The 56,017-nt window shown below is 60.7% G+C and carries 53 protein-coding genes (2 of these 53 only partly in view); 30 read left to right on the forward strand and 23 right to left on the reverse strand.

Annotation, left to right across the window (positions count from 1 at the left end; genetic code table 11):
* The 3 genes from AB8B29_RS10285 to AB8B29_RS10295 all read right to left on the reverse strand — a co-directional run.
* Positions 1–49: the beginning of an MFS transporter gene (locus tag AB8B29_RS10285; RefSeq protein ID WP_037194692.1), read on the reverse strand. Its footprint begins 1,187 nt before the window's first position; the window shows 49 of its 1,236 coding nt (coding positions 1–49); its start codon is at positions 47–49; its stop codon lies off the left edge, out of view.
* 25 nt (positions 50–74) lie between these two features.
* Entirely contained in the window at positions 75–1,529 is a 1,455-nt protein-coding gene (locus tag AB8B29_RS10290; protein ID WP_113118507.1) for a hypothetical protein, read from the reverse strand.
* 75 nt (positions 1,530–1,604) lie between these two features.
* Positions 1,605–3,047: a hypothetical protein gene (locus AB8B29_RS10295; protein WP_113118506.1), complete on the reverse strand. Its 1,443-nt coding sequence runs from the start codon at positions 3,045–3,047 to the stop codon at positions 1,605–1,607.
* Positions 3,048–3,347: 300 nt separating this feature from the next.
* Here AB8B29_RS10295 and AB8B29_RS10300 point away from each other — a divergent pair, with 300 nt between their 5' ends.
* From AB8B29_RS10300 to AB8B29_RS10320, 5 genes are all read left to right on the forward strand, one after another.
* Positions 3,348–3,962, forward strand: coding sequence for a 50S ribosomal protein L25/general stress protein Ctc (locus AB8B29_RS10300; RefSeq protein WP_037194699.1), 615 nt, complete (start codon positions 3,348–3,350; stop codon positions 3,960–3,962).
* Positions 3,963–4,207: 245 nt separating this feature from the next.
* Positions 4,208–6,574, forward strand: coding sequence for an EAL domain-containing protein (locus AB8B29_RS10305; RefSeq protein ID WP_047638648.1), 2,367 nt, complete (start codon positions 4,208–4,210; stop codon positions 6,572–6,574).
* A 14-nt stretch (positions 6,575–6,588) separates the two neighbouring features.
* Positions 6,589–7,320, forward strand: coding sequence for a transporter substrate-binding domain-containing protein (locus AB8B29_RS10310; protein ID WP_047562969.1), 732 nt, complete (start codon positions 6,589–6,591; stop codon positions 7,318–7,320).
* A gap of 73 nt (positions 7,321–7,393) precedes the next feature.
* Positions 7,394–8,110 (forward strand): aminoacyl-tRNA hydrolase, encoded by a 717-nt coding sequence (gene pth / locus AB8B29_RS10315; protein ID WP_113118505.1) that lies wholly within the window; start codon positions 7,394–7,396, stop codon positions 8,108–8,110.
* Position 8,111: 1 nt separating this feature from the next.
* On the forward strand, positions 8,112–8,588 hold the full coding sequence (locus tag AB8B29_RS10320; protein ID WP_113118504.1) for a GNAT family N-acetyltransferase: 477 nt from the start codon (positions 8,112–8,114) through the stop codon (positions 8,586–8,588).
* A gap of 15 nt (positions 8,589–8,603) precedes the next feature.
* Here AB8B29_RS10320 and clpS read toward each other — a convergent pair whose 3' ends face one another.
* A complete protein-coding gene (clpS, locus tag AB8B29_RS10325; RefSeq protein ID WP_037194710.1) occupies positions 8,604–8,915 on the reverse strand; it encodes an ATP-dependent Clp protease adapter ClpS in 312 nt (103 codons plus the stop codon).
* 235 nt (positions 8,916–9,150) lie between these two features.
* On the opposite strand from clpS, the gene ychF reads away from it, so the two are divergent.
* A complete protein-coding gene (gene ychF / locus AB8B29_RS10330; RefSeq protein WP_037194712.1) occupies positions 9,151–10,254 on the forward strand; it encodes a redox-regulated ATPase YchF in 1,104 nt (367 codons plus the stop codon).
* 22 nt (positions 10,255–10,276) lie between these two features.
* Here the strand turns inward: ychF and AB8B29_RS10335 are convergent, their stop codons facing one another.
* On the reverse strand, positions 10,277–11,389 hold the full coding sequence (locus AB8B29_RS10335; protein WP_113118503.1) for a hypothetical protein: 1,113 nt from the start codon (positions 11,387–11,389) through the stop codon (positions 10,277–10,279).
* Positions 11,390–11,573: 184 nt separating this feature from the next.
* Between AB8B29_RS10335 and AB8B29_RS10340 the strand changes: the two genes are divergently transcribed.
* Both AB8B29_RS10340 and AB8B29_RS10345 read left to right on the forward strand, forming a co-directional pair.
* Positions 11,574–12,038, forward strand: a complete 465-nt coding sequence (locus tag AB8B29_RS10340) for a MaoC family dehydratase (protein ID WP_092576336.1) — start codon at positions 11,574–11,576, stop codon at positions 12,036–12,038.
* Positions 12,035–12,502: a MaoC family dehydratase gene (locus AB8B29_RS10345; protein WP_092576296.1), complete on the forward strand. Its 468-nt coding sequence runs from the start codon at positions 12,035–12,037 to the stop codon at positions 12,500–12,502. Before AB8B29_RS10340 ends, AB8B29_RS10345 begins: the two co-directional genes overlap by 4 nt.
* A gap of 50 nt (positions 12,503–12,552) precedes the next feature.
* On the opposite strand, the gene AB8B29_RS10350 is transcribed toward AB8B29_RS10345, so the two are convergent.
* From AB8B29_RS10350 to petA, 4 genes are all read right to left on the reverse strand, one after another.
* Positions 12,553–13,095, reverse strand: a complete 543-nt coding sequence (locus AB8B29_RS10350) for an adenine phosphoribosyltransferase (protein ID WP_037194719.1) — start codon at positions 13,093–13,095, stop codon at positions 12,553–12,555.
* Positions 13,096–13,211: 116 nt separating this feature from the next.
* Positions 13,212–14,078 (reverse strand): cytochrome c1, encoded by an 867-nt coding sequence (locus tag AB8B29_RS10355; RefSeq protein ID WP_037194722.1) that lies wholly within the window; start codon positions 14,076–14,078, stop codon positions 13,212–13,214.
* Positions 14,079–14,100: 22 nt separating this feature from the next.
* A complete protein-coding gene (locus tag AB8B29_RS10360; protein ID WP_034504061.1) occupies positions 14,101–15,375 on the reverse strand; it encodes a cytochrome b in 1,275 nt (424 codons plus the stop codon).
* A 14-nt stretch (positions 15,376–15,389) separates the two neighbouring features.
* Positions 15,390–15,968 carry a ubiquinol-cytochrome c reductase iron-sulfur subunit gene (gene petA, locus AB8B29_RS10365; RefSeq protein WP_037194725.1) on the reverse strand — a complete coding sequence of 193 codons (579 nt, stop codon included), beginning with the start codon at positions 15,966–15,968 and terminating at the stop codon, positions 15,390–15,392.
* Positions 15,969–16,435: 467 nt separating this feature from the next.
* Between petA and AB8B29_RS10370 the strand changes: the two genes are divergently transcribed.
* Positions 16,436–17,377 (forward strand): endonuclease/exonuclease/phosphatase family protein, encoded by a 942-nt coding sequence (locus AB8B29_RS10370; protein ID WP_047562684.1) that lies wholly within the window; start codon positions 16,436–16,438, stop codon positions 17,375–17,377.
* Between the two features lie 47 nt (positions 17,378–17,424).
* Here the strand turns inward: AB8B29_RS10370 and AB8B29_RS10375 are convergent, their stop codons facing one another.
* Together AB8B29_RS10375 and AB8B29_RS10380 are read right to left on the reverse strand one after the other, a co-directional pair.
* Positions 17,425–19,287 (reverse strand): ABC transporter ATP-binding protein, encoded by a 1,863-nt coding sequence (locus AB8B29_RS10375; RefSeq protein ID WP_047562682.1) that lies wholly within the window; start codon positions 19,285–19,287, stop codon positions 17,425–17,427.
* A gap of 146 nt (positions 19,288–19,433) precedes the next feature.
* Positions 19,434–21,287 (reverse strand): ABC transporter ATP-binding protein, encoded by a 1,854-nt coding sequence (locus AB8B29_RS10380; RefSeq protein WP_047562680.1) that lies wholly within the window; start codon positions 21,285–21,287, stop codon positions 19,434–19,436.
* Between the two features lie 390 nt (positions 21,288–21,677).
* Here AB8B29_RS10380 and AB8B29_RS10385 point away from each other — a divergent pair, with 390 nt between their 5' ends.
* The 3 genes from AB8B29_RS10385 to AB8B29_RS10395 all read left to right on the forward strand — a co-directional run bounded on the left by AB8B29_RS10385 (position 21,678) and on the right by AB8B29_RS10395 (position 25,240).
* Positions 21,678–22,151, forward strand: coding sequence for a tRNA (cytidine(34)-2'-O)-methyltransferase (locus AB8B29_RS10385; RefSeq protein WP_037195385.1), 474 nt, complete (start codon positions 21,678–21,680; stop codon positions 22,149–22,151).
* A gap of 100 nt (positions 22,152–22,251) precedes the next feature.
* Positions 22,252–23,391, forward strand: a complete 1,140-nt coding sequence (locus AB8B29_RS10390; RefSeq protein ID WP_113118502.1) for a hypothetical protein — start codon at positions 22,252–22,254, stop codon at positions 23,389–23,391.
* Between the two features lie 205 nt (positions 23,392–23,596).
* A complete protein-coding gene (locus tag AB8B29_RS10395) occupies positions 23,597–25,240 on the forward strand; it encodes a Na/Pi cotransporter family protein (protein ID WP_037194734.1) in 1,644 nt (547 codons plus the stop codon).
* 49 nt (positions 25,241–25,289) lie between these two features.
* Here AB8B29_RS10395 and AB8B29_RS10400 read toward each other — a convergent pair whose 3' ends face one another.
* The gene (locus tag AB8B29_RS10400) at positions 25,290–25,550 is read right to left on the reverse strand and encodes a hypothetical protein (protein ID WP_037195387.1); all 261 of its coding nucleotides are present in this window, start codon (positions 25,548–25,550) and stop codon (positions 25,290–25,292) included.
* 169 nt (positions 25,551–25,719) lie between these two features.
* On the opposite strand from AB8B29_RS10400, the gene hemF reads away from it, so the two are divergent.
* The 3 genes from hemF (at position 25,720) to AB8B29_RS10415 (ending at position 27,322) form a co-directional block, all read left to right on the forward strand.
* The gene (gene hemF, locus AB8B29_RS10405) at positions 25,720–26,631 is read left to right on the forward strand and encodes an oxygen-dependent coproporphyrinogen oxidase (RefSeq protein ID WP_113118501.1); all 912 of its coding nucleotides are present in this window, start codon (positions 25,720–25,722) and stop codon (positions 26,629–26,631) included.
* Positions 26,632–26,724: 93 nt separating this feature from the next.
* Positions 26,725–27,003: a hypothetical protein gene (locus tag AB8B29_RS10410; protein WP_037194738.1), complete on the forward strand. Its 279-nt coding sequence runs from the start codon at positions 26,725–26,727 to the stop codon at positions 27,001–27,003.
* A 133-nt stretch (positions 27,004–27,136) separates the two neighbouring features.
* A complete protein-coding gene (locus tag AB8B29_RS10415; RefSeq protein WP_037194740.1) occupies positions 27,137–27,322 on the forward strand; it encodes a DUF1059 domain-containing protein in 186 nt (61 codons plus the stop codon).
* Positions 27,323–27,339: 17 nt separating this feature from the next.
* Here AB8B29_RS10415 and AB8B29_RS10420 read toward each other — a convergent pair whose 3' ends face one another.
* Genes AB8B29_RS10420 through AB8B29_RS10430 form a run of 3 tightly spaced genes read right to left on the reverse strand, consistent with a single transcriptional unit; the run spans position 27,340 to position 29,848 of the window.
* The gene (locus AB8B29_RS10420; RefSeq protein WP_037194743.1) at positions 27,340–28,596 is read right to left on the reverse strand and encodes a CCA tRNA nucleotidyltransferase; all 1,257 of its coding nucleotides are present in this window, start codon (positions 28,594–28,596) and stop codon (positions 27,340–27,342) included.
* Positions 28,593–29,228, reverse strand: a complete 636-nt coding sequence (locus AB8B29_RS10425; protein WP_037194745.1) for a CoA pyrophosphatase — start codon at positions 29,226–29,228, stop codon at positions 28,593–28,595. Before AB8B29_RS10425 ends, AB8B29_RS10420 begins: the two co-directional genes overlap by 4 nt.
* Positions 29,225–29,848, reverse strand: a complete 624-nt coding sequence (locus AB8B29_RS10430; protein ID WP_037194747.1) for a DUF1285 domain-containing protein — start codon at positions 29,846–29,848, stop codon at positions 29,225–29,227. Before AB8B29_RS10430 ends, AB8B29_RS10425 begins: the two co-directional genes overlap by 4 nt.
* A 168-nt stretch (positions 29,849–30,016) precedes the next feature.
* On the opposite strand from AB8B29_RS10430, the gene AB8B29_RS10435 reads away from it, so the two are divergent.
* From AB8B29_RS10435 to AB8B29_RS10455, 5 genes are read left to right on the forward strand one after another with little or no spacing between them, the layout of a single operon-like run.
* Positions 30,017–31,030 (forward strand): AAA family ATPase, encoded by a 1,014-nt coding sequence (locus AB8B29_RS10435; protein WP_037194750.1) that lies wholly within the window; start codon positions 30,017–30,019, stop codon positions 31,028–31,030.
* A gap of 26 nt (positions 31,031–31,056) precedes the next feature.
* Entirely contained in the window at positions 31,057–31,977 is a 921-nt protein-coding gene (locus tag AB8B29_RS10440; RefSeq protein WP_037194752.1) for a DUF58 domain-containing protein, read from the forward strand.
* Positions 31,974–34,793 carry a DUF4159 domain-containing protein gene (locus tag AB8B29_RS10445; RefSeq protein ID WP_037194754.1) on the forward strand — a complete coding sequence of 940 codons (2,820 nt, stop codon included), beginning with the start codon at positions 31,974–31,976 and terminating at the stop codon, positions 34,791–34,793. Before AB8B29_RS10440 ends, AB8B29_RS10445 begins: the two co-directional genes overlap by 4 nt.
* A 1-nt stretch (position 34,794) precedes the next feature.
* Complete coding sequence (locus AB8B29_RS10450; protein WP_037194756.1) at positions 34,795–36,867, forward strand: membrane protein; 2,073 nt, start codon at positions 34,795–34,797, stop codon at positions 36,865–36,867.
* A gap of 5 nt (positions 36,868–36,872) precedes the next feature.
* Positions 36,873–37,298: a GNAT family N-acetyltransferase gene (locus tag AB8B29_RS10455; RefSeq protein WP_037195389.1), complete on the forward strand. Its 426-nt coding sequence runs from the start codon at positions 36,873–36,875 to the stop codon at positions 37,296–37,298.
* Positions 37,299–37,337: 39 nt separating this feature from the next.
* Here AB8B29_RS10455 and AB8B29_RS10460 read toward each other — a convergent pair whose 3' ends face one another.
* Positions 37,338–39,329: a PhoX family protein gene (locus AB8B29_RS10460; RefSeq protein ID WP_113118500.1), complete on the reverse strand. Its 1,992-nt coding sequence runs from the start codon at positions 39,327–39,329 to the stop codon at positions 37,338–37,340.
* Positions 39,330–39,472: 143 nt separating this feature from the next.
* Positions 39,473–40,045: a GNAT family N-acetyltransferase gene (locus AB8B29_RS10465; RefSeq protein WP_037194760.1), complete on the reverse strand. Its 573-nt coding sequence runs from the start codon at positions 40,043–40,045 to the stop codon at positions 39,473–39,475.
* A 347-nt stretch (positions 40,046–40,392) separates the two neighbouring features.
* Between AB8B29_RS10465 and AB8B29_RS10470 the strand changes: the two genes are divergently transcribed.
* On the forward strand, positions 40,393–41,382 hold the full coding sequence (locus AB8B29_RS10470; protein ID WP_037194763.1) for a glutathione S-transferase family protein: 990 nt from the start codon (positions 40,393–40,395) through the stop codon (positions 41,380–41,382).
* Between the two features lie 48 nt (positions 41,383–41,430).
* Here the strand turns inward: AB8B29_RS10470 and AB8B29_RS10475 are convergent, their stop codons facing one another.
* Positions 41,431–41,922, reverse strand: a complete 492-nt coding sequence (locus tag AB8B29_RS10475; RefSeq protein ID WP_037194765.1) for an NUDIX domain-containing protein — start codon at positions 41,920–41,922, stop codon at positions 41,431–41,433.
* A 71-nt stretch (positions 41,923–41,993) separates the two neighbouring features.
* On the opposite strand from AB8B29_RS10475, the gene AB8B29_RS10480 reads away from it, so the two are divergent.
* The 6 genes from AB8B29_RS10480 to AB8B29_RS10505 all read left to right on the forward strand — a co-directional run bounded on the left by AB8B29_RS10480 (position 41,994) and on the right by AB8B29_RS10505 (position 47,563).
* Positions 41,994–42,914: a metallophosphoesterase family protein gene (locus AB8B29_RS10480; protein WP_244655168.1), complete on the forward strand. Its 921-nt coding sequence runs from the start codon at positions 41,994–41,996 to the stop codon at positions 42,912–42,914.
* A gap of 125 nt (positions 42,915–43,039) precedes the next feature.
* Entirely contained in the window at positions 43,040–43,573 is a 534-nt protein-coding gene (locus AB8B29_RS10485; RefSeq protein WP_376774232.1) for a tetratricopeptide repeat protein, read from the forward strand.
* 210 nt (positions 43,574–43,783) lie between these two features.
* Positions 43,784–44,299, forward strand: coding sequence for an RNA polymerase sigma factor (locus AB8B29_RS10490; protein ID WP_037194773.1), 516 nt, complete (start codon positions 43,784–43,786; stop codon positions 44,297–44,299).
* Positions 44,300–44,320: 21 nt separating this feature from the next.
* Positions 44,321–45,145, forward strand: a complete 825-nt coding sequence (locus AB8B29_RS10495) for an anti-sigma factor family protein (RefSeq protein ID WP_051963390.1) — start codon at positions 44,321–44,323, stop codon at positions 45,143–45,145.
* A gap of 99 nt (positions 45,146–45,244) precedes the next feature.
* Entirely contained in the window at positions 45,245–45,448 is a 204-nt protein-coding gene (locus AB8B29_RS10500; RefSeq protein WP_037194776.1) for a hypothetical protein, read from the forward strand.
* 270 nt (positions 45,449–45,718) lie between these two features.
* Positions 45,719–47,563 (forward strand): ABC transporter ATP-binding protein, encoded by a 1,845-nt coding sequence (locus AB8B29_RS10505; RefSeq protein WP_037194778.1) that lies wholly within the window; start codon positions 45,719–45,721, stop codon positions 47,561–47,563.
* 61 nt (positions 47,564–47,624) lie between these two features.
* On the opposite strand, the gene leuA is transcribed toward AB8B29_RS10505, so the two are convergent.
* A complete protein-coding gene (leuA, locus tag AB8B29_RS10510; protein WP_037194779.1) occupies positions 47,625–49,337 on the reverse strand; it encodes a 2-isopropylmalate synthase in 1,713 nt (570 codons plus the stop codon).
* Between the two features lie 327 nt (positions 49,338–49,664).
* Complete coding sequence (locus AB8B29_RS10515) at positions 49,665–50,849, reverse strand: benzoate/H(+) symporter BenE family transporter (RefSeq protein WP_037194780.1); 1,185 nt, start codon at positions 50,847–50,849, stop codon at positions 49,665–49,667.
* Positions 50,850–51,088: 239 nt separating this feature from the next.
* On the opposite strand from AB8B29_RS10515, the gene AB8B29_RS10520 reads away from it, so the two are divergent.
* From AB8B29_RS10520 to AB8B29_RS10530, 3 genes are read left to right on the forward strand one after another with little or no spacing between them, the layout of a single operon-like run.
* Complete coding sequence (locus AB8B29_RS10520) at positions 51,089–51,874, forward strand: DeoR/GlpR family DNA-binding transcription regulator (protein WP_037194781.1); 786 nt, start codon at positions 51,089–51,091, stop codon at positions 51,872–51,874.
* A 22-nt stretch (positions 51,875–51,896) separates the two neighbouring features.
* Entirely contained in the window at positions 51,897–53,081 is a 1,185-nt protein-coding gene (locus AB8B29_RS10525; protein ID WP_439006477.1) for an MFS transporter, read from the forward strand.
* Positions 53,047–53,430 (forward strand): glyoxalase/bleomycin resistance/extradiol dioxygenase family protein, encoded by a 384-nt coding sequence (locus AB8B29_RS10530; protein ID WP_037194783.1) that lies wholly within the window; start codon positions 53,047–53,049, stop codon positions 53,428–53,430. The genes AB8B29_RS10525 and AB8B29_RS10530 overlap by 35 nt, the downstream gene beginning before the upstream one ends.
* Positions 53,431–53,729: 299 nt before the next feature.
* Here AB8B29_RS10530 and greA read toward each other — a convergent pair whose 3' ends face one another.
* From greA to AB8B29_RS10545, 3 genes are all read right to left on the reverse strand, one after another.
* Entirely contained in the window at positions 53,730–54,212 is a 483-nt protein-coding gene (gene greA, locus AB8B29_RS10535) for a transcription elongation factor GreA (protein WP_037194784.1), read from the reverse strand.
* 175 nt (positions 54,213–54,387) lie between these two features.
* Positions 54,388–55,350: an MYG1 family protein gene (locus tag AB8B29_RS10540; protein WP_037194785.1), complete on the reverse strand. Its 963-nt coding sequence runs from the start codon at positions 55,348–55,350 to the stop codon at positions 54,388–54,390.
* A 262-nt stretch (positions 55,351–55,612) separates the two neighbouring features.
* Positions 55,613–56,017, reverse strand: the 3' portion of a protein-coding gene (locus AB8B29_RS10545; RefSeq protein WP_037194786.1) for an ATP-dependent Clp protease proteolytic subunit. Its footprint extends 183 nt past the window's final position; only the last 405 of its 588 coding nucleotides appear in the window; its start codon lies off the right edge, out of view; it ends in the stop codon at positions 55,613–55,615.

Here is a 56,017-nt window from a genome sequence, read left to right on the forward strand (position 1 = left end):
CCCACAGGAGAGAGATCGAACGCTGGCCGAGCGGCCTTAGAACAAACATGATCGCATTCTGACTTCAGATTGATTTACTTGATGACCTGGCCGTTGACCTTCACACCGCCGTCGTCGGAAAGATCGATCTCCCAGCGCGAACGCCCGTCCGCATCCGTCTTGGCGAAGCCCTTGGCCATCATCAGGCCGAAGGAAAGCTGAGCGAGATCGGTCTTCGTCTTGGCGGCCTCCTGGACCGCGGCGATCGTCTTGTCGAGATCGCGGGCGAGCACCGTCATCTTCATGGACACGCGGTCCTTCTCGTTCAGCGAGCCGCGCATGCTGCCGGAGGCCTCGACATCGTAAAGACCCGAGACGGCGCTGATTTTCGGAAAGTTGATGGTCATCGTCCCATCCGGGAACATGGCTTGCTGCAGCTTGACGTCCATGGCCGTATTGTTGTCCGGAACCTTGAAATCGGTCTGCTGCAAGACGTCCATCAGAGCGGAGAAGTTCAGGTTCGGCACCTGCAACTGGATATCGGCGGCATCGGGAATGAAGGCGACATAGTCTTCAGGCATCAGACCCGAGGCAAGGGTGAGCTTTTCGGCACTCATCCCGAAATCTGCGTTCATCGCATTGGTCGGCCCCGCCACCTTGAAGAAATAGCCGAGCTTCTGCAGCCCGCCATCACCGAGTGGCGTCGTGACGGCAATGTCCTTGATGGCGACCGACTCGTCGAACGAACCGACGATCGGCATCGCGTCCATCAGCAGGGCCTTCAGCGCCAGGCTGTCGGTGTCGGAGAGGGTCTTCTGGTCCTTGTGTTCCGAGACGAAATGCAGCAGGGAATTCACCGCCTTCAACGGCAGCTTGGTCGCGCTGGCATTGAAATCGATTGCCGCGACCTTGATTTCGCCAAGTGCCGTGCTGTCGGACGAGATCTTGTCGTAGAGCGACTGCAGGCCGCCGCTCATCTTGATATCGAGTCTGCCAGGCTCGCCGCTGTCGGACGAGGACAGGGTATAGCCGATGCTGTCGATCGTGGCGTCGTTCTTCTGGACGCCATTGTCGGTGGTCTTGGTGGCGAAGGTGATGCCGCTGCCCTTCATATCCATCGAGCGCAGATAGTGAAGCGCAGGATCAAACACACCCTTGAAATTCGAGGAGGCCAGCGCATAACGAAATTCGGTGTCGGGACCGCTGCCCGGCTTCGAGCGCGCCGTCACGTCAAAGGCGTTGTTGCCTTCAATGTTCCAGAGGCCGCTATCCAGCGGCGTCGCAAGCAGCGCCAACGGCTTCAAGCCGCTGATATCGAAACCGGTCACGTTCAGCTTGTCGAAAAGCTTCTTCAGGTCATAGGTGACCTCATAGTGAGCACTGACCGGCTTCACCGAGATGCCGCCGCTCCCGGCGATATCATCGGGCAGGAAATAGGTCAGATTGCCGAGTAGATCCTTGGCACCCTGCTCGCTGACATCTGCCGCCTGGACAATGCCGGCCACGCCGGCGGCGAGAACAGCCGCCGCGGCAACCGCTTTAAAACGCATAATTCACCCCCAAATATGATGGAAAAACAATATGAAAGTCCGAAAATGCCCAAGAAGCTTGGCTCGCCCCGTGCCTCAGGGCTTCTTCATCACCTGTCCGTTGACCGTAACTGTCCGATCTTCATCCATCGTGACGTCCCAGCGTAGACGACCGTCCGGATCGGTTTTTGCAAACCCCTTGGCGGCGAGCAGGCTGAAGGAGACATTGTTCAGCCGAGGCTCCGTCTTGGCGGCCTCCTGAATGGCTGCAACAGTCTTGTCGAAATCGCGCGCCAGGATCGTTGCCTGCAGCGAATAGTCGGAATGGGCCTTGGTCGAGGCCTTCACCGCGCCGGAAACCTCGACGTCGTAGACACTGGAGGTAGCGCTTATCTTCGGAAATTCGAGCGTACCGTATCCGCTCGGGAACATCGTGCGCTTCAGCGCTTCTCCGGAAACCGGCGTCGCCCGCGTGGCGACTGCCCCTAGAGCCGTGTCGATGAGGCCGGCGAAGTTGATGTTGGGCACACCGAGCTGAACGTCCAATGTCTCGGGCAGGAAAGGCGAATAAGCCGCCGGGATGAGGTCCGCATCTGGCGTGAAATGCTCTGCCCGCAGCTCGAAATTGACATTGGACGCCTTTGTCAGGCCATCCATCTTGAAATTATAGTCGACACGCTTGACGCCGACCTTGCCCTTATCCGTCGCCACCAGGACATTGTTCAACGTCACAGTCTTGTTGAACGAACCGAAAACCGGCAGGGCGCGGCGCACCAGCTGCTCGAACTTCTCGCTGCCGCTTTCCGAGAGCTGCTTCGCCTTGACGTGTTGAACGAAGAAGCGAATGAGTGCACGCAGCTCCTTCACTGGCAAGCTGGTCGCGGTAACGTTCGTATTGACGCTCTCGACACTGAAGTTGACGGGTGAACCATGCGGCCGCCCCGTGAACTGTTCGCTGAATCGCTGCAGCGTGCCCTGCAATTGCAGATCGACCTTGCCTGCCTCGGAGCTGTCTGTCACCGTATGCGCGAAAGAGGCGCTATCGATGGTGGCGTCGATCTTGCGCCCGCTCCTTGGCCCGCTGCCGACACTGGAGAATTTCACGCCGCTGCTCTTGATGCCCATCGACCGCATCATCTCGATCGTCGGATCGAAAATGCCGTCGAAAGAGGTGGAGGCAACGGAATAAGCGATGTCGGACACCGGCGAATGCAGGGAAATATCGAGGCTGTTATCGCCCTTCAAATGCCATTTGCCCTGATCGACCGGCTGCGCGAACAAAGAAAGCGGCTTGAAACCCGTGACGGAAAACGCGCTGGAATTGATTTTGTCGAAGAACTTTGCAAGGTCATAGGTAATCTCATACTGATCACCCGCTGGCTTCACCGAGACGAAATCGCTTCGGGCAAGATCGTTTGAAAGAGAATGCGCCAGTATGTTGCGAAGGTCCTTGGCGCCTTGCTCGTTGATGTCGGCCGCCTGTGATGCGCCGGCAAGACCCATGGAAATAACCGCAGCGGCGATAGCCCTGGAGCGCATGCCCGACCTCTCCTTTTGACCCTGATCGATTGAGTTCGACTGTTGAAGGGGCTGAGGGTATATGTCAAGTCGTTGATAGAAATGGCGTCGCAGCCTCGTGCGCAAGAGTTGCAATGTCATCACAGACCTTCGCATTCCGGAGGTGCTTGCGCCTTCGGCCACTTTGTATTATACGCCACGCGTCCGCGTAGACACCCTTGGAGGCAACGCGGATGAGGCAGGGCATGCCCTCCTCCAGTTCAACCGATACGGCGATGACCGACCGGATGAACTCTCCAAATAACCTCGAAAGGAATAGCCATGAGCCACGAAAGCTACGAGCTCAAGGCCGAGGCGCGCGAACGGGTTGGTAAGGGGTCCGCCCGTGAACTTCGCCGCAACGGTTTGATTCCCGCTGTCATCTATGGTGACAAGCAGGCCCCCATTTCTATCGCTCTCAACACCAATGAGGTGACGAAGCGCATCCACGCCGGCGGTTTTCTCACGACGATCGCAACGATCGACGTCGGCGGCAAGAAGATCAAGGTTCTGCCGAAGGACTACCAGCTCGATCCGGTCCGTGACTTCACGGTTCACGTCGATTTCCTGCGCGTTTCCGGCAACACCGAAGTCACCGTTGAAATCCCGGTTCACTTCGTCAACCACGAAAAGTCCCCGGGCCTCAAGGCTGGCGGCGTTCTCAACATCGTTCGTCACGAAGTTGAAGTTCATTGCCCGGCCGACGCGATCCCGGAATTCTTCACCGTTGACCTCAGCGGCCTGAAGAGCGGCGACAGCATCCACATCTCGAATGTGACGCTGCCGAAGAAGGTCACCCCGGTGATCAGCGACCGCGACTTCACGATCGCAACGATCGTTGCCCCGGCAGCCGGTCTTGCGGAAGAGGAAGAAGGCGGCGAGGAAACCACCGCCTGATTTTGGCGTCTTCATTGCCAAGCATCCAGACCCGCCTCCCTTATGGGGATGGCGGGTTTTTCATATGAAATCACTAATATTAGAACAAGTAAAAATAAAGATTTCTTGAATCTATACTTTGATTGATATTCTTTAACCCCGGAATTTCAACAACATTTAACACATTCATGGAACCTTACGCGAAAGAGTTGTAGGGAACGGTATCCCAAGATTCGCCGGCCTATGACTGGGGAGCTATCGGGACTATGAGCCATTCGGTCGAAAACAGGTTTTTCGCGATCGTCTGCGGAGCGCTGCTGATTTTCGTAGCGCCGCTCTTTATTCTATTTCTTTTCCTGTCGTCAGAGCGCGCCGAAAAGGAAATCAAGGATCATATAACCGTACTGCTCGTTGCCAATGCCCAGGCCCTGGCCAAACCTCTGTGGGATCTCGACGAAGACAGCGTCACCCAGATCAGTGCGACGACGGTCGCCGAAGGCGCCATCGTCAGGGTCAATGTCCGCGACCTCTCTGGCCAGCTCGACGTCACGCAATCGACAATCCCTAAATCCTACAAGGGCAATCTGGAGTCGGTTTCCCGTTCGATCGTCTATAACGGCGTCGATGGCGCAAAGAAGCTTGGCACCATCACGGTCTACTATCCCCAGCTTGGGCTCTTCGATGGTTTGAAGAACGAGGAGATCGTCTTCATCTCCATCTTCATCTTCGCCGTGCTTACGGTCTTCGGCGCGGCGCTGATCGGCAACCGCATCTTCGTCATCCAGCCATTGATGCGGCTGACGCACGCCGTGGAGGCGACGCGGCGGCTCGGCTCGCGCCATCATGTCGATTGGCAATCGAATGACGAAATGGGACGGCTCGCCAGCAGTTTCAACGACATGCAGAGCAAGCTTCAGCGCGAGGAAACCGAGCTGAAGCACGCTCATCGCCGCGCCACCGACACTTATAATCTGACGCCCGCCATGCTCTTCTCCCTCGACAAGGACGATTGCATCGCCGCCGTCAGCGATTACTGGCTCGCTGCGACAGGCTATAATCGTGCCGAGGTGTTGGGGCGGGAATTCGCCAGTCTGGTACTGCCAGATTCGCGCTCGCAATATGTCGACCGCAAACGCAGCCATCCCGATAGCGCCGCCCGCCTTGCCGTCACGGTAAAATTCCTTTGCCAGGACGGACGCAAAATGGACGTCTTGATCCTCGAGACGACGGCAGTCCAGGACGGCCTCTCGCTGTCCGTCATGACCGACGTCACCGAACTCAAGCAATCCGAAGACCGGAACTTGCGCCAGGCGATCACCGACCATCTGACCGGCCTCTTGAACCGTCAAGGCTTCGAGACCGCACTCGACGCCAAGATCAATGAGGCGGACCTGCGCCATCGCGAGCTTGCCTGCCTCTTCATCGACCTCGACCGTTTCAAGTGGATCAACGACAATATGGGCCATGCCGCCGGCGATGCGGCACTGCGCGAACTCGTATCGCGCCTGCAGGCCCGACTGACGCCCGGCGATGTCGCAGCTCGCCTCGGCGGCGACGAATTTGCGATCCTGCTGCTGGCGGAAGATGCGGAAGCAAGAGCCATGGACATGGCCGCTCGCATCGCCGAAGTCTTCGACGCGCCATTCTGTGGCGACGCCCGCCTCAGCGCCAGCATCGGCATCGCCATCTATCCGCGCCAAGCCGCCAACGCGGCCGAACTGCTGCTGAAATCCGATATCGCCATGTATGCCAAGAAGCGCGACGGCAAGAACGGCGCGCAGATCTTCGACAACGGCATGCTCGATGACTCCCGCCGCCGCGCTGAATTGGAGAGCTACATCGAAAGCGGTCTCAGCGAAGACTGGTTCGAAGCCTATCTGCAACCGGTCGTCAATATCGATGATCGCTCGATTGTCGGCTTCGAGGCGCTGATGCGATTGCATCATCCGCAGAAGGGCATCCTGCCTCCGGGCCGCATCATCGAGGTTGCGGAAGAAACAGGCTCCATCATACGCATAGGCAATCGCATCATGGAAAAAGCGATCGCCCATTTCGCACGGCTGTCGCGGCTCGACGGCATGCAGGACAGCTACATCGCGATCAATTTCTCACCCTTGCAGTTCGAGCCGGATCTGCCCGTGCGCATCGCAGCCTTGCTTTCGCGCTACGATATTTCCCCGCGACGCATCGTCATCGAAATCACAGAGGCCGTGCTCATGGACGACAATCCGGAAACACGCATGGTCATCAACGAGATCTGCCACTACGGCTGCCGCATCGCGCTCGACGATTTCGGCACGGGTTATTCCTCGCTGAGCTATATCAATCGGTTCCCCGTCGACATCATCAAGATCGACCAATCCTTCATCCGCGCCATCAACGATACCGCTTCGGACGTCAGCGCCAGGAGCCGCATGCTTGTGGAAAGCATCACGACGCTCTCGCACAAGATGAGCTGCACGGTCATTGCCGAGGGTGTGGAAACCGAAGAGGAATGCGCGACCCTGCGCACCATGGGCATCGATTATGGGCAAGGCTATCTCTTCCATCGACCGCAACATCCGGACAATCTGATGAAAACGCTGTCCGGCCCGCAATTCGACCAGCTCTCCCCCGTAGCGCAGGCATCATAGCGATGAGGAACCGCATGCGAAAACTGCTGCCAACGGTCGCCATCAGCCTGTCTTCGCTATCCGTCCTTTCTCCTGCTCGTGCTGAAACCATCCATTTCACGACCGAAGAATATCCGCCCTTCAATTATCGCGACGGCAAGACCCCCGTTGGAGCAACCGTCGAACAGGTACAGAAGGTCATGACCGACATCGGCGTCGATTACACGATCGATATCATGCCCTGGGCCCGGGCCTACAACCAGGCGCTGACGGAGCCTCTGACCTGCGTATTCGCCACGGCGCACAACGACGAGCGCGACAAGCTCTTCAAATGGGTGCAGCCGTTGCTGATCGATCGCAACATCCTGATCAAGCACAGCGGCTCGACGGTTACAGCCGCCACGATCGACGAAGCCAAGACGTACCTCGTCGGCACCTGGCGCCAGGACTATACGGAGAGTGTACTGCGCCGGAACAATTTTCCGCGTATCGATGTGGGCAGCGACTTCAGGGCGACGCTGAAGAAACTGATGAGCGACCGCGTCGACCTGATGCCGATCTCGGAATTCTATTTCGATAAGCTGAAGAAGGACGGCAATGCCGTGGAGAAGGTGACGATCCTCTCCCAGCAACCCATGGGTATCGCCTGCCAGAAGGATTTCCCCGACGATCTCCAGAGCAGAATGCAAACTGCGCTCGATGCGCTGATCGCCGACGGCACGCAGACGCGGATTTTCCTGAAGTACGGCCTGCGCCTCGGCGAGTGATCGCATCCCGCCTTGACTTTGCCGTCAATTCCCTGTCGTGAAGGGCATCTGCATTTTCCAAGGGGTGAAGCGCATGCTTCTCATCGCGGGCCTCGGCAATCCCGGCGCCAAATATCAGGGCAACCGCCACAACATCGGCTTCATGGCCGTGGACGCGATCCATCGCCGCCACAGCTTTTCGCCGTGGTCGAAGAAATTCAAGGCGGAGATTGCCGAAGGCGAGCTCGGCGGCCAGAAAGTGCTGCTCATCAAGCCGCAGACCTTCATGAACCTGTCAGGCGAATCCGTCGGCGAGGCCATGCGCTTTTATAAGCTCGAGCCGTCCGACCTGGTGGTGATCTACGATGAACTCGACCTGCCGGCCGGCAAGGCACGCCTGAAGACCGGCGGCGGCCATGGCGGCCACAACGGCATCAAGTCGATCGATGCCCATTCCGGCCGCGAATATCGGCGCCTCCGTCTCGGCATCGGTCATCCCGGCGCCAAGGAACTCGTGCATAATCACGTTCTCGGCGATTTCGCCAGGGTGGACCGGGACTGGCTGGAACCTTTGTTCGATACGCTTGCCGACAATGCCGACATGCTGGTGCGCGGCGAGGATTCGCAGCTGATGAACAAGATCGCGCTCGCCCTGGGCGGCAAGGCCGAGGAAGAGGCGCCAAAGCCGGAAAAGAAAGTCACGGCCAAATCGCATATCCATCAAGCACGCAACCACAACCAGCCGAGGATACCGGAAACCGGCCCGATGGCGGAGATGCTGAAAAGGATGTTCGGCAAGAAGGGCGATTGAAATGCCGGAAGCAGCAGCCGAAAACGCCGACAGTATCGTCATCCGGCCGGCAGCAGCCAGGGATCTCCGAACCCTGCTGGCACTCTATCGGCACCTCAACTCCGATCCAGAGCTGGAACTTCATCTGGCGGAGAGCCGCTTCGCCGAAATCCTGACCCATCCCGGCATGACGATCTTCGTGGCCTTCGCCGGCGACGAAGCAATTTCCTCAGTGACACTGGTGATAATTCCAAACCTGACACGCGGCGCCTCCTCCTATGCCTTGATCGAGAATGTCGTAACCCATGCCGATTATCGCCAACGCGGCCTTGCCGGAGCGCTCATTGAAAGGGCCATAGGGGCAGCCTGGGAAAAGAACTGCTACAAGATCATGCTGCTGACCGGCTCAAAAGACCCGGCGACACTGCGTTTCTACGCCAATTGTGGTTTCGCGCAGGACAAGACCGGCTTCCAGATCCGCCGCCCCGTTGCAGTCTGACGCTCCGAGGGAGCCTTATTCTTCCGGCTCGGTGGTGAACATCAGCGGGAAATCGGCACTTTTTGCCAGATCGATCGCCTCCTGGGCTTTCGTCTCGGCGATATCCCGCGCGCAAACCATCACCACGCAGCTGCCGAGCTTATGCGCCGTCATCATGACGCGATAGCCGGCCTCCTCGCTCATGCGGAAGACGGCCTTCAGCACCATGATGACGAACTCGCGCGGCGTGTAGTCGTCATTGACGAGAATGATCTTGTAAAGCTTCGGCCTCTCGACCTTCAGCTTGGTTTTGGTCTTTGGTTTAAGGACAACATCATTGTCACTCATCGGCATCACCGTTGACGACAGAGAAAAAGGCTTTGAGCTAATAGCGCCATTATAGTGCAGCGCACCACGCCATTCAAGGCGGATGGTGTCTCGGAGACAATGTGGCGCCGCAGCTTTTGAAGGCTTCAACCCGTCTTGCGGCAGAAAATCGGCTCGCTTTCCCCACAAGACTTGACCCGCAACGGCCCTTCCCCCATACGCACTGCAAAGATTTTCTAGATATGGACAAGGTGCCATGGGTTTCAAATGCGGTATCGTCGGGCTGCCGAATGTCGGCAAGTCCACTCTGTTCAACGCGCTGACCAAGACGGCGGCGGCGCAGGCGGCGAATTATCCCTTCTGCACGATCGAGCCGAACACCGGTGAAGTCGCGGTTCCCGATCCGCGCATGCGCAAGCTTGCCGACATCGCCAAGTCGAAGGAGCTGATCCCGACGCGCATCTCCTTCGTCGATATCGCCGGTCTCGTGCGCGGCGCCTCGAAGGGCGAAGGCCTCGGCAACCAGTTCCTCGCCAACATCCGCGAAGTCGATGCCATCGTGCATGTGTTGCGCTGCTTCGAGGATAGCGACATCACCCATGTCGAAGGCCGCATCAATCCGGTCGCCGACGCCGAGACGATCGAGACCGAGCTGATGCTCTCCGATCTCGAGAGCCTGGAGCGCCGCACAGAACAGATGCGAAAGCGCGCCACCAGCAAGGACAAGGATTCCATGGCGATGCTGCCGATCATGGAAGCCTCGCTCAGCCTGCTGAACGAAGGCAAGCCGGTCCGCACGCTGCTATCGAAGCTCGACGCGGAGGAGCTCCGCATCCTCAAGAGCCTGAACCTTCTGACCTCGCATCCGGTGCTCTATGTTTGCAACGTCGCCGAGGCGGATGCCGTGACCGGCAACGAGCACACCGCTGCAGTCGAAGCCATGGCGAAGGAACAGAATTCCGAGGTGGTGATCATCTCCGCCGCTATCGAAGCGGAAGTAGCCCAGCTGCCTGAAGAGGAAGCGACGGAATTCCTCTCCGCTCTCGGCCTCGATGAAGCCGGCCTCGACCGGCTGATCCGCGCCGGCTACAAGCTGTTGCACCTCATTACCTATTTCACAGTCGGCCCGAAGGAAACGCGCGCCTGGACGATCGAGCGCGGCACAAAGGCCCCGCAGGCCGCCGGCGTCATCCATTCAGACTTCGAACGCGGCTTCATCCGCGCCAGCACCATCGCCTATGACGACTACGTCGCCTACAACGGCGAAGTCGGCGCCAAGGAAGCAGGCAAGATGCGCTCCGAAGGCAAGGAATATGTCGTCCAGGACGGCGATGTCCTCAACTTCCTCTTTAACGCCTAAAGAATGAAGGGATTGCCGGCGCTTACCTGAGCGCCGGCAATCTTTCTTGTATAGATGCCGGCAGCAGCCGGACCGTGGCGCGGCGCAGATGCGGCCAGCCGACGCCGATCACCAGTACGATGAGCCCGACGATCATCAGCACGATGAAGCTCACCTTGTCGAGCCCGGCATTGTTCTGCCGCAAAATAGTGCCGATCGCCACGCCGAGCGAAAGCAAACCAGCTGTGACGAAAGCACGCCTGTCGATGATCAGGCCGATCAGCATCATGATCGCCACGATGACGACGATGGTCGCCGCCTGCGTGTAACCGCCAGTGTCAATGTTGGTGAAAATGTCGCCGTCCTTGCCGAACTCAAGCATGAATGCCAGCAGGTTCGCCGTGTAGAGCAGCGCAGGCGCGGTCGCGAGATGCAGCCAGAAGGCAACGTCCGAGCGGCGTGTTACGCGCTGGGGATCGCGGAGATCGAAATACATCGCAACCGCGAATGTCCCGAGTGCCGCCGCAAACATGATGCAAATCGACAGCAGCGGGTAGGCAAGCACCACGTTCGGCGCGCCCGTCACCAGCCCCATGATGTAGAAGACTGCCGCCAGCAACAGCGCAAACAGCGAAAAAAGCAGCATTGCCAGCGACAACGGCACGCGGTAGCGCCAATAAAACAAGGCAAAGAGCGGCGGCAACGGAAGCGTCATCACCATCCAGTCCACCATGATAGATCGGCCATCGTCGGCCGGACCGAGATAGACCACCGAGACGGTGATTATCCATTGCGCCAGCGCGATGGTCAGCGCAACTGCCGGAAGCGCCAGCCGCTGGCGGCGCACCAGGATTTCGGCAAGGACGATAATCGCCGGCAGCGGCCCGAGGAAGCTCGTAAGCCCCCATAGCCCGGCAAGCAGCACGATGATGCCGATGGTAATCAGGACATCATGAAAGCCTCGAATGAAGCGCGGCGCTTCACTGTCCTCCAGCGGGTTCGTCAGATCATTGTCGCGCGGCTGCGAAAGACCGTTCCGAACGGTGGGGGCGCCGATATTGCGCTCGGCCAGATAGGGCAAAAGCCGCATGGCCTGGTCCGGGGAAATTATCCCCTCGCCGGCGGCGCCTTCCAGCGCGGTCTTGAGATCGCTCATGTCTGTCCTTACTGCGTGACGATGTTATGCAGCCTCATCACATCGCCGACACACAATCAAGGGCTGCGGGGCACCGGCATGCGTTCACAGCACTCTGTTATCCGCTGCTATTACGAAAATACTTGCGCGCTTCCTGCCCGGCATGCGATTGCGCACGGACGGAATGAGGAGGCTCGTGACGAATATGGCGAAACTGGCATATGAGGATTTTCAGCCGGGGCAGGAATTTCCGCTCGGCCCAAAACATGTGACGGCGGTGGAAATTATCGAATTCGCCAGGGAATTCGACCCGCAACCGATGCACCTGGATGAGGAAGCGGGCCGCACCAGCATCCTTGGCGGCCTTGCAGCCTCAGGCTGGCATACCGCGGCGATGTTCATGCGCATGATGTGCGACTCCTATCTTCTCGAAGCAGATGCGCAAGGTGCCCCGGGCATCGACTTCATGGATTGGAAGAAGCCGGTTCTGGCTGATGATACCCTGTCCGGCCGGTCCATCGTGCTGGAAGCACGTCCCATGCGCTCGCGCCCCGGCATCGGCATCGTCAAATTCCGCCACGAGGTCGAGAACCAGCGCCGCGAGCTCGTCTGCCTCGGCGAAAACTCGACGATGATCCGTATGCGCGCAGGCGCGGAGGTGTCGGCATGAAGATGAGCGAGCTCTATACCATCGGTGAACGGGTCGAGATCGGCACCCATACCTTCACGCCCGAAAGCATTGTCCGCTTCGCATCGCGCTTCGATCCGCAGATCTTCCACATGGATGCCGAAGCGGCCAAAGGGACGCTGTTCGGCGGCCTTTGCGCCTCCGGCTGGCACAGTTGCTCGATGTGGATGCGCACCTTCGTCGATTTCTGGAAGGGCGAGACCATCAGGCTGATTGCGGAGGGGAACACTCCCCCCAAACTCGGGCCCTCGCCCGGCTTCAAGACGCTGCAATGGCTGCGCCCGGTCTTTGCCGGCGACACCATCACCTATGGCGTCACCCTGCTCGCCAGCCGCCCTTTGGCCTCGCGCCCCGGCTGGACGCTCTACACACTCGCCTGTGACGGCTCGAACCAGCATGGCATGCCGGCCTTGCGCTTCGAAAGCACCGTGCTGGCATTTGAATAGGAATAGCGGGGCTGCCGGCAATTCTGCCCGGCGGGCCCAACAAGCCCGGCTCAGTGACCGGCGAATTCCACCAGCGTATGAACGGGCACATCAAGCGCTTCGAGCTTCTTGCGGCCGCCGAGATCCGGCAGGTCGATGACGAAGCAGGCAGCGACGACCTCGGCGCCGATCTGGCGCAGCAACTGCGTGGCGCCGACAGCCGTGCCGCCGGTCGCGATCAGGTCGTCGACAAGGATCACTCTCTCGCCGGGATTGACGGCGTCCCGGTGCATCTCCATCTCGTCGACGCCATATTCCAGGCTGTAGGCGATGCGGACGATATCGTGCGGCAGCTTGCCCTTCTTGCGGATCGGCACGAAGCCGGCCGACAACTGATGCGCTACCGCTCCCCCAAGGATAAAGCCGCGCGCTTCCATTCCAGCGATCTTGTCGATCTTCGTGCCGGCATAGGGCTGCACGAGCGCATCGACCGCGCGGCGAAACGCCTTGGCATCGCCGAGCATCGTCGTGATGTCGCGAAAGATGATGCCGGGCTTGGGATAATCCGGAATGGAGCGGATGCTGGCAGCAAGCTCCGAAGCGATAGTGTTCATGAAATATGTACTCTCAGGCTGTGATAGGGCCGGCCGCACCCTAGCAATACCCAGGCGTTATACCAATAAAAAAGGCGGCCCGGACAGGCCGCCTTTTCGTTGATTCACCGCAATACTCAGTGAGCGCCGGCCTTGGCATAGACGGACCGTTTGGTGAGATAGATCAACACCGAGAAGATCAGCAGGAACACGATGACCATGAAGCCGAGGTGCTTGCGATCCTCCAGATGCGGTTCGGATGTCCACATCAGGAAGGCAGCGACGTCGCGCGCATACTGGTCCACCGTCTGCGGCGAGCCGTCGTCATAGGTCACCTGCCCGTCCGAAAGTGGCTTCGGCATCGCAAAGGTCGCGGCCGCATCGAAATACGGATTGTAGTGCGAGTTCTGCGGTACCTTGAAACCGGCCGGCGCATCTTCATAGCCGGTCAGCAGCGAGTAGATGTAGTCCGGGCCGCCTTCCTGATACTGCGTGAAGATATCGAAAATGAACTGCGGGAAGCCGCGTTCGATTTCGCGCGCCTTGGCAAGCAGCGACATGTCAGGCGGAACGGCCCCGTTGTTGGAGGCAGCAGCAGCCTCGTCGTTCGGGAACGGCGAGTTGAAATGATCTGATGGAACCGCCTTGCGGGTAAACATCTCACCCTGAGGGTTCGGCCCGTCCTGCACTTCGTAGTTGGCAGCGAAGGTTTTCACCTGCGCCTCAGAATAACCGAGGTCTCCCAGCGTGCGGTAGGCCACCAGCTTCATCGAGTGGCAGGCGGAACAGACTTCCGTGTAGACCTTGAGGCCACGTTGCAGCTGCGCCTTGTCGTAATAGCCGAACGGGCCGGAGAAGGACCAATGCTGTTCGCGCGGCTCCTTCAGCGGATAATGCGGCGTCTCGCTTTCTGCGGCAGGCTTCGTTTCCGCGGCAAAGGCAGCAACGCTCGCCGGACCGCCCATGAGCGTGAGCGACAGAAGGCCGACAATAAGTTTTTTCATCGTTTTCTTCCTCTATCGCCGGTCAAGCTTGAACCGGGGTGGCAACTTTACCGCCCTGTTTTTCAAGAACCGCTTCCGTAATCGAATTGGGAACGCGCCTCGGTGTCTCGACTATGCCGAGCACCGGCATGGCGACGAGGAAGAAGAGGAAGTAGAACAATGTCGCGAACTGCGCAGCCGTGGTGTAGATCCCTTCCGCCGGCTGCGAGCCCAGCCAACCGAGCAGGATGGCATCGGCGACGAACAGCCAGAAGAACAGCTTGTACCACGGACGATAGACGGCCGAACGAACCTTCGACGTATCGAGCCACGGCAGGAAGAACAGCACGATGATCGCGCCGAACATCGTCAAGACGCCGCCGAGCTTGGAATCGATCGGCCCGATGTTGAAGGTGATCGACCGCAGCATTGCGTAGAACGGCAGGAAGTACCATTCCGGAACGATGTGAGCCGGCGTCTTCAGCGGATTGGCCGGGATATAGTTATCGGCGTGACCGAGGAAATTCGGCAGGTAGAAGACGAAATAGGCGAACACCAGCAGGAAGATCGAAACGCCAAGCGCGTCCTTGAGCGTGGCGTAGGGTGTGAAGGCCACGGTATCGGTCTTCAGCTTGACCTCGACGCCGGTCGGGTTCGTCTGGCCGGTCACATGCAGAGCCCAGATGTGCAGGATGACAACGCCGGCGATCATGAACGGCAGCAGATAGTGCAGCGAGAAGAAGCGGTTGAGCGTCGGATCGTCAACGGCGAAGCCGCCGAGCAGGAAGGTCTGGATCCAGTCGCCGACCCAAGGGAAGGCCGAGAAAAAGCCGGTAATAACAGTGGCACCCCAGAAGGACATCTGGCCCCAGGGCAGCACATAGCCCATGAAGGCGGTCGCCATCATCAGCAGATAGATGATCACGCCGAGGATCCAGAGGATTTCGCGCGGCGCCTTGTAGGAGCCGTAATAGAGGCCGCGCGCGATGTGGAGATAAACAGCGACAAAGAAGAAGGACGCGCCGTTGGCATGCATGTAGCGCAGCAGCCAGCCGTGGTTGACGTCGCGGACGATCTTTTCGACCGAATTGAAGGCGACGGTCGTATCCGCCGCATAATGCATGGCAAGGACGACACCCGTCAGGATCTGCAGAACGAGCATGACGGCCAGCATCGCGCCGAACGTATAGGCATAGTTCAGGTTGCGCGGAACCGGATAGGCAATGAAACTGTCATAGACCATACGCGGCAGCGGCAACCGCGCATCGACCCATTTTTCGAGCCCTGTGGATGGCTCGTAAGACGAATGAGTACTCATGATTCAGCTCCCCCTCAACCGACCTTGATCTTTTTTTCTGCGGTGAACGCATATAGCGGAATGGCGAGGTTCTGCGGCGCCGGCCCATGGCGGATGCGACCGGCGGTATCATAGACCGAACCGTGGCAGGGACAGAACCAGCCGCCATATTCCCCAGCCTGACCGAGCGGGATGCAACCGAGATGCGTGCAGACGCCGATCATGACAAGCCAGTTTTCCTTCCCATTACCGGCCGAACGCGCGGCATCGGTCGCTTGCGCATCCGACGGCAGATTGGCATTGCGGGCGACGGGATCCTTCAGATCGGAAATCTGCGTGCCCTTGGCATCGTCGATTTCCTTTTGCGTGCGGTTGCGGATGAAGACAGGCTTGCCGCGCCATTTCACCGTCAGAGACATGCCAGGCTCCAGGCTCGACACGTCGACTTCGATGGAAGCAAGAGCGAGTGTGGACGCATCCGGCCGCATCTGATCGATAAACGGCCAGGCGACGGCAACCGCGCCCACTGCGCCCGCCATTCCTGTCGTCAAATAAAGGAAATCGCGGCGAGTTGGCTCGCCAATGGTTTCACTTGTCGTACTATGCTCGCTCAAGGCTGGACATCCTCTTCCGCAAAACCGCGGCAGAGCCGCGGTACCCCCTCACTAACGGCGAATCAACGCGACCATAATTCCGCCATAGATTCCTCCGTAACCCGCTGCGTTCTAAGCTTGATCGCAAATTATGTCCAGTCTTGGCAAGGGAAGAGGGCACAATGTCGCGGCAAAACTGCGCTATTCGTTCGCAAGGCCGGAGCTTAAAATCGCAAGCTGCAGTCACGCGGCCCTAAGCACATGAAAAAACGAGCGATTCAGATAATATATTTTTATGATGCAAGGCAAAATAAACAGTGATTTCAATGCTGCATTGCGGCATAAGCGGTAGCGGTACAGCGTCCGGTATATAGTGGGCTTGCCTTTCTACCTCTTAAAACTGAATGGATTTAGCGCGCGATTTATGAACGATTGAAGCCGTTGCTGCGCCTCGTCAAAGCGCCGAAAACGAAGCACGAGAACCTCTCATGAGACATACGGTTTATTGCGTTCTATGTGTCCTCGCCACTCTGGCGCTCGGCATACTCGCGGCGCGCTACGTGGCCGATTCGTGGATACTGGCCTTTTTTGATAGCCTGCAGACCCACATCAGCCTGGTCGCGATCGTGCTCGCCCTGATCGCGCTTGTTTTCAAACGGCACTGGTATGCGACATTCCTGGTGTTGGTCGGCGCCGCGCTGCTGGTGCATTCCGTTATCATGCTCCAGGAATATGCCGTCCCCTCCTTCATTGCGCCGGCGGAAGCATCGGTCGGAAGCTTCAGGCTCCTCTCCTTCAACATAGAGGACAGCAACTTCGAGAACGGCGGACGTATCGCCGATCTCATCATCGGCTCGAAGGCCGATATCGTCGAAATCTTCGAGGCAGGCCCGATCTTTTCGCAGATGGATCGCATCACACAGGTCTATCCCTACCGCATCGGCTGTGGCGTGATGACGTCCGATTGCGACTCGCTGATGCTGTCGAAGCGGCCGTTCCAGACGCAGCTCATGCGCAGCCTCGGCAGCCTTTGGGACAATCGTTTCATTCTCGCCACCATCGACATGGAGGGACAGCCCGTCAATTTCGCATCGGTCCATCTGAGCAAGCCCTATTTCGACGCCTTCCATCAGATCGAACTCGATCTTCTCGGCTCGATCCTTGGCGATGTGAAAGGGCCGTTGATCCTGGCCGGCGATTTCAACGCGTCGGTCATCGTGCCCGATATGCGGGACTTCCTGGCGGCAACCGGCCTGCGCCACGCCTTCCCGGAACCGGCCACATGGCCGATCGAGGCCGGCGCCTACGGCATCACGATCGACCATGTGTTCGCGCGCGCTCCGCTGCGGCTGGTATCGGTAAAGCAGATACCCGACGCCATGGGCTCGAACCATTTCGGCGTGATGACGGAGTTCGGCATTTCCAAATAGTGGCTTGATATCGCAGGTTCTTGGCGGAGATGCGCGCGGAGGAGAGGCTATTCGGCGTCGGTCGCGATGAAGCCACCGGATTGACGTGCCCAGAGCTCGGAATAGAGGCCGCGGCGGGCGATCAGCTCGTCATGGGTCCCCTCCTCGATGATCTTGCCCTTGTCGACCACGATCAGCCGGTCGAGCTTGGCAATGGTCGATAGCCGATGGGCGATCGCCAACACGGTCTTGCCCTTCATCAGCGTGTCGAGATTGGATTGCAACGCGGCCTCGGCCTCAGAATCCAGCGCCGACGTCGCTTCATCGAGCACCAGGATCGGCGCGTCCTTCAGCATGACGCGCGCGATCGCGATACGCTGGCGCTGGCCGCCCGAAAGCTTGACGCCGCGCTCGCCGACATGGGCCGCATAGGCGGCGCGCCCCTTTTGATCTTCGAGATCGATGATGAACCTGTCCGCCTCCGCCTGGCGTGCCGCCTCCACCATCCGCTCGTCGCCGGCATCCGGACGACCGAAAAGAATGTTGTCGCGAATGGAGCGGTTCAGAAGGGCGGTATCCTGAGTCACCATACCGATCGCACCGCGCAGCGACTCCTGTCGCACGCGGGCTATGTCCTGGCCGTCGATCAGGATGCGGCCGCCTTCAAGGTCATAGAAGCGCAGCAGCAGATTGACGAGCGTCGTCTTGCCCGCCCCCGAGCGGCCGACAATGCCGACCTTCTCGCCCGCGCGCACGCAGAGGGAGAAATTGTCGATGATGCCGCCGCCGCGCCCGTAGTGGAAGGTCACGTTCTCGAAGCGGATTTCGGGGCCGCTGATCGTCAGGTCCTTGGCGCCTGCCTGGTCGACCAGGCCGATCGGCTCGGAGATCATCTCGGCCGAATTCTGGATCGTACCGAGATTGCGCATGATGGCGTTGAACTGCGCCATCATGCGGCCGAAGAGCATGTTCAGCCGCAGCACCATGCTGAGCGTGAAAGCAACGCCGCCGGTCGAGATCGCGCCGGACAACCAGAGATGCACGGCAAGCGCGCCGATGGTGGTGATCATCACGCCCGACAGCAGGGCGAGCGAGGAACGTACACCCGTCAACAGCCGCGTGAAAGGCATGACGGCGGCCTGGAAACGATCGAAGCCGTTGCGGATATAATCGTCGTTCTGCTCCTCACGTCCGAAGAGCTTTAGCGTCTGGATATTGGCATAGGCGTCGACCATGCGGCCGTTCAGCATCGAGGATGCCTCCGCCGCGTTGCGGGCGTGCCGCCGGATGCGCGGCACGAAGTGGCGGGCCAGCAGCGAGAAGATGCCGATCCACACCGTAATCACCAGCGCCAGCCGCCAGTCGAGCCTGCCGACCAGCGCAATGGTGGAAGCGGCATAGATGATGATGAACCAGACCACTTGCAGCAGCGACACGACAAGATCGCCTGTCGCCTGGCCCGCCGACCAGACCTTGGTGACGACACGCCCGGAAAAATCGTTCTGGAAGAATTCGACCGATTGCCTGGCCACGTGCCGATAGGCCTGCCAGCGCACGAGATTGAGAAAGCCGGGCACGACGACCTGCTCCTCCACAAGCGCACCAAGGCTGACGACCACGAAGCGGACCACCAGAACGACGAAGACCATGCCGAGGAGCACTCCCCCATGGCCGGCGAGCAGTCCGCTCCATCCTTCGCCCGGGTTCACCCTGTCGAGAATGTCGACCAGATGGCCGACGAACCAGAACAGCGCCGCCTCGAGCATCGCCACGGCACCGCCGAGCGCCGCCATCGCCAGGAACGGGCCTTTCGCCTGGCTGACATAGTACCAGATGAACGCCCCGAGCGACCGCGGCGGACGAAGATCGCCGCTGCGGTAGTAGGGATCAATCCACGTCTCGAACAGACGGTACACGGAACGGATGAGCATGCGAGCGATATAGGGAATTTCTGAGAGCTCGCAAAGTAAAGGGGGGCCATAGCGAAGGTTACATTTTTGTTAGGATTGGATGCGGCGGGCTCACCACGAATGAGGCGCCAACAGAAAGGGCGGCCGAAGCCGCCCTTTCCTCATGCTTACTCCGCTGCCGCCTCGGCCTCTTCGTGGTCCGCAAGGAAACCACCGGACTGGCGGCTCCAGAGCTCGGCATAGATGCCGCCGTTCTGGACCAGCTCCTGATGTGTGCCCATCTCGATGATCCGACCCTTGTCGAGGACGATGAGACGGTCCATCTCGGTCAGCGTCGACAGGCGATGCGCAATGGCGATCACCGTCTTGCCATGCATCAGCGCGAAGAGGTTTTCCTGGATCGCCGCTTCCACTTCGGAATCGAGCGCCGAGGTCGCCTCGTCAAGCACCAGGATCGGCGCGTCCTTCAGGAAGACGCGGGCGATCGCGATGCGCTGCCGCTGGCCGCCGGAGAGCTTGACGCCGCGCTCGCCGACCTGCGCATCCAGCCCTTTGCGGCCCTGCATGTCGACCAGACCTTCGATGAACTCCCAGGCATTGGCGCGTTTTGCCGCCTGGGTCACCTCTTCGTCGGTCGCATCCGGGCGGCTGTAGGCGATGTTGTCGCGGATCGAGCGGTGCAACAACGACGTATCCTGCGTCACTACGCCGATCATCGAACGAAGGCTGTCCTGCGTCACCCCGGCTATGTCGTGGCCGTCGATGGTGATGCGACCGCTCTCCAGATCGTAGAAGCGGAGCAGCAAGTTCATCAGCGTCGTCTTGCCGGCGCCTGAGCGACCGACGAGCCCGATCTTTTCGCCGGCCCGAATGTCCAGGGTCAGATCCTCGATGACACCCTTCGCTTTGCCATAGTGGAAGCGAATGTGGTCGAAGCGGATTGCGCCCTGCTTGGCTGAGATCGGCGAAGCCGTCGGCTGATCGACAATGTCATGCGGCTTCGTCATCATCTCCATGCCGTCATAGACCGTGCCGATATTCTCGAAGAGCGCCGAAACTTCCCACATCACCCACTGCGACATGCCGTTGACGCGCATGGCAAGGCCGATAGCAATGGCGATCGAGCCGACCGAGATCGAACCGCTGAGCCAGAACCAGATCGACAGCGCCGAAACGATGAACAGCGCCACGCAGTTGTTGATGTAGACGGCGGCATGGAACATCGTCACCTTGCGCATCTGCTGGTGCACGGTGCCCAGGAATTCCTCCATGCCAGCCCTGGCGTACTTCTCCTCCCGACCCGCGTGCGAAAACAGCTTCACCGTCGCGATGTTGGTATAGCTGTCGACGACACGACCCGTCATAGTCGAGCGCGCATCGGCCTGCTGTGCGGCGATCTTGCGCAGCACCGGTACGAAATAGGCGACAATGGCGACATAGACGCCGAGCCAAAGCAGGATCGGGAACATCAGCCGCCAATCCGCCATCGCGATCACGAGGATCATCGACAGGAAGTACGTGACCACATAGACGAAGACGTCGAGGATCTTCATCACCGTTTCGCGCACGGCAAGCGAGGTCTGCATCACCTTGGTGGCGACGCGGCCTGCGAACTCGTTGGCGAAAAAAGTCATGCTGTGGCGCAGCAGGAAGCGATGCATCTGCCAGCGCGCGATCATCGGATAGTTGCCGAGCAGGACCTGGTGCATGATGAAGCTGTCGAGCACCGCCGCAAACGGCAGGCCGATCAGCACCATCGCCCCCATCCAGAAAAGCTTGTGCCATTCCGTTTGCAGGAAGGTCGTCCTATCGGCCTTGGTCAGCCAATCGACGATATCGCCAAGAAACTGGAATAGCGCCACCTCCCCGATCGCGATCAGCATCGTGAGGATGCTCATGGCGATCAACCAGGGTGCTGCCGGCTTGGTATAGTGCCAGCAAAAGGCAAAGAGACCGCGCGGCGGAGCGTCCGGCACCTCGCTCGGAAAGGGGTTTAGTCGCTGTTCGAACCAGCCAAACATTGAAATGCTCCAAAGACTCGACCTTTTGACCATCCGCTGCGCCTAAAGGTGCAGACTGATATGGTGACCGGACGATGAAAGAACGAGGCCATATTGGCCGCGCAACGAAACGAAAAGGGGGACCTGCGAAAGTGCGCCTTGAAGCGCCCTAATCAGAACCGTGGGTTCACGGCACGGAGGCGCATCATTACAAAGGTGATATCCATCTGTGCCTCCTATCTCGCTGGTTGTAGAGCGAGTATCTTTTAGCGCGCATTTCCTGTTTTGAAAAGTGAAATATGCCTGAAAAATGGGCTGAAACCTTCAATTGTGCTGATGGAAGACATCACAAAAATCGAGGTATCGCGGAAAATCGAAGACAAATCCGCGTGATTTCGCTAGTTGCAGGCCATGACCACGCTTCGCATCGCCCTCTACCAGCCCGACATTCCCGGCAATACCGGCACGATCCTGCGTCTGGCCGCTTGCCTTGGCCTTAGCGTCGACATCATCGAACCGGCGGGCTTCGACATTTCGGACCGCAACCTGAAGCGCGCCGGCATGGATTACCTGGCAGCCGTGACCCTGACCAGGCACGTGAACTGGGACCGCTTCGAGGCGTGGCGTTTGGAAAGCGGGCGGCGGCTGGTGCTTGCCTCCACCAAAGCGGCCGAACGATATACCGACTTCGCCTTCCGCAGCGACGATATTCTCCTCTTCGGCCGTGAGAGCGCAGGCGTGCCCGAGCATGTGCACGACAAGGCCGATGGCCGCATTTTGATCCCGATGGTCGAAGGCCAGCGCTCCATCAATGTCGCCATGTCGGCGGCCATGATAGCAGGCGAAGCGCTGCGGCAGACGCAATGGACGCCGATCCCGCGCTAGGCCTGAATGTCGTGCCCGAATAGGCGTTGGCACGTCGGATAAAGTGTGAGAAGCTTTGCCCTGGAATGCTCTAACTCAGGCAACCTTGGCGAGGTGACCCATGTTCCAGACGGCATTCACTCTCTCCCTCATCCAGTTCGCGCGCATCTTGAGCCTCCCCGAGCGGCTTCAGCGCTCCCCCCTTCGCAATCTCGCTCTCGAGGGCCTTCGCCAACGGAATGTCGCACTCGACGCCCTGTTTTACGACATCAAGGTGATCACGCCGGAAGAAGCCTTCTACATCAGCGACTCGCTCGCCGCCCAGGGTGCGATCATGATCGTCCCGCCAAGCGATGGTGCGCCGATTATCCTTTGCGAGACGGTGGACGAATTCGTCCTGCGCGGCGGCGATAAGGTGCGGGCACTCGCCGTCGCCGGCATCGGCGGCTCCGCGTTGGGTGCGGCCGCCTTCGCCCGAAACGTGGCGGACGCAATCCAGGGGCCGGTCGCCGTTGTCGTCTCCGGCTACGGCATCGCCGATGTCATCACCGAGGCTTTCGGCGGACTTTTTTTCTTCGGACATCTGAGGGGCCTGCGACCGATGCTGGAAACGTTGGACGACCTTGCCGGACGTCCCAAAGTCGGAGCATATGGCGACGGAGCGGCCGCCCGCACCAGCCTCGATACCAGAACCGTACAGGCGCTTCTTGCTGATCCCCGCCTCTCCTTCCGCCTGCTGGTCGGCCACTCCAAGGGCAATCTCGTGCTTTCCGCCGCCCTGCATGATCTTTGCAAAGAGGACGAGATACGGGTCGCCGACCTGGCCGAAACTATGAAGATCGTGACGATAGGCGCACGCATCGCCATGCCGCCGGCCTTCACCGACGTCGTCGATGTCATGGGCGAATGGGACTGGTTCGGCGAAATCAATTCGCGGCCGTTCATCGACGCCGATCGACACATTCCCCATGCCTGGCATCATACGAATACGGATTTCGGCGGCCATTTGCCTGTGACATCAACGCTCCAGGAAATCCTGGCGACTTCGCCGATGGCAGCGGATGCGCGGGCCGAGGAAAGCAGCGCGGAAGCATCGCCGTTGGCGAACGAGACAATCGTTGCCTTGTCCTCTGCTCGTCCCGGACCGCGACCCGCAACAATCGAAAAGGTCAAAAAGGCCTTCTCGGCAAGCACATTGCCAAGCACGCCGCACAGTGAACCCGGCTCTTCCGAAGATTTGCAACCGCCCAAGCCACATTGAAGCGGACGCTGCGCAAATACTGACCCCATATGTCGCAAGTGATGATGGACTAAGGTCTCCGCAAGCGTATAATGCTTAGCCGGCGATTAAAATTGCCTCTTCTCATCCGATACGCCTGCATGCTGAAATACATGCCTTTTCAGTATGTTATTATGCTTTCGGATTTATCTAGCAAATGGCGGCATGAGGAAGAATAAGAAGAAAATTGGAATCTACCATTGTCATGATCAATCTGTTCGGGGCCGTTGCTCTCCTGCTCTTCGGGCTTGCACAGGTGAAGGATGGCGTGTCGCGCGCCTTCGGCGCCAAGCTCAGAACAGGCCTTGCCAAAGGCACGCGCAGCGGCGGACGCTCATTCCTATCCGGCTTCCTGGCGACAATTGCTCTGCAGAGCTCCACAGCGACGGCGCTGATGATTGCCTCCTTCGTCGAGCGCGATCTCGTCCTGCCGAGCATGGCGCAGATCGTCCTGCTTGGCGCCAATGTCGGCACGGCGGTCACGGCATGGATCGTCGCGACCGGCATCGAATGGCTGTCCCCTCTTATCCTTCTCATAGGCATCGTACTCTATCGCCGCTCGTCGACCTCCAAGCAGGGCGCTGGAGCGGCGCTCATCGGCATCGGGCTGATGTTGCTTTCGTTGCAATTGCTGAGCCTTGCGACCGCGCCGATGCGGCAATCGCCGGCGCTTGGCGCCTTCATCGGCCTGCTTGACGGCGCGCTGCCAGTGGCGCTCATCTTCTCGGCTGTCCTGGCCTTTGTGTCCTCGTCCAGCCTTGCCGTCGTCGTGCTGATCCTGTCGCTCGCGTCAGCAGGCATATTGTCCCCAGCATTGACGGTGGTGCTCGTGCTCGGTGCCAATCTCGGCGGCGCGATCCCGCCGGTCATGGCGACATTGTCAGGCCCGGCGACCGCGCGGCGCGTCACCCTCGGCAACCTGATCGTGCGCGCGATCGGCTGCCTCATCGCGCTGCCGCTCGCAGGCTATATCGGCGACTGGATGCAAAACCTCCATTTCTCGCCGGCCAAACTGCCCGTGGATGTGCATCTGCTTTTCAATATCGCCCTTGCCGTCTGCGCCTGGCCCTTCTCGCGCCTGCTCTCAAAGGTGATGCTCCGGCTTGTGCCGGACGATCCGCGGGCCGACGACGGGCCGAATTTTCTCGATCAGCAGGCCCTCACCACGCCTGTCGTCGCACTCGCAAGCGCCACGCGCGAGGTGCTCGGCGTCGGGGATCTCGTCGAACGCATGCTGATCCGCACGGAAAATGCCTTCAACGACAACGACCTGTCGCCGTTGAAGGAAGTCCCGATTCTGGAGAAGCGCGTCGATCGGATCCAGCAGGAGGTGAAGATCTACCTGTCGAAGCTCGGCCGCGACGGGCTGGATGCCGAGAACGGCAGGCGCTCCATCGTCATCATCGACTATGCCATCAATCTCGAGCATATAGGCGACATCATCGAGAAGGGCCTTGCCGAGCAGGTGGCGAAGAAGATCGGCAAGGGGCTGACCTTCTCGGAGGACGGGTACCGCGAGCTGCGAAGCCTCTTCAGCCTGACAATCGACAACCTGCGCATCGCCCAGACCATCCTCGTGACCCGCGACTCCAATCTCGCCAGGCAACTGATGGAGGTGAAGGTCGACGTCCGCCGGCTGGAGAAACAGTCCTCCGAGCGCCACCTCGAAAGACTGCGCGACGGCCGCGTCGACAGCCTGCAGACCAGCTCGCTGCATCTCGACATGCTGCGCGATCTGAAGCGCATCAATGCTCACATCGTTTCGGTGGCACATCCGATCCTGGACGAGAGCGGGTTGCTGATCGAAAGCCGGTTGCGGAGTACACAATAAGACCGCGCAGGCTCATTGCCTGCCATCGCAAGCCGCAATTTCGTCCGACTCAATCCGCCGACGGCAAACGCCGCATGGTGAATTCGATGCGGTCGCCCTCGATTTGACGCCAGCTTTCGACTTCGGTCCAATAGGCGGCTTTGGGGAATTCATCGAACCATTCGCGCGCCTTGGCGCGTGCGTCGGGGCGACTGAGACAAAAGGTCTCGCGAACGAAATCGCTCTTTCCGCCGGTTGGATGCTCCTGCCGGTAGCGGAATATTCGGTTTCTCAGCCCATCAAGGGGCGGCGGTCCGGGTATCTTCATGATAAAACCTCGCCAATGGGAGGGAACATAGTACCGCATCGGGAAATTTGCGAGTCGATTTTCCTGCGACGCTGCTGCACTGGCTGCGCCGCAGTGTTGCTGTTATTCAAAATCACGATACATACGGTGCGAATCGCGGGCCGCCAGCTGCCTGCGCCGTCGGAGAGCGTGCATGGAACGACCCAATCCTCCCAAAGGACTACCCGAAGATATTGAAGCAAAGAAAGAGGCGGCGCGAACCTGGTTCGAGAGCCTGCGCGACGCGATCTGCGCCGAGTTCGAGCAGTTGGAGAACGAGCTTGCCGGCCCCCTTTCCGACCAGGAGCCGGGACGCTTCGTCGCCAAGGACTGGCAGCGGGAAAAGGGCCAGGGCGGTGGCGGCCGCATGTCGATGATGGAAGGCCGCGTCTTCGAAAAGGTCGGCGTCCACACCTCGACCGTCCATGGCGAATTTTCTCCCGATTTCCGCAGCCAGATACCGGGCGCCGAGGAAGACCCGCGCTTCTGGGCGTCTGGCCTGTCGCTGATCGCCCACCCAGTCAATCCGAATGTGCCTGCCGTGCATATGAATACCCGTATGGTGGTCACGACCAGTCACTGGTTCGGCGGCGGCGCCGATCTGACGCCGGTGCTCGACCGTCGTCGCACGCAGGAAGACCCCGACAGCGTCCTCTTTCATCGCGCCATGCAGATCGTCTGCGACCGGCATGCCATCGCTGACTATCAGCGTTACAAGAGCTGGTGCGACGAATATTTCTTCCTGAAACATCGCAACGAGGCACGCGGAATCGGCGGCATCTTCTTCGACTGGCTGCATTCCGAGGAAGAAGCGGGCGGCTGGAATGCCGATTTCGCCTTTACCCGCGACGTCGGACGGGCCTTCTCCATGGTCTACCCGCGGATCGTCCGCTCGAATTTCAACGAGACATGGTCCGAGGAGGATCGCGACGAGCAATTAATTCGTCGCGGACGCTATGTGGAGTTCAATTTGCTGTACGATCGGGGTACAATATTTGGGCTGAAAACAGGCGGCAACGTCGAGTCGATTTTATCATCTCTGCCGCCGGTGGTGCGTTGGCCTTAGGGCGTTCAACATAAAATGATCAGACAGAACCCTGAAATTGCCCGAGGGAGTGCCTAGGTGACGTAATGCTCGTTTCAATCGGAGGAGGTTGTAATGGCAGTACTGAATCAAGTCACGGAAGTTTCGAAAGAACAGAAGCTTTCGCGCGCGGTCGATAGTCCGGAATTCGTCATCCGGCTGGCTGAGGATATGCGGATCCGCAGCGGATCCGATTTGCCGCTGTCCTGCTTCATCGAGCAGGTGAGGATGCAGTTCGCACGCAAGTCGCCGAGCGAAATCGCTCGCATGACCGCCGATCGTTCGACCAGACAAGCGCCCATACCGAAATATCAGTCTTCGGACTGCTTCAGATCCTGGGCGATGCCGGATTGAAGTCCGCAAGCACGCGTCCGGCAAGCAAAGAGCCTTGCCGGACGCGAGAAACCTTTTCCAGCCCGTTGCGTTTTAACCTTAATGCCCTTCGGCATTGAGGAATGTCCAAGCGTTGAAATATGAGGAGGAAGATATGCGCCTGTTCGAATGTGGTACGCTGGTGCCCGGCTGCACCTGGCACACTCGCGCCAAGGACGATGCCGAGGTGGTTCGCCGCGCCGTCGAGCACATGCGTGACGCGCATGGCGAAACAATCGTCCGGGAAAACATGGTCGATAACATCAAGACACGCATTCGCGACGAGGCGAACGCGGCCTGATCCGCCGGCTCGGGCTGTCAGGCGCTCGCCAAATCCTTGAGCCGGGCGAGAAGTTTGGCCCGGCTCATCGCGAAGTTCCCATCGAGCCATTCCTGCTCGAGCTTGCCGAGAACCTCCCCGACCCGGGGGCCGGCGGCAATGCCTGCGGCAAGCGCATCCGCGCCGCCGAGCGGGAAAGCCGGCCGCTTCCATTTCGTCGTTCGCTCCAGCAATTTGCTAAGCCGCGCAGCGCGCGCCATCTCCTCGAAATCGCCCTCCGCCTTGCCCCGCGCGATGGCAAGCGCAAGCTTCAGTCGCGCGACAACGCCCGATGCATCATGGCGATAGAGCAAGCGATCGAAGGCCGCTTCCGACATGTCGTCCTTGATCGCGGGCATGTTTGCCCAGGCCTGTAGACAGGCCGCCTCGGCCTTCGACATGCGCAGCCGCTCGGCGAGCTTGGCAAGTCTCGCCGCATCCGGCGGCACGATGGCGGCAAGCCGCAACAAGGGATCGGACGGCCAGCGGAGCGCCTGTTCGGTGGTTACGAGCGCCGGAATGGCATCGATCCCCCATTTCTCCGTTTCCGGCAGAACCTCGGTCAATATCCCCACCTGGCGCATCCAGAGCAGCGCCCGGCCCGGATCCTTGGCTGCGAGAAGCTTCTTCATCTCCGACCAGACACGCTCGGCCGACAGCGCGGCGATCTTGGACCGGGCCGCCGCGCAGGCGCGCAGCCCGTCCGCATCCGGCCGGCCGCTGCCGTAGTGCGCGAAGAAACGGAAGAAGCGCAATATGCGCAGATGATCTTCGGCAATCCGCGCCGCAGCATCGCCAATGAAGCGGATATTGCGACGCTCGAGATCGGCAAGCCCGCCCACCAGATCGAGCACCTCGCCATCGACCGAGGCATAGAGAGCGTTGATCGTCAGGTCCCGCCGCTCGGCATCGGCCTGCCAGTCCTCGCTGAAGGCGACGCGGGCGCGGCGTCCGTCCGTCTCAACATCCCGCCGCAAGGTCGTGATCTCAAACGGTTTTCCGTCGATGATCAGGGTGACCGTGCCATGCGCGATGCCGGTTGGCACCGCCTTGATGCCCGCCGCAGCCGCTCTTTCGACAACGGCCTCCGGCAGCAATGTCGTGGCGATATCGATATCGGCGACCGGAAGCCCCATGAGGCTGTTGCGCACGGCGCCGCCGACAACGCGGCCCTCGCCGCCATCGGCATTCAGCAGCGACAGCGCCCGCTGCAGCGCCTCATCCCGGAACCAGGCTTCACCGGCAACGGACGTCATGAATAGAGCCTTTCGTAAAGCGTGCGGACGATGCCCGCGGTAATGCCCCAGATCATGCGCTGCCCATAGGGCATGCGATAGAAATGACGCTCGATCCCCTGCCACAGCATGGTATCCGTCGCGTGGTGGCTGGGATCCATCAGGAAAGACAGCGGCACCTCGAAGGCATCCTCGACCTCGGTCGGATTGAGAGCCAGATCGAAGCCGGGCTTCACCACGGCAAGGATAGGCGTGATGCGGAAGCCGGTCGCTGCAAGATAATGCGGAAGCCGCGCGACGGGCTCTATGAAGATATCGGCAAGCCCGATCTCCTCTCCCGCCTCGCGCACGGCGGCCATTTCCGGTGAAGCGTCTTCGGGATCGACCGCGCCGCCCGGAAAGGCGATCTGGCCGGAATGCTTGCGCAAGGTCGACGTCCGCAGCGTGAAGATCACCTTGGCGTCGTCGCCGGTGTCGACAACAGGCACGAGCACCGCCGCATCCCGCAGCTTCAGGCCCTCGACCTGCAATATCGTTTCGGGATTGAGGAGATGATCGCCGTGATCGCGCCAGGCAAGCTCAATGGGGCCACCGCTCTGATTGAGGGCACGCCGCCGAAATTCATCCGCGGAATAAAGGGGGAATTCGCTCATCGCGTCAGCGCATCCAATTCGGCAACCGGCATCACGGGAAAGATAGAGCTGCCGGAGCGCACGCAGAAGATCTCCCGGCCGGCGATTTCGACGGGCTCGCCGAGTTCCACGAGATCATACATGACCGCGCGCGTCACCAGGGCTTCCAACCGACCGCGAACATGCAGATAGGGTTTCAGTTCGTCGTTCTCGCCGCGGATGACGAAACGGATCGGATGCTCCCTGCCCGCCTCGACGACATCACCGACATTGGTGCGGAAAGTCAGCACGCGTCTGCCATCGCGCTCGTTCACGCTCATCTCGACGGCGACGAACGGCGCGTCGACGACGCGGATCCCGACCTTTTCCACAGGCGTGACGAGGTAGGTCTTCTCGTCCTCGTCCTTGCGCAGCACTGTGGAAAACAGGCGCACCAACGGCGCGCGGCCGATGGGCGTGCCGAGATAATACCAGGTGCCGTCGGCCCTGATTTCCATGTCGATATCGCCGCAAAACGGCGGATCCCAGCGATCGACGGGCGGCAGGCCCTTCTTGCGGCCGCCGCTGTCGCCGGCGGCGCGCGAAATCAGCGCCGCGAGACTCGCCGCATCACCGGTTGCCTTGATTTCGTCGGTTGCCATTCTTCCGTCCCGGTTCGCCGTTAGTCACGAATACGACAGTTTCTCACGAGATAGTCATTCGAAACGTGCTTGTCAGCCGTCTTCGTGGCGATAAGTTGTATTGGTTATGAAGCAAATGTGTAAGGTCTGCGAATCGCGCGCGCCGTTTTTCTGCCATTGGAGATGCAAATGGGCATGATCAAATCGACCGAAACGAGCCTCGACGAGCAGGCGATCATTGCATCAGCCGAGAAGGCGCTGAGCGATATCGCCAACATACGCGAAGAGGTATCGAAGGTCATTTTCGGCCAGGAAAGCGTCGTGGAGAATACGCTGCTTGGCGTGCTCGGGGGCGGTCACGCCCTGCTTGTCGGCGTGCCGGGCCTTGCAAAGACCAAGCTCGTGACCACGCTTGGCGCCGTCCTCGGCCTTGCCTCCAGCCGCGTGCAGTTCACGCCCGACCTGATGCCGTCGGATATTCTCGGCTCCGAAGTCATGGATCAGGACGAAAGCGGTCGCCGCTCCTTCCGTTTCGTGAAAGGCCCGGTCTTCGCGCAGCTGCTGATGGCAGACGAGATCAACCGCGCCTCGCCGCGCACGCAATCGGCGCTGCTGCAATCGATGCAGGAGTATCACATCACCATCGCTGGCCAGCGGTATGACCTGCCCGCGCCCTTCCATGTGCTGGCAACGCAGAATCCGCTGGAACAGGAAGGCACCTATCCGCTTCCGGAAGCCCAGCTCGACCGCTTCCTGCTGCAGGTCGATGTCGACTATCCGGAACTCGCAGATGAGCGCCGTATCCTGCTCGAAACCACCGGCGTCAGCGAAGCGACGCCGCAGGCCGTCATCGATGCCGCGCGCCTGCTGGAGATTCAGCAATTGATCCGCCAGATGCCCGTCAGCGACGGCGTCGTCGACGCGATCCTGTCCCTGGTGCGCTCCGCACGACCAGGTCAGGGCAACGCCTCGACCGACAAGCACGTCGCCTGGGGCCCTGGCCCTCGCGCCGGCCAGGCGATGATGCTCTGCGCCCGCGCCCGTGCACTTTATGAAGGCCGGCTTGCGCCGTCGATCGACGATGTGCATGCGCTGGCCGAGCCCGTGCTCGAACATCGCATGGCGCTGACCTTTGCCGCCCGCGCCGAGGGCATGTCCGTGCGCGATGTCATCGCAGGGCTGGTAAAGCAGTCGAGAACCTAAGCTGGGTGTCGAGGAGAGTATAGCGCGTGGCATCCATCGGACAGATCGTCAGACCGACTTCAGGCAACGATGCCCTCTCCCGTGCCCGCAGTCGCGCCGCCCTCGTGCCGGATTGCCTCGTCGAAGCCAAGCGCATCGCCAACACGGTCATTGCCGGATGGCACGGCCGTCGCAAGCGCGGCATCGGCGAGAATTTCTGGCAGTTCCGCCCCTATAGTGAAGGCGAAAGCCTTTCGCGCATCGACTGGCGCCGCTCGGCGCGCGACGATCACACCTATATACGCGATCACGAATGGGAAGCCGCGCATACGATCTGGCTCTGGGCCGATCTGTCGCCTTCGATGATGTACAAATCGACCTATGGCCATGCTTCCAAGGAAAGCCGCGCGTTGGTGCTGATGCTGGCGCTCGCCGAAATCCTCTCCCGTTCCGGTGAACGCATCGGCTGCCCCGGCATCATGGAACCGGTCTCGACCCGCAATGCCGCCGAGCGGCTGGCAGCGGCCCTTATGCACACGCCGCTCGAAGGCGGCCTGCCGCAGACGGCGATGATCCGTGGCTGGAGTGATATCGTATTGATCGGCGATTTCCTGGATGATGCCGATAGTGTCATGAGCCGGATCGGGCCTCTGGCGCGCCGGGGGTTGCGTGGTCATGTCGTCGAAGTCGCGGATCCCGCCGAGGAAATCTTCCCCTATAGCGGCCGCACCGAATTCAGCGACCCCGAAACGGGCTCGAAGCTGATCGCCGGGCGCGCGGAAAACCTGCGTGACGATTATCAGCGCGCCTACCTCGCGCGCCGCGAAAGTCTCGGCCAGTCGCTGCGCCATCTCGGCTGGACCTTCCTGAGCCATCGCACCGACCGGTTGGCATCGGAAGCGCTTGTCGCCGTGCATATGTATCTTTCCGGCATGCCGGCCAAGGTGGCGTCGGGAGGGCAGCCATGAGCGGTCTTTCCTTCGCCTTCGCCTCGCCCGCCATCCTCGCGGCATTGATCCTGCTTCCCGCGATCTGGTGGCTCCTGCGCCTCACGCCGCCGCAACCGCGCGCGGAAGTCTTCCCGCCGCTGCGCATTCTCGCGACGATTCTCAAGCGCGAGGAAACGCCGGCGCGCAGCCCCTGGTGGCTGACGCTGCTGCGCATGCTGCTGGCCGCCCTCGTCATTCTCGCCATCGCCAACCCGATGTTCAATCCGCGCACCAACACGCTGTCGGGCAGCGGGCCGCTGGTGTTGATGATCGACAATAGCTGGGCAAGCGTCTCGGACTGGGAGCGTCGTGTTCGAACCGCGGACGCGCTGATCGACGATGCCGACGCCAAGGGCATTCCCGTCTCGATCGTCTTCACCGCCGAACAAGGCAATGACGCTACGCCCGGCGCTGCGTCAGCGGCCCGCGACAAGCTGCATGCGATGAATCCAAGGCCGCTGGTCCCCGACCGCCAACGTGCCGCTGACGCCGTGAAGGCAGCACTCAACGGCAAACCCGGCACGATCGCCTTCATCTCCGACGGCATCGAGAGCAAGGACAAGGACGATATCGTCAGCCGGCTCGCCGCCTTGCAGCCGAGCGAACTACGGCTGATCGAAGGTGACGGCAGCGATATTCTGGCGATCACCGGCGCGGCCAATGCCTCCAAAGACATGACCGTGACAGCGACGCGGCTGAACGGCGCCAACCCGCTGCGCCTGGGGCTCACGGCGCAGGACAGCCAGGGTCGGCCGATCGCCGCCGGTTCGCTGACCTTTGCCGGCGGCCAGACGGTCGCCACCGGCTCCATCGCCGCTCCCTTCGAAATGCGCAACGATTTTGCCCGTATCGGCATCGACCGGAATGCCAGCGCCGGCAGCGTCTATCTGCTCGACGATGGCTTCCGCCGCCGCCGCGTGGCGCTCCTCTCCGGGCAGGCCGCCGACGAATTCCAGCCGATCCTGTCGCCGCTCTACTACATCCAGCGCGCCCTGCAGCCTTATGCCGACCTGATCCAGCCCAATAGCGCCGATCTGGCGAAATCGATCCCCGAATTGCTGGCCGGCAATCCATCGGTGATCATCATGGCCGATGTCGGCCGCCTGCCGCAAGAAAGCTATGCGCCCCTGCAGCGCTGGATTCAGAATGGCGGAACGCTCGTGCGTTTTGCCGGTCCGCGCCTTGCTGCAGCGCCTGCCGATGATCCACTCGTGCCCGTGACGCTCCGGCAAGGCGAGCGTACTTTCGGCGGCGCACTCTCCTGGGCCGAGCCGCAGCCGCTCGCGGACTTCCCCTCATTCGGCCCCTTCGCCGGCATGCCGAAGACGATCAATGTGTTGGTCAAACGGCAGGTTCTGGCCGAGCCGACGCCGGATCTTGCCGAACGCACCTGGGCGAGCCTTGCAGACGGAACGCCACTGGTCACCGAGAAGCAGATGCAGGCCGGCCGCATCGTACTGTTCCACGTCAGCGCCGAACCGCAATGGTCCGACCTGCCCATCTCGGGCGACTTCGTCGAGATGCTGCGGCGCATCGTCCAGCTGTCGCGCTCCGGCGGCGTCACGTCGACGCAAGGCACCGCCAAGACAACCGAGGCCATGCCGCCATATCGGCTCCTGACCGCCAAGGGCGTGCTGACCAGCGAGATCGGCAGCGCCCGGCCGCTCGAACCGAACAGCAAGGAAACGGCCATCGCCAATTTCGACAATCCGCCGGGCCTCTACGGCTCCGAGGAGGGCTTTACCGCGCTTAACGTCCTGCCTCGTGGCGCCGAGCTCAAGCCGCTGGACGCGTCGGCTGCCGGTACGGTGGCACGGGAAGGCTTGATCGGCGGCGAGGCATGGTCGGCTAAGCCGATCCTCTTCACCCTCGCCTTCCTCATCCTTTTGGCCGACAGCCTGATCGTGCTCTTCATGAATGGCGCCTTTCCTCGCCTGGGCAGGTCGACGAAGACCATCGCCGGCGGTGCAGCGATGCTGATGCTGGCCGTCTCGGTCGCGACCTTCCTGCATCCGGCGAGTGCCTTGGCCGACGATTCCAAACCCGGCGACGACACCATCTATTCGCGGCTCGACAAGACGCATCTTGCCTATGTCGTCACGGGCGAATCCGACGTAGATCATGTTTCCGAGCGCGGCCTCGCCGGCCTTTCGGACTACCTCACATATCGCACGACATTGGAGCCAGGCCCGCCGGTGGGGCTGGACCCCGCCAAGGATGAGCTCGCCTTCTATCCGCTCATCTACTGGCCGATATCGGCGACGGCGCCGATGCCGTCCAACGACGCTATCAACCGCATCGATGCCTATATGCGCAATGGCGGCACCGTGCTCTTCGACACGCGCGACGCCCTCGACACCATGGGCGACACGTCGACGCCGAGCCCGAACGGCCAGCGGCTGCAGCAGATCCTCGCCAATCTCGACATTCCGCCCCTCGAGCCGGTGCCTGCGGGTCATGTGCTGACCAAGTCCTTCTACCTGCTGTCAAGCTTCCCCGGCCGCTATGCCGACAGCCCGCTCTGGATCGAGGCGCGTCAGGATACGCGCCGGGACGGCAATGCCGTGGCTTCCTCGGATGGCGTGACGCCGATCATGATCACGGGCAACGACTTCGCCGGCGCGTGGGCAGTGGACGACAACGGCGCGCCGCTGTTGCCGACCGTGCCCCCGGACGAGACCCAGCGCGAATATGCCTACCGTACCGGCGTCAACATCATGATGTACATGCTGACCGGAAACTATAAGTCCGATCAGGTGCACATCCCGGATATCCTGCAACGGTTGGGGCAGTAAGATGAATATCGGTTTTGCCCCGTTCCTGCCCTGGCCCGTGCTATCAGCGCTCGCGGTATTGACGCTCGCCATCGCGGCGCTTGCGATCTACCGGCGCCTGCGTGGGAGCTGGATCCGCGCGCTCGCCGCCTTCGCCCTGCTGGCAGCACTCGCCAACCCCGTGCTGATGCAGGAAGACCGCGATCAGCTCACCACCATCGTTCCCGTCGTCGTCGACCGCAGCCTGAGCCAGGACACGCCGGAGCGCGCCAAGATGACCGACGATGCCCTGGCGATGCTCAAGGATCGTCTGGCGCAGTTTCCGCGCATAGAGCCCCGCATCGTCGAGGCGCGCGATCCAGCGGAATCGGATTCGCCATCGACGCGGCTTTTCGCGGCCCTCTCCTCGGCGATCGCGGACGTGCCACCTGCCAGGATCGGCGGCGCGATCTTCCTGACCGACGGTCAGATCCACGACATTCCCGGCGTGAACCAGCAGCTCGGTTTCGACGCGCCCATCCACGGGCTGATCACCGGCAAGCCGAACGAATTCGATCGCCGCATCGAAATCGTGCGCGCGCCCCGCTTCGGCATCGTCAACGACGAACAGCAGCTTGTCCTACGTGTCGTCGACGACGGCAAAAGCCCGGGCGGCACCGCTGCCGTGACCGCAAAGATGAATGGCGACGAGATCGCGACGCTGCAGGCAACGCCGGGCCAGGATACGCCCTTCAGCTTCAAGGTGCCGCGCGCCGGCAACAATGTCCTCGAATTCTCCGTGGCCGAAGTGCCGGGCGAGGTCACACCCATCAACAACCGCACGGTCCAGCTGATCGAGGGCATTCGCCAGAACATGCGCGTGCTGCTCGTCTCCGGCGAGCCGCATGCCGGTGAACGCGCGTGGCGCAATCTGTTGAAATCCGACGCCTCCGTCGATCTCGTGCACTTCACCATTCTTCGCCCGCCGGACAAGCAGGACGGCACGCCGATCAACGAACTGTCGCTGATCGCCTTCCCGACGCGCGAACTCTTCGTCGACAAGATCAGCTCTTTCGACCTGATCATCTTCGACCGTTACCAGGACCGTCAGAACGTCCTGCCGACGATCTATTATGACTACATGGCGCAGTACGTCGAAAACGGCGGCGCGTTGCTCGTCGCAGCCGGCCCCGAACACGCAGCCGGCAATTCGATCGCGCTCACCCCGCTCGCCTCAGTGCTGCCGGCAGAGCCGACCGGCCAGATGATCGAGAAGCCCTTCTATCCGCGCCTTTCGGAGCAGGGTCGCAAGCATCCGGTAACGCGCGGCCTCGACGGATCCGACACCGAGCCGCCGCATTGGGGCCGCTGGTTCCGCAGCGTCGATGTCGAAAAGCCGCAGGGGCAGACCGTAATGGTCGGCGCCGACAACAGCCCGTTGCTGGTGCTCAACCGTGTCGGTCAGGGCCGCGTCGCCATGCTGCTCTCCGATGAGGGCTGGCTCTGGGCACGCGGCTTCGAAGGCGGCGGCCCGCATGTGTCGCTCTACCGACGCATTGCCCACTGGCTGCTGAAGGAGCCGGCGCTGGAAGAAGAAGCACTGACGGCAAACGCCGCCGGCCGTACGCTGGAGGTGACTCGCCAGACCGTCGGCGACGACCCCGGCCCGGCCACGATCAAATCGCCCTCCGGCAAGACGCAGACATTGCAACTGAAGCGGACGCAGCCGGGCCTCTATCAGGCCGAGAAGCACATGGACGAGATTGGGCTTTACCAGATCGCCAATGGCAGTCTCTCGACGCTCGTCCATATCGGCGCGATCGACGCTCCTGAGTTCAAGGCAATGATCTCGACCACCGAGACTCTGAAGCCTTTGGCGCAAAAGACCAAGGGTCTCGTCACCCGTATCGCCGGCGCCAATGGTGGCGTCACGGTTCCACAGGTCCTGCCTGTTCGCGGTGCCGTCCGTGTTGCCGACGGCCAGCGCCTGACCATCCGCATGACCGACGAAACCGTGCTGAAGGGGATCAATTCCCTGCCCCTGTTCGCAGGCTTTGCGGGTCTTGCCGCCCTGCTCTTTGCCTTCTCCGCCACCTGGTGGCGCGAAGGACGGTGAATGCGATGACGCACCTCGATGTGACCGATACCCCCTCCGAAAGCGAACTTGCTGCAATCAGCGAGGGTCTGACCGCCTTTAACGCCGCCGATGTCGGCCCCTCCAAACGCCGCCCGCTCGCCGTGCTGATCCGCGACGAAAGCGGCAAGACTATCGGCGGCGTTTCGGGCTACACGGCCTGGGGCTGGTTGTTCACCGCATGGCTGTTCGTGCCGGAAACGCTGCGCGGTCAGGGCATGGCCGGAAAGCTGCTCGAAGCGGCGGAAGCGGAAGCAATGGCCCGCGGCTGCCAAGGCGCTTGGATCGACACCTTCAATCCGCAGGCGCTGCGCGCCTATCAACGGCAGGGCTATGTCATCTTCGGCGAATTGCCGGAATTTCCCACCGGCCGCAGCCGTTTCTTCCTGCAGAAAAAGCTATCGCCCCGCTGATGACAGCGGGGCGACGGTTTTCGCTTCTATTGCAAAACCTTAGACGGCGATCTTGCCGCCGCCGGCCTTGGTGATGGCCACGACAGCCGGACGGACAGGCATGTCCGGCTTGAAGTCCGGCCAGCGCGTCGACAGGTCCTCGTAGTAGGACGGACGGCCGTGACCGGACCAGTCATCGCCACCATCGCCCGGGTGCTGCACGGCAACGAAGGCCGTCTGGTCATCCGGCAGGAAAAGCGGGCCGCAAAGTTCGGCACCGACAGGCACGCGATAGAACAACTTCGAGGTCGCACGCGCAGCGCCTTCCGTATCGACGGCCCAGAGACCATCGGTACGGCCGGTCGCCTTGTTGCTGTTGCCGTCGGTCGCTACCCAGAGACGCCCGGCAGCGTCGATCGAACAGTTGTCCGGCATGCCGAACCAGCCGTTCTTCGTCGTGTCGGTGGAGAAGGATGCGCCGACAGCGGCGACGGAAGGATCGCCGCACTTCAGCAGCACTTCCCATTTGCCTGACGTCGCTGAGAATGCGCCGCCGTCCTCGCTGATTTCGATGATGTGACCAAAGGCGTTGTCGGCGCGTGGGTTGGCGGTATTCACCTGTTCCGCCTTGCGCTTGGTATTGTTGGTCAGCATCACATAGACCTTGCCGTTGACGGCATTGGGTTCGATGTCCTCCGGGCGGTCCATCTTCGTCGCCCCGAGCAGATCACCGGCGTGGCGGGTTTCGATCAGCACGTCAGCCTGGCTCGTAAAGCCGTTTTCCGTCGTCAGCGGACCCTGTCCGAACGTCAGCGGCAGCCATTGCAGCGCGCCGTCGTCGGCGAACTTGGCGACATAGAGCGTGCCGTTGTCGAGCAAGTCGAGGTTGGCGGCGCGGTCAGCCTCGTTATAGGCAGCAGCGGTCACGAACTTGTAGACATAGTCGAAGCGTTCGTCATCGCCGAGATAGAAGACCACGCGGCCATCCTTCGAGATGATGTTGGCAGCGCCCTCGTGCTTGAAGCGTCCGAGCGCCGTGCGCTTCTTCGGTACCGACTGCGGATCAAAGGCGTCGACTTCGACGATCCAGCCAAAGCGGTTGGGCTCGTTCGGTTCCTTGCCGAGGTCGAAGCGGTCGTGGAAGTTCGCCCACTCATATCCGCCTTCCGGCACGCCGTAGCGCTTGTAGTTGGCGGCCTCCTTGTGGCCCTCGGGCAGCTTGCCGGAGAAATAGCCGTGGAAGTTTTCCTCGGCCATGATGTAGGTGCCCCAGGGCGTTACGCCGCCGGCACAGTTGTTGAGCGTGCCGACCACCTTCTTGCCGCTGGCGTCTGCCACCGTCTTCAGCCGCTCGTCGCCCGCTGCCGGGCCGGTGAGCTGCATCTCGGTCATGGTCGTGATGCGACGGTTGTACTTGCCATCAGGCACGACCTGCCATTTGCCGTCGACCTTGCGGATCTCGACAATGGTGCCGCCATGGGCTGCCATTTCGATATCCACCTGCTCCTTGCTCAGCGGTGCCTGCTTGATCTTGCCGTCCGCAACGGTCACCAGGCCCGGAAACATCAGGTGCGGATTGGTGTATTCGTGATTGACGACCAGCAGACCGTGCTCGGACGAGCCGCCGAGCGGGATATAGCCGACATAGTCGTTGTTGTAGCCGAACTGGCGGCGCTGTGCTTCTGCCGTCTGGTTCTTCGGATCGAAGGCAGGTGAGTCAGCGAAAACCGCATCGCCCCAGCGCAGCAGGACATTCGCATCATAACCTTCCGCGACATGATGATCGGCATCGACACCGGCTTCGATCTCCTTGAAAATGAAGGCGGAACCGCCGGCTGCGCGTGCCTTTTCAGCGCTCATCAAAGCAACGGGCCCCACCGTTGCAGCGATGGCGGAAACGGCGAGCGACCCTTGCAGGAAGCCACGGCGCGAAAAACGACGACTGATGATTTCCCCCATCGTCGGATTGTCGGTGCAGTTTTGCCCCTCCCCGTCGGCTTCTTCGAGCTGACTGGTCGGGAATATGTCTTTCTGTGTGAGATTTCCTGTCATTGCTTTACCCCCAAAGTTTAGCAATCGCCCGGAATAGGGCGAGGAAAACTCTTAGGTTGGCTATATGACAGGTCGATGAAAAATGACCGGGCGTCGGAATGCGAGAGCCACGGGCTTAGGTACAGCTATAAATGATACGGCCGCTAGACCGCAATTGCGGTCAGCGGCACCATCTCATTCGCATCTTCGTCTTCGGCAATAACGGCCGGAACAGAACCGTCACGCCAGACGATCGAACCATGCAGCCGCTCATGCGTGTCGGCGGCAATCGACACGACCAGAACGCGGTTGGGATCGACCGGACCCGGAAACGTCAGGGCGTTATAAGCGACCTTTTCGAAGCCGAGCGGGCCGTAATAGGGCGGGTCGCCGACAAGGATGACCGCTTCCGACCCCTTGCGTTTGGCGGCTTCGACAGCAATCCGCACGAGTTCTCGGCCGATACCCTGGTTCTTGTGCGAGGGCCGGACCGCGAGCGGCCCAAGCAGATGCCCCTTGACCGAGCCGGCAAGCACCGGCGTCATGCGCACGGAGGCGATCGTTTCTCCGTCGTCGGCGCAGATGAAGGACAGCGTGCGATCATGCGGCCCCTGCTCGCGAATCCGTGCAGCGGCACGGGTGAACCGGCCGGGACCAAATGCTTCTTCGTTGATGAGTTCGATGACAGCGTCGTGCGACGCATCCTCAGTGAGGTAGACCAGATCGTGCTTGTACATTAGACCAAGGAAACCATATAGACAGACGGAATTGTTCTCGAAGGCGCTCATCGAGCGTTCGGGATCATCGGCGTCGTCGCAGGCTTCTGGTGACTTTCATGACAAGCGGTCCTCAAAGTGTGACAAGCCCGATAGCAGGAAATATCCGGCGCGTCCAATGTAAAATGCGGGCCGCTGCTTGTTGACGCTGATCGTGTCTGCACGATGATGTGACCCAAGTGGAACGCCTCCGATGCCTGCCGATCATGCCAGCAACGCAGTGTTCATCGTTTATCGTCTCGAAATTCGGTCGGCATGCCGTATCTTCGAGGTTAAGTTCGCAGCAGCATTTCCGAAAGGACAGAACAATGGGCATGTTGGTTGACGGCGTCTGGCACGACGTCTGGTACGACACCAAGGGGACAAAGGGCCATTTCAAGCGGGCCGCATCGCAGTTCCGTAACTGGATCACCCCGGACGGCACACCCGGCCCGACTGGAACCGGAGGCTTCAAGGCCGAGGCCGGACGCTACCATCTCTACGTTTCGCTTGCCTGCCCCTGGGCGCACCGCACCCTGATCTTCCGCAGGCTGAAGAAGCTCGAGGATCTGATCCCGGTCTCGATCGTCGATCCGTTGATGCTGGAAAACGGCTGGGAATTCAAAGGGAAAGACGGAGGGACGCTCGATCCCCTTTTCGGCGCCAAGGCGCTTTGGGAAATCTACGTCAAGGCCGATCCGCACTATTCCGGTCGTGTGACGGTCCCCGTTCTCTGGGACAAGCGGACCGGCACGATCGTCAACAATGAGTCAGCCGAAATCATCCGCATGTTCAACAGCGCCTTCGATGCGTTGACCGGATCAAGGGAGGATTTCTATCCCGCAGACCTGCGATCGGACATCGATGCGCTGAACGAGATCGTCTACGACACTGTCAACAACGGCGTCTACAAGGCCGGCTTCGCGACAGCGCAGGAGGCCTACGAGGAAAATGCCCGTCGCCTCTTCGAGACGCTCGATATGCTCGACAAGCGGCTATCGACGAAGCGCTACCTGTTCGGAGATCGGCTGACGGAGGCCGACTGGCGGCTGTTCACCACACTCGTTCGCTTCGACGCCGTCTATGTCGGCCATTTCAAATGCAACATCCGCCGCATTGCCGACTATGCAAACCTCTCGGCATATCTGCGCGATCTTTATCAGGTTGCCGGCGTGGCCGAAACGGTGAACCTCGCCCATATCAAGAACCACTACTATCGCAGCCACAAGACGATTAACCCGACGGGCATCGTGCCCATCGGCCCGGACCTTGATTTCGATCGCCCGCATGGCCGGGAGGGATTGGCAAAGGCTGCCTGAGTTGGAACTGGACAAGCCTCGCCGTGGCCGTCGATGGCGAGGCTGATGTCACCAATAGTTCGAGGGAGGCTCCGCCCCCTCCAGTTCCTTTAGCCGCCTATAGGTCGCCTTGGTCGCGCCCTTGGGAAGCGCGTCGAGAGGAAAGAAGCCGCTTTCGACGATTTCGCGATCCGGCTTGCGCAGCGCCGTCTGCGTTACCTCAACACGGTAGAAGACGACATGGTCGCGTCTGCTGGTGCGGTTGTTGAAATAGACGTGGAAGAGCTGCGGCCTGCCCGATATCACCAGATTGCCTTCCTCCCGCAGCTCCTTCGCAAGCGCCTGCTCCACCGTCTCATGGCGTTCGACACCACCGCCGGGCATGTGCCATCCGGCGATGTAGGAATGCCGCACCAGGAAAATTCGCCCTTCGCCGTCGAAGCAGGCCGCGCGCACGCCGAGCGTCATGCTGCGGGTCAGCGCGAAATAGGTATGCAGCGCAAAGCCGAGCAGCCGCACGCCCAGCCCGCGCTTTTCGTCGCGAGAGATCTCGTCGCTCATGCCTGAACTCCGACGCTTCGTCGATCCGTAATCAGACAGGGGATGTATTTGTTTTGACAAAAGAGTGGGCTATGTCTCATCCCATGTTCAAGCTCGCGCATATTTCCGATATTCACCTAGGTCCCCTGCCACGCCTTTCGATCAGAGAACTCGCCTCCAAACGCATTACCGGATTTGTGAACTGGCATCGGAACCGGCGCAAGCACCTTTTTGGCGGTACGCTCGATCTCCTTCTTGACGACATCAAGGCGAAGCAAGTCGATCATCTTGCCGTGACAGGCGATCTCGTCAACCTTGCGAGCGGCATCGAGATCCAAACGGCGGCGGCATGGCTGAAGACGGTCGGCGACCCGCTCGACACCTCGGTCGTTCCCGGCAATCACGATGCCTATGTGCCAGGGTCATATGAGAAAGCCATGCGCGCCTGGTATCCCTATGTCAGGGGTGATCGCGCGCCGGCAGAATGGCCAGAGGACCAGCATATCTTCCCGTATCTGCGCGTTCGCGATCAGGTTGCGCTGATCGGCTGCTCCACAGCCTTCGCCACGCCTCCCTTCGCCGCCAGCGGCTTTTACTCCGCCCGCCAGGCGCGCGAAACGGTGAACTTGCTTCGCGCCGCCGGCGATGCCGGGCTCTTTCGCGTCGTCATGATCCATCACCCGCCGATCCGCGGCGCGACCAGCTTCTACAAGCGCATGATCGGTATTCGCCGCTTTGCGGCCGCCATCTCGACGGGCGGCGCCGAACTGGTCCTTCACGGCCATACGCACCTCAACACCGTGCATTGGCTGCGCGGACACACCGGCCCGGTGCCGGTCGTCGGCATCGCTTCGGCCTCGCAGGGCGCCGGCGGACTGAAGCCGCGCGCCGCCTACAATCTCTTCACCATTGCCGGTCGCCCCGGCGCCTGGGAACTGAAGGCTGAACGCTACAGCCTCGATGCCAGAGGCGAGGGTGTCGAGGCCGAAGGCGTCGATATTCTGGCGCTATGATCTCGTGTTTTGTGTCCACCGACCGCGTCGTTTCGGTAGCGTTTTTGAAGATACGGAGCTACAATCGAACTATCGGATTCTCGGAGGATAGCATGGGTTTTAAGGTCGCCAAGAAGAGCTCCGCAATGATGGCGCTTACGGCCGGATTTTTGCTCACCGCGAGCCTGCACGCCTTCGCCGCCGGTACGGAAAACGACGAAACGGCACCACCACCGAAGAGCAAGACCACGACCGAGTGCACAGACGGCAAGGTGTGGGACAAGGACAAGAAGGAATGCGTGAAGCCGAAGGAAAGCGGCTTCAACGATGATCAGTTGTTCCAGGCTGCGCGCGAATTCGCCTATGCCGGCCAGTACGACAACGCCATCACTGTCCTGAAGCTCGCCAAGAATCAGAACGATCCCCGCATCCTCAATTATCTCGGCTATTCCAACCGCAAGGCCGGTCGTATGGAGCTCGGCATGAGCTACTACCGCAAGGCCCTGCAACGCGACGAAAACTATATTCTTGCGCGCTCTTATATGGGACAAGCCCTCCTCGCGCAGGGCGATGTCCAGGGCGCGCGCGTGCAGCTTGTCGAAATCCGTGATCGTGGCGGTGAAAATACCTGGGCATATCGCTCGCTGCTGCAATCGCTGAAGGGCCAGGTCACCTATTAGGGCATGGGGCCGGGGCCTTGACGGCACGGCACTCGAATGACGGCAGGCAAGTGCGCGAGCAATTTTTGAAGACTTGCGAAACGGCATAGAAATGGTTCATACCAACACAGGACGATCATTCCGCTCGCATGACCTTTCACAAGGGAAAGGCCGTCATTTGCGGAAAGGCATCGCCAGTGTGACAACCTCCAACACCTCTCTGGAACGACCATGCCCACGCCGGTAGCAGCCATCGACATCAGACGCGATCTGGTCGGCCTTCTCCCGAAGCTTCGCCGCTTCGCGGTGACACTCACCGGCGATTTGACCGATGCGGACGAACTCGTCCAGAGCGTCTGTCAGCGCGGCATCGCTAAATTCCATCTTTGGAACGGCGGTGGCAAATTGGAAAGCTGGCTCTATACGATGGCCCGACACCAATGGGTCGACGAAGCCCGGCGCCACAAGCTGCGCCCCGCCGCCAAAGGCAGTGCCCTGGAACAGGGCGAGCCGGCGGCATCGGCTACGCATACCAATCCGGTGGAAGACGGAGAAGCGCACCGTTTGGTCACATCTTTGCCCGAAGGACTTGCCAGTGTCTTCCTGCTGGTCGAAGTCGAAGGGCATAACTACAAGCAGGCGGCCGATATTCTCGGCATTCCCTTGTCGGCAGTGACATCGCGGCTCTCCAGCGCCCGTCTCTATCTTGCCTCCCAAGGCCACAGCCGCTCGTCTCGAAGGTTTTAAGCATTGCAGGACATGAAGAAAATGCCGCTCGAAGTTCGTTTGTCCGCCTTCATGGATGGCGAGACGAGCCGCGAAGAGAAGGACGAGCTGGAAAAGCTCATTGCTTCCGATCCTGACGCGCGGCGGATTTTCGATGAACTGAAGCACGGCTCCGATGTCGGCCGCAAGGCTTTCGACGAAGTGTTGAAGGAACCGGTGCCGCTGGCACTTGTGCGGTCCATCAAGAGTGCGCAGCCTCCGAAGACGCGCGACCCCTCCCCCCGTCTTGCCCGGCCATCCCTGAAACTTGCCCCTACCGGCAGGCAGTCGCTTGCGGCCGCCCTCATCCTGTTCGCGCTCGGCGGCGGCATCGGCTATTTCTTCGGCATGCAGCCACCGGGCATGCCGGCAGCCGCGCCGCCCACTCCGGCGCAGACATCGACGCGCAACTGGCTGGATGACATTGCCGCCTACCATCGCATCTATTCGCGCCAGCCGCACCATATGGTCGAACTGCAAGCGAGCGAGCTGGATGAGATCGGCAAGTGGCTATCGAGCACGGTGGGCGTCAAGTTCAATTTTCCGGATCTTGCCGCCGACGGCCTCGTGTTCCAGGGCGCACGCATGTTCGTTGCCGGCGGCAAGCCTGTCGGCCAGCTGATCTACAAGAACCTGGATGGTGACGTCGTCGCCATCTGCTTCACCAAGATCGACGGTGCGTCGAATGACGACAATTTCGACGAGACCATCAAGGACGATGTCAGCATCGTATCCTGGCATCGCAATGGCGTGACCTATGCAGTCGTCGGCCCCTCCTCGGATGCGATGCTCGACCAGATTGCCAATAGGGTATCCTCGGAAATCTAAAAAGCATTCTCTCGCTTTGCAGCTTGCGGCTGCCAGCCAGCCGATGGATAATGGGTGGCGGTCAATCGCATTGGATTATATTCTCGCTGGAGTTTCACCATGTCCGACATTCTGCTGACCATCCCGGAAATCGACAGTCGAATTGCGGCAATAAGGGAAAATCTGCGCGAGCTGATCGAGCAAGCCACCGCCTTTTCCGGCGCGGCGGACGAAGAACGGACGTCGGATCGCATCGCCGAACAGGAAGAAGAGCTCGAGCGGTTGACGAAACAGCGCGACGTCCTTGCCCAGCAAAAATCCTGAGCGCGCCACAAGCGCGTGTCGTTACTCGGCATCGGCTTTGACACCTCTGAAATCATGGTCCGTTCTGTGCTGCCGGCGCATTGCTTGGCTGCAGCGCAATTTCTGCTGACATTGGCGCCGATACACGCTATAGAGGCAGCAGCGACCATGAGGAGAGCACTTTGATGAAAACCCACGGCACAGGAAACCACCGCTGAAAAGCAGTGCCGTGAAGGACTGCTTGTTCGGTCCGCCCATCAGATTGCTATTTCCCGCCCTCGGAGGGCACTCATGTTTCGTCGCTTTGAAGAGTTCGTCGATCCGTTCCAGGATTATGGCGAGCTGAAGCCATCGTCGCAGACGTGGCGGTATCTCATCACCAACCTTCGCCCTTTCCGAACTGTCATGGCCATGAGTCTGGCCTTGACCGTCATAGGCGCTGCCATCGAAATCTGGCTCATCGGCTATACCAGCCAGCTTGTGGATAATCTGGCAGCAGCCAGGCGGGATGAACTCTGGGCATCGCAAGGCACCGGGCTGCTGGCCGCCGCCGCGCTGGTGTTGATCGGCCGGCCGCTTGCGGGCTATCTCAGAGAGAGCCTTGACGACATCGCATTCAGGCCGAATGCCGAGACGCTGTTCCGCTGGCGCGCGCATCGTCATGTGCTCAGGCAATCAGTCGGCTGGTTCCGCCAGGATTTCTCCGGGCGCATCGCCAGCCAGGTGCGCGACATCGGTACGTCGGCGACCGGTGCTGCCTATGCCGTGCTGCATACCCTGTCCTTCGTCTCGATCTATGTCGCCGGCTCGTTCTGGCTGATGGCCTCGATCGATCCGCGCCTGATCTGGCCGCTGATCGTATGGCTCTGCTGCTATCTTGGCATGATGGCCTTCGTCATCCCACGGTTGCGCCACGCATCGGAGAACTTCCAGGGAGCCAATGCCGCTCTTGCGGGCATGACGGTCGACACCTACGCCAATATCGACCTCATAAAGCTCTTTGCCGACGCGCAAACGGAGGATCGTGAAGCCCTGCAGCGCTTTGCCACCGCGCGAGAAACCTTCGTTCGCGTGCAGAAACTCGAGGTCACGGTCAATTCGAGCATGCTGTTCCTCGGCAGTTTCCTGATCGTCGCATTGGTCGGCTATGCCGTGATCCTATGGCAGTCGGGCGGCGCGGCGCTCGGCCTGATCGCGGCCTCGCTTGCCCTGAGCTTCCGCATCACCGGCATGGCGGAATGGATGCTGGATGCCGTTTCCTCTCTGTTTGCCCATTTTGGCGCGATGCGGCAATCGCTGCTGACCGTGGCGCAGCCTCTCTCGATCGAGGATGCGCCCGGGGCACACCCGCTTGCTATCGATCGCGGCGAGATCGCCTTCAAGCAAGTCACCCACCATTACGGCAAAGGTGATGGCGGTCTGGACGGCGTTTCCCTGCGGGTTGCGGCGGGCCAGAAGATCGGCCTTGTCGGCCGCTCGGGCACGGGCAAATCCACCCTCGTCAACCTGCTGCTGCGTTTCTTCGACCCGGAGTCCGGCTCCATCGAAATAGACGGCCAGGATATCCGCCGCGTGACGCAGGAAAGCCTGCGCCGGCAGATCGCCATGGTAAGCCAGGAGGCCACTCTTCTCCACCGCTCCATTCGCGACAACATCGCCCACGGCAATGCCGGCGTTTCAGAGGCCGCGATTGTCATGGCCGCCGAAAATGCCGCCGCCGACGGTTTCATCGCCAGCCTGCGGGACCATGAAGGGCGGACCCGCTATGACGCCCATGCCGGCGAGCGCGGCGTCCAGCTTTCAGGCGGCCAAAGGCAGCGCATAGCGATCGCCCGCGCCATTCTGAAGGATGCGCCGATCCTGATCCTGGACGAGGCGACGTCGGCGCTGGATTCGGAAGTAGAAGCCGCCATCCAGGACACGCTCTACGGCATCATGGAGGGCAAGACGGTCATCGCCATCGCCCACCGACTGTCGACCATCGCGCGGATGGACCGCATTGTCGTCCTCGACGGCGGCCGTATCGTCGAGGATGGCACCCACGCACAGTTGCTCGCCCGCAACGGCATCTATGCCGCGCTCTGGGCACACCAATCCGGCGGCTTCATCGAAGCCGACGATCCGGCAGCGAGCTGATACGCAACAACAAATCCCCTCGGCGTGACCGAGGGGATTTTAACAGAAGGGGCTGATGGCCTCAGCCTTTCGCCGTCTTGATATCGAGCACGCGGTTTGCCGCCGAGACGATCGCTTCCAGGGAGGCAGCGACGATGTTGGTGTTTATGCCGGCACCGAAGAGCTTACCGCCCGGATAGGAAATCTCGACATAGGAGATCGCCGAGGCGTTGGAGCCATGCTGCAGCGAATGCTCTGAATAATCTTCGACGGACATCGGAACGCCGAGATAGATCGAGAGCGCGTTGATGAAGCCGTCGATCGGGCCGTTGCCATGCCCTTCGATACGCTTCACCTCGCCATTGTCGGTAATCTCGGCGGCGACGATGCGCTGACCCTTACGCTCGGGATCGGCGAAGGTGTGATGATCGACGAAGCGAAGGCGGGCACCCGGCTGCGTTACGTAACGCTCGATGAAATGCTCGTAGATGCGCTTGGATGGCAATTCCTTGCCTTCCTCATCGGTGATGCGCTGGATCTCTTCGCGATATTCCACCTGCAGATTGCGCGGCAGGTTCAAACCGTAGTCCTGCTGCATGATATAGGCGATGCCGCCCTTGCCGGATTGCGAGTTGATGCGGATGATCGCCTCATAGGTACGGCCGACATCCTGCGGGTCGATCGGCAGATAGGGCACTTCCCAGACCGGATGGTTGGCGACCTTGGCAGCTTTCATGCCCTTGTTGATCGCATCCTGGTGCGAGCCGGAAAAGGCGGTGTAGACCAATTCGCCGACGTAAGGGTGACGCTCGCCGATCGCCATCTGGTTGGAATATTCGAAGACTTCCTTCATGCGCTCGATGTTGGAGCAATCCAGCTCTGGATCGACGCCCTGCGTGAACATGTTCAACGCCATGGTGACGACATCGACGTTGCCGGTGCGCTCGCCATTGCCGAACAGAGTGCCTTCGACGCGGTCGGCGCCGGCCATCAAGGCCAGCTCGGCGGCGGCGATGCCCGTGCCGCGGTCATTGTGCGGGTGCAGAGAGATGATCAGGTTTTCGCGATTGTCGAGATTGCGGCACATCCATTCGATCTGGTCGGCATAGATGTTCGGCGTCGCCATTTCCACAGTCGACGGCAGGTTGATGATCAGCTTGTTATCCGGCGTCGGCTTCATCACGCCGATCACCGCGTTGCAGATCTCCAGCGCCACGTCCAGCTCGGTGCCGGTGAAGCTTTCCGGCGAATATTCGAAGCGATAGCCGCCGCCGGCCTTGGCCGCCATGTCGCTGATCATCTTCGCTGCATCGACGGCGATCTGCTTGATGCCCTGCACGTCCTTGGCAAACACCACGCGGCGCTGCAATTCGCTGGTGGAATTGTAGAAATGGACGATCGGCTTGTTGGCGCCTTCGAGAGCCTCAAAAGTGCGGGTGATCAATTCCGGGCGGCACTGCACCAGTACCTGCAGCGATACGTCGTCAGGTACGTTGCCCTGCTCGATGCACCAGCGAGCAAAATCGAAGTCGGTCTGCGAGGCCGAGGGGAAACCGATCTCGATTTCCTTGAAGCCCATGTCCAGCAGCAGCTGGAACATGCGCGCCTTGCGGTCGTGGCCCATCGGATCGACCAGCGCCTGATTGCCGTCGCGCAGGTCGACGGAACACCAGATCGGCGCCTTGGTGATGACCTTGGACGGCCATGTCCGGTCGGGAATGTTGATCTGGGGATAGGCGCGGTATTTCACCGTTGCTTCGGGCATGCCTTTGGGGGAATGGCTGTTTGCGTCCATGGTTTCGTCTCTTCCTTTCCCGTCATTTATCCCGCGTCTTAGCCGATCGGATGCGGCTTGGCGATGACAAATGCGGACCCCTCGCGGGTGTACTGTCGATTTTAGGGTAAGTCGCGAGGAGCGATGGCCAGCGGGCTTTTCGGCCGCCGGGCGCTCCTCAAAGGACCCGGCAACCGCGCGTAAGGCCGAGGAGGAGAAGCGATGTCAGGGCGCGCGTATTGTCACGCAGGGCGAAGCGCCCACGTGCAATCTGTTCGGAAATCTTTGCGCCAGTCAACTTCATGGTCGCGCTTATAGCCGCGCGACAACAAAGAAGCAACCCCCTGCTCACTTCTTCAGCAGCTGCACGCCGCGCGACAGCGCCATCATCAATCCGCCGGCAAGCAGGCCCCAGAAGGCGCCGGAAATTCCGCCGAAGGAAACACCCGATGCCGTCACCAGAAATGTAATCGCGGCAGCCTCGCGCGATTCCGCCCGCTGGAAAGCATTGAGAGCTGAGTTCGACAGCGCGCCGACCAGCGCCAAGCCGGCGACCGCCTCAATCAGGATCTGCGGTGCCAGCGCCACGAAAGCGGTGACGGCACTGGCGAGCAATCCCAGGATAATATAGCCGATCCCGGCAACGATCGCAGCCCAGTAACGCCGCTTGGGATCCGCATGCGCATCCTGGCCGGCGCACATGGCGGCCGTGATCGCCGCAAGATTGACCGCATGGCCGCCGAAGGGCACGGCCAACAGCGAAAACACACCGGTGATCGCAAATAGCGGGCCCGGCTTGGGATCGTAGTGATGGACCTTCAGCACCGCGATGCCGGGGATATTCTGCGACGCCATGGTCACGATGAATAGCGGCAGCGCGATGGAGACGAGGCCGGCGATGGTGAAGACCGGTTTCACCAGTTCCACAGTCGGCAACAGCGAATGCTCGAGCGAAGCGAATGCGCCATCCGGTATTTTCACGCCGAAGGCCAGCACCAGGGCGAAGGCGGCAAGTGCCGCCGGCACTGCCCACAACCGCTTGAAGGAGCCGACAATGATCCAGGCAAGGATAATCGGCAGGCCAAATGCGGGATTGAAGGCAATCGCCTTCACCGGCGCAAAACACAGGCCAAGCAGCACGCCCGAAAGCATAGCGTTGGCCAGCGGCGCGGGGATGGAAGCCACCGCACGGCCGAACGGCCGGAACAGCCCGGCAATGACGATCAGGACACCGCAGATGAAGAAAGCCCCGACCGCCGCTGGAAAGCCGCCCTCGATCGCACCGGCGCTCGCAAGCAGCGCCGCGCCGGGCGTCGACCAGGCAATGCTGATGGGCAATCTGGTCACTGCGCTCAGCACGATGGCGCAAAGACCCATTGCAACCGAAAGAGCCATCAGGCCGGACGCCGCCTGCGCATCCGTCGCGCCGACGACCTGCAGACCGTGGAAAACAACGGCAAAGGAACTGGCAAAGCCGACAAAGGCCGTGAGGCACCCCATGAACAGGCTTTGGATGGAGAAATCTTTGAGCATGGCGGCGAAGACTCAGGGCGGAAAAGACGATTGAACTCACATGGAGCATCACAAGCAGCGGGCGTGCAAGTGCAGTTCCCGGGCAAAGTGGCAACGATGACAGCAAGACCGGCCATCGGCGAACGGTGCCGAAGCGGACAATGCAACTTGCCGGCCCTCGACACATGATCATCGCAGATCACTAAACATGCACAAACATGCAGATTGACTCTCTCGTTTCTGCACGTTAATGCAAATTCATGAGCAATTCACTTCCATTGTCCCGCCGCGACGTCATAGAAGCACGGCTTGCGGACGGACGGCAGATCGTCGCCGCATCGCTTGCGGCCGAGTTCAACGTTTCCGAGGATGCCGTGCGCCGGGATCTGAGGGCGCTTGCCGCCGAGGGCAAATGCCGGCGCGTCTATGGCGGTGCGCTTCCTCTCCTGACGCCCTCGCAGCCCATCTCTGCGCGGATCGGGCAGGCATCCGATCGAAAAAGGGCGCTGGCGCGAGCAGCCGCCAGCATGATCGAACCGGGCGAGTTTGTATTTCTCGACAGCGGCAGCACGAATCTTGCGATCGTTGACTTGTTGCCGAAGAACAGCGAACTGACGATTGCCACAAACTCCATCGACATAGCGTCCGCCATCATGAACCGTGGCGACTTCGAGCTCATCCTCATCGGCGGCGCGGTCAATGCCATCGTCGGAGGCAGCGTCGACGCGACGGCGGTTGCAGCCATCGAGAACATGAATATCGATCGCTGCTTCGTGGGTGCCTGCGCGGTTTCGGCGAGAAACGGCATCAGCGTGCATGAACACGCGGACGCCATTTTCAAACGGACGCTCATCAAACGCAGCGCGTCGCGCATCGCCATAGCAACGTCAGAAAAGTTTCACGAGCGTGCGGCGCATCGCATCGGCGGTGCCGCCGATATCGATTGGCTGATTGTCGAAGACGACCTGCCAGCTGGCGACGTGGAAGCCGCGGTCGAAGCTGGTTTCGCTCTCGTGAAGCCGAACGACATCACTTCATCGTCCTGATCTCGAAAGACGGGGAATCATCATGCAATCCGCTGATCGGCCGGAAACTCGGCTGGCAACACGACTGGCTTTTTTGATCGCGGGATTTGGTCTCGCTTGTTGGGCTCCCCTCGTCCCCTTCGCCAAGGCCCGGCTCGGGGTCGATGACGGTGTGCTGGGCATATTGCTGCTTTGCCTAGGCCTCGGCTCGGTCGCCGCGATGCTTGCCACCGGCATGTTGAGCGCACGCTACGGCAGCAAACCCATCATTATTGCGGGCGGATTGGGGCTCGCGCTCACCTTGCCGATCCTCACCATAGCCAGCACGCCATTCACGCTGGGCATCACCCTCGCCGTGTTTGGCGCATCGCTCGGATCACTCGACGTCGCGATGAACATTCACGCTGTCGAGGTGGAAAAAGGCGCCGGCCGGCCTCTGATGTCGGGCTTTCATGCTCTTTTCAGCATTGGTGGCTTTATCGGCTCGTTGCTGGTGACGTTGTTGCTATCCGTTCACGCCGGCCCTCTGGTCGCAACATTGCTATCTTCTGCCCTGATGGTACTCGCCATGGTCGTCGCATGGCCCCGGCTGCTCAGGACCGTTCCGTCGGAGGATGCGCCGCTCTTCGCCATTCCCCGCAGCTTTGTTTTGCTGCTTGCCGTCCTCGCCGCCATTACCTTCCTCGTCGAAGGCGCCATTCTCGATTGGAGCGCCCTGCTGCTCACCACGCAAGGCAGGGTCGAGGCCAGCCATGGCGGCCTCGGCTACATGCTGTTTGCGATTGCCATGACAGCAGGGCGCCTGGCCGGCGATACCATCACGGCGAAGCTCGGCGACAGGGCGATCATGCTATGGGGCGGCCTCGTCGCGGTGGCCGGTTTCGTCGTTCTGCTGCTGAGCCCGATCGCGATCCTTGCCATGAGCGGCTTTCTGCTGATCAGGCTTGGCGCCTCCAACATCGTGCCGGTGCTCTTCCGCAAGGGAGGGACGCAGACGGTCATGCCGGCGGGGCTGGCTGTCGCCGCAATCACCATGTGCGGATATGCGGGCGTGTTGATCGGGCCTGCCAGTGTGGGCTTCGTCGCGAACCATGTCGGCTTGCCCGGCTCATTCTGGATGCTCGCCATATTGCTGTGCGCCGCACCTCTATGCGCCGGCATCGTTACCCGCCCCCAGGGCCAGGAGGACGCAAATGCGCATCGCTCATACCGCTCTGTGGACACATGATATCGACGCCGCAGCGGCGTTCTGGATGAAGTACTTCGGAGCGACCGTCGGCGAGCCCTATCACAGCCAGCGCCGCCCCGGCTTCATCTCCCGCTTCGTGCATCTGTCTGCGGGGCTCGACCAGGTCGAACTGATGACCGGCCCATGGCTTCCAGCCGATACGCATGACGAACGCGTCGGTTGGGGCCATATCGCAATATCGCTGGGCGACCGGGCGGCGGTCGATGCGCTGGCCGAGCGATGCAAGACGGATGGCTGCCTGAAATCCGGGCCCCGGACAACGGGCGACGGTTTCTACGAGGCGGTTATTACCATGCCGGACGGCACTCCGATCGAGATCACGACGTAGAAAGCATTGCAGGCCGGACGACGCTCGTCATCCGAATTTTTCGAATTCGCCGCCCTCGGAAACGTTGCACCCTCCCAAGCGGCGAACGCTGGCGGCGGCCGATCCCGCCGCCAGCACCCTCTTCTGGTCAAGGACATGCCGGTTGTGAAACCACTTCACCAACAGTGCATGCCGGCAAATCCTCAGTTCATAAGCCTTAATGGTGCGCTCTCCGGCTGACCGGCGACTTCAGAGAGTTATAAACTGTTCGAGAATGTCTTGTAGAGCCGTTGCTTTCGCATGGCGGCCAGTTGGGCGCTCTACGAGATGGCAGTGATCTCAAGCTCTTGATCACCCACGCTGACGACATCTCCGACAGCCTTGCCGATCAGAAGCCTTGCCACCGGGGATACGAAGGAAATCGAACCGGCCTTGGGGTCCGCTTCATCCTCTCCGACGATGCGATAGGTCTGCACGCGCCCATCGTCACGGCTGAAGGTCACCGTGCTCCCGAAGGCGACGGTGTCAATCGAAGTCGGGTCAGGGACAAGCTGAGCCGTGCGAACTCTTGCCGCAAAGTAACGCAGATCTCGCAAGGGGCTTGCTGCCTGCCGGCGACGTTCGTTCACGTCTTCGATTGTGCTCGAAGCATCGTAAGCCTCGCGCGCTTGCTGGAGCTGCAACTCCAGAGCCTTCAACCCCGCTTCCGTCACAAGATTCGGATGCGCCGAAATTGGGCGATCAGGAATCAGGGTTTCCGAAGCGGTTTCGAAACTCTCTTCCTTGGTGAAGGCAACAGCCAATCTCGAACTCCCTTCGGGCGCGGCGCGTTCTTGCAGCACATCGGGACGATTGCCGCTGCGCTGTTAGAACCATAAATACACCGACAATGGACGAACCGCCAATCTTGACCCATCGGTGGTCGATATCGCCCCACGGACTGCGACGTTTCCGGTCGTCACGGACGACAAGAATAGTTCAGCTTGGAACAAGGCTGGCTTCGGCTGCCGATGCCTGCCCGGTGGAAAGCGCTTCCCTTACTGCCAGCGCGGCCATGGCGAGGGCGGCCTCGCGGGTCGCGGCGGCGGCGATGAAACGGCCATTGTGGCAAAAGCTCGCGCCCTCTACGCCGCAAGCCGCCTCCAGATCACCATTTGTCAGGCCAGCCCAAGCCGCAGGCAGATCGGCCCGCAGCTCAAACCCTTCCTGGGCGCGGCGGATACCGGTCAGGCACCAGTCCTTTTCGCGCGGGTGAACGACAAACAGCAAATGATCCGCGCCCGCCTTCACGATGGCCGGACGGAACGGCATTCCCATCGGGAGTTCTAGAACTCGCCCCTCGCCGGTATCCACGATTGCCTGGTGCACAAGTGCCTCGGCCCGCAATTTTGCAGCACTTTGACCTATCCTTGCCTCAACGAAACTACGTGCGATGGCCAGCGCGGTGTGGAAGCCGCGATCGTCGGCTTCGGGATCGGTCTCGTCGAACACCGGTTTTAAGGTTTCCAGCAGCGCCGGCAGCGTGAGCCCGGCCAGCGGCCCGGCAACGGAGGGGCTGAGCGCGCCATTGTCCACCAGATCGACCGGCAGCACAAAGCTGGCATCGAACGAGGCATGTACGGCATCGATATTTGCTTCAGGAAGACCGAAGGCGGCGAGATAATCACGGCCATAGTGCTTCCAGATCAATCCGAACGAACTGTAGGGTTGGCCATCGTCCCGCAGCGGCGCACCGCGCTGATGGTGATCGTAGATCCGCTCCGCGGCATCATATTTTCCGCCCACATCGTAGATGATGCGGTCGGCGCCGGGTGCGATCCATTCCTGCGCCCTGCTGCGGATGAGGCGAGCCTGCGGGAAGAGCCGGCTCAGAATGACGCTGGACAGCAGCTCGTCGGCATGGAAGCCACCGGAATGGGTGACGAGGAAATCTGGGATCATGCCGGGATGTGCCTTGTTGTTTGCGGAGGATCGTCTTGAGGTTGGCACCAGATAGCCGTTGCTGGACGTCAGCTCAACCCGTCATTCGCTCTTCTGGTGCGTTAGTCGTTCCCTACCTCGAGCGGCAATACGGAACGTTTCGAACGGGGTGGATCGGTGTCTGCGTTGGGCAAGGCAGCCGTGGTAAACAGCTTTCACCGCACAAAAAGCCCTCGCCTGCCTGCCGGCAAACGAGGGCTCTCGATAAGCAGAATCTGCTAGATCAGATTTCCGCCTGCGACGTCACGATGCGCGAGACCAGACCATAGGTCTTGGCTTCCTCGGCGGACAGCCAGTAGTCGCGGTCCGTATCCTTGGCGATCTTTTCGACCGGCTGACCGGTGGCTTCCGAGAAGATCCTGTTCAGGCGCTCGTTCATCTTGATGATCTCGCGCGCCTGGATCTCGATGTCGGAGGCCATGCCGCGCGTGCCGCCGGACGGTTGGTGCAGCAGGAAGCGGGTGTTCGGCAGGCAAACACGGCGCTCCTTGGGAACCGAGACATAGATCAGCGCACCGGCGGAAGCGACCCAACCCGTGCCGATCATCCAGACCTTCGGCTTGATGAACTTGATCATGTCGTGAATGGAATCGCCTGATTCGACGTGGCCGCCGGGCGAATTCACATA

The sequence above is a fragment of the Rhizobium sp. 11_C7_N12_5 genome (assembly GCF_051811145.1).
Taxonomy (GTDB): domain Bacteria; phylum Pseudomonadota; class Alphaproteobacteria; order Rhizobiales; family Rhizobiaceae; genus Rhizobium; species Rhizobium lusitanum.

What these genes read in the sequence shown, in the direction of transcription:
- AB8B29_RS10435 (WP_037194750.1), top strand. Translation starts at nt 30,017, where the DNA reads ATGGGCATGATCAAATCGACCGAAACGAGCCTCGACGAGCAGGCGATC.
- AB8B29_RS10445 (WP_037194754.1), top strand. Translation starts at nt 31,974, where the DNA reads ATGAGCGGTCTTTCCTTCGCCTTCGCCTCGCCCGCCATCCTCGCGGCA.
- AB8B29_RS10480 (WP_244655168.1), top strand. Translation starts at nt 41,994, where the DNA reads ATGTCTCATCCCATGTTCAAGCTCGCGCATATTTCCGATATTCACCTA.
- AB8B29_RS10420 (WP_037194743.1), bottom strand. Translation starts at nt 28,596, where the DNA reads ATGACGTCCGTTGCCGGTGAAGCCTGGTTCCGGGATGAGGCGCTGCAG.
- AB8B29_RS10385 (WP_037195385.1), top strand. Translation starts at nt 21,678, where the DNA reads ATGACCACGCTTCGCATCGCCCTCTACCAGCCCGACATTCCCGGCAAT.
- AB8B29_RS10490 (WP_037194773.1), top strand. Translation starts at nt 43,784, where the DNA reads ATGCCCACGCCGGTAGCAGCCATCGACATCAGACGCGATCTGGTCGGC.
- AB8B29_RS10430 (WP_037194747.1), bottom strand. Translation starts at nt 29,848, where the DNA reads ATGGCAACCGACGAAATCAAGGCAACCGGTGATGCGGCGAGTCTCGCG.
- AB8B29_RS10505 (WP_037194778.1), top strand. Translation starts at nt 45,719, where the DNA reads ATGTTTCGTCGCTTTGAAGAGTTCGTCGATCCGTTCCAGGATTATGGC.
- AB8B29_RS10455 (WP_037195389.1), top strand. Translation starts at nt 36,873, where the DNA reads ATGACGCACCTCGATGTGACCGATACCCCCTCCGAAAGCGAACTTGCT.
- AB8B29_RS10460 (WP_113118500.1), bottom strand. Translation starts at nt 39,329, where the DNA reads ATGACAGGAAATCTCACACAGAAAGACATATTCCCGACCAGTCAGCTC.
- AB8B29_RS10500 (WP_037194776.1), top strand. Translation starts at nt 45,245, where the DNA reads ATGTCCGACATTCTGCTGACCATCCCGGAAATCGACAGTCGAATTGCG.
- AB8B29_RS10525 (WP_439006477.1), top strand. Translation starts at nt 51,897, where the DNA reads ATGCAATCCGCTGATCGGCCGGAAACTCGGCTGGCAACACGACTGGCT.
- AB8B29_RS10380 (WP_047562680.1), bottom strand. Translation starts at nt 21,287, where the DNA reads ATGTTTGGCTGGTTCGAACAGCGACTAAACCCCTTTCCGAGCGAGGTG.
- AB8B29_RS10530 (WP_037194783.1), top strand. Translation starts at nt 53,047, where the DNA reads ATGCGCATCGCTCATACCGCTCTGTGGACACATGATATCGACGCCGCA.
- AB8B29_RS10370 (WP_047562684.1), top strand. Translation starts at nt 16,436, where the DNA reads ATGAGACATACGGTTTATTGCGTTCTATGTGTCCTCGCCACTCTGGCG.
- AB8B29_RS10415 (WP_037194740.1), top strand. Translation starts at nt 27,137, where the DNA reads ATGCGCCTGTTCGAATGTGGTACGCTGGTGCCCGGCTGCACCTGGCAC.
- AB8B29_RS10300 (WP_037194699.1), top strand. Translation starts at nt 3,348, where the DNA reads ATGAGCCACGAAAGCTACGAGCTCAAGGCCGAGGCGCGCGAACGGGTT.
- AB8B29_RS10475 (WP_037194765.1), bottom strand. Translation starts at nt 41,922, where the DNA reads ATGAGCGACGAGATCTCTCGCGACGAAAAGCGCGGGCTGGGCGTGCGG.
- AB8B29_RS10295 (WP_113118506.1), bottom strand. Translation starts at nt 3,047, where the DNA reads ATGCGCTCCAGGGCTATCGCCGCTGCGGTTATTTCCATGGGTCTTGCC.
- AB8B29_RS10290 (WP_113118507.1), bottom strand. Translation starts at nt 1,529, where the DNA reads ATGCGTTTTAAAGCGGTTGCCGCGGCGGCTGTTCTCGCCGCCGGCGTG.
- AB8B29_RS10520 (WP_037194781.1), top strand. Translation starts at nt 51,089, where the DNA reads ATGAGCAATTCACTTCCATTGTCCCGCCGCGACGTCATAGAAGCACGG.
- AB8B29_RS10305 (WP_047638648.1), top strand. Translation starts at nt 4,208, where the DNA reads ATGAGCCATTCGGTCGAAAACAGGTTTTTCGCGATCGTCTGCGGAGCG.
- ychF (WP_037194712.1), top strand. Translation starts at nt 9,151, where the DNA reads ATGGGTTTCAAATGCGGTATCGTCGGGCTGCCGAATGTCGGCAAGTCC.
- AB8B29_RS10515 (WP_037194780.1), bottom strand. Translation starts at nt 50,849, where the DNA reads ATGCTCAAAGATTTCTCCATCCAAAGCCTGTTCATGGGGTGCCTCACG.
- AB8B29_RS10540 (WP_037194785.1), bottom strand. Translation starts at nt 55,350, where the DNA reads ATGATCCCAGATTTCCTCGTCACCCATTCCGGTGGCTTCCATGCCGAC.
- AB8B29_RS10465 (WP_037194760.1), bottom strand. Translation starts at nt 40,045, where the DNA reads ATGTACAAGCACGATCTGGTCTACCTCACTGAGGATGCGTCGCACGAC.
- AB8B29_RS10310 (WP_047562969.1), top strand. Translation starts at nt 6,589, where the DNA reads ATGCGAAAACTGCTGCCAACGGTCGCCATCAGCCTGTCTTCGCTATCC.
- leuA (WP_037194779.1), bottom strand. Translation starts at nt 49,337, where the DNA reads ATGGACGCAAACAGCCATTCCCCCAAAGGCATGCCCGAAGCAACGGTG.
- AB8B29_RS10470 (WP_037194763.1), top strand. Translation starts at nt 40,393, where the DNA reads ATGGGCATGTTGGTTGACGGCGTCTGGCACGACGTCTGGTACGACACC.
- AB8B29_RS10340 (WP_092576336.1), top strand. Translation starts at nt 11,574, where the DNA reads ATGGCGAAACTGGCATATGAGGATTTTCAGCCGGGGCAGGAATTTCCG.
- AB8B29_RS10360 (WP_034504061.1), bottom strand. Translation starts at nt 15,375, where the DNA reads ATGAGTACTCATTCGTCTTACGAGCCATCCACAGGGCTCGAAAAATGG.
- AB8B29_RS10485 (WP_376774232.1), top strand. Translation starts at nt 43,040, where the DNA reads ATGATGGCGCTTACGGCCGGATTTTTGCTCACCGCGAGCCTGCACGCC.
- clpS (WP_037194710.1), bottom strand. Translation starts at nt 8,915, where the DNA reads ATGAGTGACAATGATGTTGTCCTTAAACCAAAGACCAAAACCAAGCTG.
- AB8B29_RS10335 (WP_113118503.1), bottom strand. Translation starts at nt 11,389, where the DNA reads ATGAGCGATCTCAAGACCGCGCTGGAAGGCGCCGCCGGCGAGGGGATA.
- pth (WP_113118505.1), top strand. Translation starts at nt 7,394, where the DNA reads ATGCTTCTCATCGCGGGCCTCGGCAATCCCGGCGCCAAATATCAGGGC.
- AB8B29_RS10495 (WP_051963390.1), top strand. Translation starts at nt 44,321, where the DNA reads ATGCCGCTCGAAGTTCGTTTGTCCGCCTTCATGGATGGCGAGACGAGC.
- AB8B29_RS10425 (WP_037194745.1), bottom strand. Translation starts at nt 29,228, where the DNA reads ATGAGCGAATTCCCCCTTTATTCCGCGGATGAATTTCGGCGGCGTGCC.
- AB8B29_RS10450 (WP_037194756.1), top strand. Translation starts at nt 34,795, where the DNA reads ATGAATATCGGTTTTGCCCCGTTCCTGCCCTGGCCCGTGCTATCAGCG.
- AB8B29_RS10410 (WP_037194738.1), top strand. Translation starts at nt 26,725, where the DNA reads ATGGCAGTACTGAATCAAGTCACGGAAGTTTCGAAAGAACAGAAGCTT.
- hemF (WP_113118501.1), top strand. Translation starts at nt 25,720, where the DNA reads ATGGAACGACCCAATCCTCCCAAAGGACTACCCGAAGATATTGAAGCA.
- AB8B29_RS10320 (WP_113118504.1), top strand. Translation starts at nt 8,112, where the DNA reads ATGCCGGAAGCAGCAGCCGAAAACGCCGACAGTATCGTCATCCGGCCG.
- AB8B29_RS10375 (WP_047562682.1), bottom strand. Translation starts at nt 19,287, where the DNA reads ATGCTCATCCGTTCCGTGTACCGTCTGTTCGAGACGTGGATTGATCCC.
- AB8B29_RS10355 (WP_037194722.1), bottom strand. Translation starts at nt 14,078, where the DNA reads ATGAAAAAACTTATTGTCGGCCTTCTGTCGCTCACGCTCATGGGCGGT.
- AB8B29_RS10345 (WP_092576296.1), top strand. Translation starts at nt 12,035, where the DNA reads ATGAAGATGAGCGAGCTCTATACCATCGGTGAACGGGTCGAGATCGGC.
- AB8B29_RS10390 (WP_113118502.1), top strand. Translation starts at nt 22,252, where the DNA reads ATGTTCCAGACGGCATTCACTCTCTCCCTCATCCAGTTCGCGCGCATC.
- AB8B29_RS10350 (WP_037194719.1), bottom strand. Translation starts at nt 13,095, where the DNA reads ATGAACACTATCGCTTCGGAGCTTGCTGCCAGCATCCGCTCCATTCCG.